This window comes from Lawsonia intracellularis PHE/MN1-00, from assembly GCF_000055945.1.
Lineage (GTDB): Bacteria > Desulfobacterota > Desulfovibrionia > Desulfovibrionales > Desulfovibrionaceae > Bilophila > Bilophila intracellularis.
Window position 1 is genome coordinate 57,672 of the sequence record NC_008011.1, and the last position, 57,671, is coordinate 115,342.

Here is a 57,671-nt window from a genome sequence, read left to right on the forward strand (position 1 = left end):
GCAAAAGTTTTAATGAAAAATGGTTATGTATTGAATCTTGATCCATCACCAAGAACGCCTGCAGGTGTAATAAAAAATTTAGACATATTTATGGAAGGTGGAACCATTGCTTGGTTAAACCTTGCTCCACAACAAGGTGTGTCTCATAACGTCACATTACATTTGGATGGGGGTACAGTTGAAAATCTCCGATTTGGTAATTTCCCTGGTGCTAATTTTGATGGAATAATTAGTTTTGCAAAAGCAGAAGTAAAAGGTGGCACTATAGAGAATATAGAGCCTTTAAGAAGAGGAGTATTAAATTCTAGCTTAATTTTTATTCCTGGTGGACTATCAAGAGTTCATACAGTTGAAAATGGGAGAGGTTTAGGCCTTAGTAATGTTACAGTACAAGAGGGTGCAAGAACGGTTTGGGGGCTACCTGGTAATCGATTTACAATTGAAGCAGATGATTTTGATCTAGGGGGTACTATTATCCTTCCAAGTACGGATAGTACAATAGAGCTAGTTGTAAATAACCATTTGATAGCTAGTGGTGGAATGTTTGAAATTAATGATGCAGATAGATCTAGAGTAACACCACTAGTTGTATTTACTGGAAATCCTGGAAGTTCTGTAAATATTATAGATCCTCTAAGTGTAAACTTAGATCTTCCTTTAAGCTTTTTAGGAACTAGTGGTATTGTATTAGCTCAAGCTACACCTAATCTTGCTGATCCCAAGTTGTTTGAACCAATAATACATAAAGGACTTATGTGGGGAGATATTGTTTTTGATGCTACTTCTAACACATGGTTTATTAATAATATTCGTGAATCTAAGGATTACTATGGATATTTATCAGTCCAAGGAGCATCAAATTGGTTACGTCAACAGCATATGATAACAACACAAAGACGTTCAGCCAACGCACTGTTACATAAACATGATGGACTTTGGGTAGATATTCAAGCTGGTCATGAAAAAATTGGTACAAACTATGGTAATTCAAAGATGCCATGGGTTATGGCAAGTGCAGGATATGATTATAGAAAAAATATTAATGATAATATAGCTATGTTATATGGTTTTGCTCTTGGTATAGGAGATGGTCATCAAAAGTGGACTCTTGTTAGTAAGATGAAAAATAGGATTACCATGGGGCTACTAGATGGATATTTAGGATTTAGTTATAATCCAATAGGACTATATGGATTAGTAGCACTACAAGGTTCAGTAAGTAAAATAAAAACAAAAAGTCCAGGATTTTTTGTAAATGAGAACTGGACAGAAGTAGTCCCAACAGAATCTTTAGAGCTAGGTTGGCACTATGCCTTTAATGAGTTCTTTACTATTACTCCAAGGGCACAAATGATTTTAGAGCAAACTCCTAAACATTCTATTGAATTTTGTTGTAGAAAAAATAAAGAGAAAATTAAGCTTCATAGAAATACAACAGTAACAACAGTTGCTGGTATTTTAGCTAACTATAATATTGAATGGCTGGATATTCATGGTAGTGTTGATTGGATAAAAGGTGTTGCTGGTACATATAAAGCTCACTCAGAGCTTTTCAATAAGACATTTAAAGATAAAAATAATAATAGTGTATTGCGAGCATCCTTAGGATGTGATTACATTATCAGAGAAAATATGAGCATAGGAATAACTGCCTTTGGAGATATGATTAATAATAAAGGGATTGGAGGCCAAGCTAATTTCTCATATAAATTTTAGAACAATAGTTTTATTTGTTGATAAAATATATTGTCCTAACCTATTAATTAGATAACTTAAAAAAGATGAGAGAAGCTTAAAGCTTCTCTCATCTTATATTTTAAAGAATTAATGTAATATGTTAAGTTATATTAATATCATAGTATAGTTAAATAACTTTTTTAGTTTTTTATCCATGTAAAAAATTTAATTTTTTACATTAATAAGACTATATTCTTATCACTTACTTCTTTTGATAGTTTATTACAAATTTGTTAATTAAGTATAATATATTATGTTACTGTGTACGTATCACTTATTAATATTTATTGTATAGTTATTTATAACTAATTTAAAATAGTAGGTAAGAATTAAGTATAATAAGTTTTTATGTAGAATTTAATCTGACTAAATCAAAAAAATCTGTGGAAAATATTTACTGTAAGTATAGAGGGTTAGATTGTTTATTTTAGATTATGTTTTTTAGTCTAAACGTAAGATTTTTTATTAGAGGAGGGAGCTCTACGGATTTTGCTGAAGCAATAGTTTCTTTGGGTGAAAGAACTCTCAAATTTAAAGAGAGTTTGCATATGGAAGAAGCAACAAAAACAGCGCTCATTTTGCTGTTTATTAAAATATTAGGTTATGACATTATTCAATCCTTTAGAAGTCATTCCTGAATTTGTTGCTGATATTCCTGGAATGAAAGGAGAAAAAGTTGACTATGCTATTATGCGTGAAGGTAATCCTAGTATAATGATAGAGTGCAAAAGTTGTGGCTTCTAATCTTGATGAGGTTAAGTGCAATCAGTTATATCGCTATTTTGTTACACAAGACTCTATTATAGCTATTTTGATGGATGGCATTTGGTATATGTTTTTTCCTAAAGATACTGAAGGCAAAAAAATGGAAGAAAAAGCATTTATGGAGGTTAATCTTAAAGAGATTGACCCGACCTTGCTTCCGGAGTTGCGCAAGTTATGCAAAGGCCGTTTTGATTTGCAGAAAACTCTTGAAACTGTTCATGAGTTGAAATTCAATCTTAAAATTAAATTGTTGCTGGTGAATAATTTGGAGGAACCCCAAGAAAACTTTGTCATTTACATTACAAAAGAATTTGGGATTAAAGCACAACAAAAAGCAATTGAGCTTTACAGGTTATGTTAAACGTGCCTTGATGGAGTTTGTGGACAAGCAGGTGATGCAAGATTGAAAAAAGCACTTGTGGCTACCTCTAAAAAAGATGACACAGATACTTCTATTGTAACAAGTTCAGAAGGAGAAGAACAGGATAGTCGAATTGTAACAACTGATGAAGAAAGGGAAGGATTTCAGATTTAAAGGCTATCATGAGTAAAGTTATTGATCCTGATCGTGTATATCTGCGTGATACTGTTAGCTATTGTGGTATCCTTCTGGATAATAAGAATAATAAACCTATTTGTCGTTTACATTTCAACTCTATTAAGGTGAAGTATATTGAAACTTTTGATATAGAAAAGAAAGGGACCAAGCACAAAATTGAAAGATTGTCTGATATCTACAAATATGAAGACATATTACGGACAACTTCAGGTTATTACGACAAAAGTTAATATTTTATTTATGTTACGATTTTCCTGAAGTTAGGTGTTTGAAAACACTGTGTTATTATATGGAGTAGTATCAACATAAAGTTGATATTGATTCTAACTCTGCTTTATTTTGTTTTAGTTGTTAAACTATGACTATCTGTTTTTTTATTTAAATGGAATAGATCTTATTTTTTATACAATATAAAAAATATCTTGAAGAAGATAAAAACTAAATAGTTTCATTTTATGTTGAAAAAAGAGAAAAGCTGTTAGAAGGTTTTTAATGAATATTTTGATAGTTATTTGGTTGCGGGGGAAGGATTTGAACCTTCGACCTTCGGGTTATGAGCCCGACGAGCTGCCATGCTGCTCCACCCCGCGTCACTTAAAAAGAATATATCAATAACTATGGTTAATGTAAATAGTTTTTAGTTATTTCTAACTTATTAGTATGAAATTTTTTATTATTTAATTATAACAAGTGGTTTAAGTGTATATTAATAATTAAGATATATTGTCTACTTCTTTATTATCTTTTTATTTTTATGTAATTTTAATACTAATGATAGTAATAAGAAAAAGAAAAGTGAATTATATTATAGGATATGTTGTTTTTTCCTAATGTGGTTGGAATATTTTATTTAAACAATACCATTTTCTCCAGGGCGTGTATATATAGGAGTAGTAGTATGTTGAATATATTGCTGTGTATCTCCAAATATAAGAAGGATAGGGCTTGCCACAAAAATGGAAGAAAATGTTCCTATAATGATACCAATAATCATTGTTAAGGCAAAGTCATGAATAACAGTACCACCTAGTATGAAGAGACTGAAAGCAGTTACAAAGGTTGTAAAAGAAGTCATGATAGTACGCCCTAATGTTTGATTGATACTCAGGTTAATAATATTTGAAAGGGGAAGATAGTTTTTCTGTTTTTGTTCTTGGAGATTTTCACGTATTCTATCATAAACAATAATTGTATCATTTAAAGAATAACCTACAAGTGTAAGTAGTGCAGCAATAACATTGAGATCAAATTCTTTTCCCATAAGTGTTAATAATCCTACGGTAATAAGAACATCATGGAGTAACCCAACAATAGCTCCAAGGGCAAAGTTAAGTTTTAATTTCCAACATAGTAGAATAGTAAGTATAAGTGCAATAACTACCTTAGTCACCATAGAAAAGTCAAAAAGATTCATACAATACATTGCAGCAGCTAAAACTCCTGTTATGCCAGCTGCTATTATCCAACGATGTTCAAATCTTCCTGATATATAAATTGTAATAAGAAGGATAGCATAAAATATAGCTTCTAATGCTGAATTCCGTAAATCAGCACCAACTTTTGGCCCAACTACTTCCAGTCGTTGAATCGTAACTGGATTACTAGGAGAATATGTATGTAATATTGTACTTATATCAGATTTAATAGTCATACTGTTAAATTCAGAAGATGAAAATCTTACAAGATATGCTTTATTATCTTCTCCAAATTGTTGTATTGTAAGGCCTGGAAGGTTAAGTTTTGTCAGTGCTTCTTTTATATGTTCATCTTCTATAGGTTGTGAAAATTGGAGTTGGACAGCTATACCTCCCGCAAAGTCTACACCATAACGTACTCCTCCATTTACAATAATGGTTCTGATTCCTATCAAAATAAATATAATAGAAATAATATAGGCAAGATGCCGCTTTGCAACAAAATTAATATGTGTTTGTCTTTGAAAGAGTTCAATAGTCATAGCCACTCCTAAACACTTAATGTTTTTTTCTTACTTTTGCGTAGCCATAACAAAAAGCAAGTATAAGAAACAAAAATAGCTGTAAACATAGAAGCAATAATACCTAAAGATAATGTTACTGCAAAACCTCTTACAGGGCCTGTTCCAAATTGGTATAAAATTGCTGCAGCAATAATTGTAGTTACATTTGAATCCATGATAGAAATACTAGCACGATCAAATCCAGCTATAACTGCCTTTAATGGCATTAGTCCTTTTTTTAGTTCTTCACGGATACGTTCAAAAATAAGAACATTTGCATCAACTGACATTCCTATTGTAAGTACAATACCAGCAATCCCTGGTAGGGTAAGTGTTGCTCCAAAAGCAGCTAATCCTGCTAATAAAAGTGTCATAGTAAAAAGCAGCATAACATCTGCAAGTAAGCCAGAAAGACCATAATAAAGCGGCATAATAATAAGAACAGCAAATCCTCCTACAATAGCTGCTAACATCCCTTTTTCAATAGATTCTTCCCCGAGGGAAGGTCCAACACTTCTTTCTTCAAGAATAGTAACAGGTGCAGGGAGAGAGCCAGCTCGTAGAATAATAGATAAATCTTGAGCTTCAGCCATAGTAAAGTTTCCAGAAATACTTGCTTTTCCTCCAGATATACGTTCTTGAATAGTTGGGGCACTATATATTTTTCCATCTAAGACAATAGCCATACGCTTTTTTATATTTTCTGCTGTAATACGCTCAAACATTTTAGCACCTTGAGAATTAAATGAAAGTGCTACATAAGCTTTATTGTTTTTATCATCAAAGTTAGGGCGTGCATCTGAAATGTTTTCTCCTGTCATAACTGGTTCACGTTCGAGTGGGATAAGAATTTCTCTTGAAGTTCCGTCAGGGTAGAAAATGACTTGAGGAAATAAGCGTACTCCAGATGGAAGAGGTGTATTTTGTTGTAAGTCATCCCTTACAATATGAAAGGTTAAGTGGGCGGTTTGTCCTATAAGATGTATAGCACGTGTAGAGTCTGTTAAACCAGGTAGTTGAATTTGAATACGAAAGTTGTCTTGTTTTCTTATATCAGGTTCTGAAACACCAAATTGGTCAATTCTGTTTCTTATAGTACGTATGGCTTGCTCAAGGGCCATGTTTTCAATAGAAATTTTAGCCTGTTGTGTGAAGTGAGCATAATATTTTAAACTACCATCAATAGTCGTAGGTTTTGAAAGAACAAGTTGAGGGTAACTTTTTACTATTAATTCTTCTAGGTCATTTTCTTGTTCTTTTCTAGGTAATAAAAATTCTAGTTGTCCATCAGGAGTTATTTTTGTCTTTAAGATAGTAAGACCATTTTTAGATGCAGTACTACGAAGATCTTGTCCTGTTAATACAAGAGCATTAGACACTGCAGTATTAACATCAACACCTAGTGTAAGGTGTATTCCTCCTTTAAGATCAAGACCAAGGTTTATTTTAGTATCAGGTAGGTATTTACCTATAATAGAGTTATCAATAAATGGGATACTTGGAAGAACATATATTATGCTTAATATTAAAATAAAGAGCGAGATAGTAATTCGCCAAGGAAGCGATTTCATGGATTGTCCTCAAGTCAAATATACCTAGTTATAGTTAACTATTGTATAGCTAATGTTTCTATTGACTTTTAATTCTATCATAGTGAATGTTATAAATGTAAGGTAATAAAATAACTAACTACGTGTAGTTTAATTAAAGGCTATTATAGGTTATTTTTCTTCTTTAGTTAAAGAACCTTTTTGATCTACTAGTCCAACAACATATGCACGGTTAATTTGTACGGTTGTATGACCAAGATCTGTTGTAATAGTATCACCATCAATATCAACAATCCGTCCAATAAGTCCACCTGTAGATAATATATGATCCCCTTTTTTTAAGGCTTGTAGCATTGCCTTATGTTGTTTTGTACGTTTTTGTTGAGGACGGATAAGTAAAAAGTAAAAAATAGCTAACATTATAATAAGAGGAATAAACTGCATAAATACATTACTAGGTTCCCCTGAAGAAGGATCAGGAGTTCCAAAAGCATGAGCAATAGAAATCATAAAATCTCCTTTTTATATTAATAGCTTTAAACACAGCTACTAGTCATGATACATAAAAATATAACTAAGACCATCTATGTATAGATTTAAGTTAAGATTGGCAAGAGGAGGTAGGAAAAAGTTTTATTTTTTGATGTATATCCAACTTTATATTGAGTTTTATACTAATCTAATAGTAACCTTTAGAAATTGTTAGCTAGTGTATCTGTTAAAAAAAAATTGGATATTTAAATTATAATAAATACTCAATGAGCTTTTAGTATTACTCTCTTAGTTAAGGGGGATGTGAAAAACCAATATATAAGTAAGGTTAGATTTTATTTAAAGAAGATAATATTAGATAATAGTCAAGTTTAGTTAATTTTTTATTACTATATTTAGTAAATATAGCTAGAGATAAAATATATTTTAGTAAATATATCAGCTAGTTGCCTAATAATGCTCTTTAATTATAGTGTATTTTTATATAAAGTAGAATTTTGTTAGCACCTAATTGTAGGTAGTTTTTATAATACAGTTATGGGTAATGTTAAGTTATATATAGACATTTTTTAAGAATATATCTATTTTGTATTTACAAAAATGGTTATAGTGATAAATTTTAATGAACTTACTATAACCTCTTGACAGTCAGTTGTATTTCACAATACTTGCGGAATACAAGTTGATTACTTGTTGTAAAAAAGACTTATTTTGAGGAATAAACATGAAAGCCGAAACAGGCGTAATAAAAATTATAGGCGATGTAACCCCTTACTCTGGAGCAGGAGATAGTCGAGTAAGTATTCTTAGTGAAGATAAAGAGTATCGGATAGCTCCTCGTGGAGCAGGTATTGATCTTATAGATCATATGAGTGCTTCTGTTGAAGTAGAAGGTATTGTTTCAGAAGATCAGGATGGAGCATATTGTATTCATGTACGTTCTTATCGTTTGCTAGATGCATTTGATGCTGAAGACTGGTATGATGATAATGAGTAGTTATAATATATAATATATATTAACACTGGGAAAATGAAATAGGTTATGTAAAAGTATTAAATAAAATTAGGGAAGAAGTAACTTCAGTGGAGCTGAAAAAATATCTTGTATTAATCCTATAGTATCTCTCCCAAGAGAACCTATAGTACTAAGAATTAACTTGGCCGCATTAATTGTTCTTTTTGGGTTATCTATACTTCCTGTATATTTTATGGGGATAGCTATAGGAAATCCTTCCATATCTATAGTGATGAGGTAGTCAAGATTCCATTCAGGAAGATCAATTTTTCCACTCCCTGTTATTACCATTCCAGGCCCTGTTATTGCAAAATTATTATTTGTAATAATACCATTTATAATATTTCCTGTTGCACCAATGTTACTAAAATTTTGTTGAGTAGTAGTGGTGTTTCTTTTGAAATAGCCATTCTGGATAAAAATACGCCATTTCCCTTGAAGATTTTTAAGGAAATCTATAGATGATTTTGCTATTGACTGTATATTAATAACAAATGTACCAAGGCCTGAAATAAGATATTCTTGTTGACGTTTTTTACTTAGTTTAATCATATCCACACCTTTTGAAATATAATGAAAATCTATCTGTGCACTATTGCCATTAGTTGAAAGAGGGCAAGCCTTAAAGCTTGCTTCTGTTTTTCCATCACATAGTGATGCTGTAATTGGAGTGATAGATAATGTTCCTTGATTAAGACTAATGGGTACTACTACATTAGTATATGGAACTTTTCTATAGATAAGCTCAGCTAGAGTCAGTGTAGATTGAATATTTACTTTATTCAGCAATTCTATCGGCCAGAGTTCCTGTGATTTTTTCAGTTTATTTTGGTTAATTGATAGTAAATATTTATCTAAGTTTAATGAACTTAGTTGGATATCTCCTGTCCAACTTGGAGGGTTTGTCTGTAATCCATTGAGAGAAAATTTAATCAGTGTATTATCTAATATTCCCTGTATATTTGTAAGGCGAATTGTTGCAGGAGAAATAAAGATATCTCCTTGCAATTTACAATATTGCAACATAGTTGGAGAAATATTTTTTGGTTCATAACCAAGTTTACTTAATAAATTTCTAAGATTTTGTGTCATGACAGTGAGAGAACCCTCCCATTGTCTTGTGTTACTTGTACTAGAACTAGTTTTGATTGTTCCAGATAGGGCTGTTTTAGGATGTATTTCACCTTGAAAATTAGAGAAGCTAAGAAAACTATTATCTATGTCAAAAGATATTCCTCCATAAGCCACAGCTTGTACGCCAGATACAGAACATACAACTTTTGATGGTATGTTTTCTGCTTTAATAGAAAGCCAGTCAGTGGTTGAAAATTGTATTAACCCATCCATTGTAATTGAGCCATTCCATCTTGCTGATGATATCTCTGCACTCCACTTCCCTTTATATGGAATTGTAGAGGATTTATTTCCCTTTGATGGTTGACCAATACTGTCACATGTTAGATGAAGCATAGAAAAAGGAATAGCTTCAGACGCTGTTTTTTTTACTAATCCATCAGTTACATATAAATCAATTGTACCTTTTAGACTTGAAAGAAATGATGCTAAAGTATCACCATGTCCATTAACACGACTTGTGCCAGAAGCTTTACCTTTTAGTTCATATTCTTTTGTAATAATATTTGTTATATCAGACAGTTGAATATTTTCTATAGCTAATTGTATTGTGTGCCTATTAGATAGTAAAAGTGAGGAAGATAAACTGCCATCATAAAAATTTTTACAGTTAGTATGAATCTGAGTACCCTGAGGTTTAGGTTGTATGTTACATATAAACTGATATCCATCAAATTTCCAACATGTTACATGATCAGCCTGAATAGTAATGTCATAGTTGATTGTTTTTTTTATATTATTATTATTATTATTATTATGGAGATTACTTAAGATAGTTAAAAACGTTTCTTTAGGATAGGATAGTTGTGAAGATTTTTTACCCTTTAGTTCTGGAAGAAGTGTATTAAGGTTGAACTGTTTTGTGGCAAGGGATAATGTAATCGTTGGGGATAAAAAATTATTGACAGTTCCATTCCCTTGAAATGTAGTATCTAAAGAATGAATGATTATTTTTTGGGCATTAACTTGTTGAGGAGATAATGTAAATTTTATTTCTCCAGATAATTGATTAAGAGCATGTTGAATACCATTTGGTAGTTGCCTTGCAAAAGTAAACCAATAGGGAAAACTAAAATTTTTTACATCCATTGTTCCATCAAAAAAGAGATTTGATAGTGTATCATAATTTTTTATTGTTCCATGAAGATCTATATGAGTTTTATCAAAAAGTAGTTTTGAGTTTTTTATCAGCAGTGGAGGAAAGTGTGTCATGTCCTCAGAAGATGTTGTTGTAAACGGAACAGATAATAGTATAGGAATGGATGTATTACCATTAGGGAGTGTTCCTTCAATATGTAACTGCCCATGCATTGTAAGTTTATCAGAGTTATCTTTTTCTAGTTTTGTCGTGAAGTCGAATGTAATGTTATTAGCTGTATTGGTTGTAGGTATAGCCCCTGAAACCTTAAATGTAGTTTTTTTAGTATTTGTAAATAAATCGTATAAAGGAGAAGTATCATGAAGTAATGCTGTATTTATTTTATACGGCATATCCTCTATGTGGAGCTGTACTTTTTCAATACTTTTTTGTGCAGTGCTAGAATTATTACTTACAGTATTCATTATTTCCCAGATTATTTCATCTGCAGTGAGCTTTAATGAGCTTGTAAGTGTCTTAGAAACACCAATTTTACCATTAATACCTATTATCTTAAAACAATAGTCATTATTTTGAAAGGTAATACTACCATTTTCAATAAAAAGTTTACTATCTGTAATTAATTGGAGAAGATGCGAAACTTGTTTTGGTATAGCATATCCTGTGGTTTTACTATTTTTTTTTTGTTCATTTTGAAGAATAATGGAGGCTATTGGTTGGATTACCTCAATAGAATATATAGAAATGTTTCCTGATAATATGTTGGTGATTTTTGGAGTAATCAAGCATTCTTTAATATGAATTGTATCACCTTTTTGTGTTTGAAGTATAACATTTGTTAAGTAAAGCTTAGGAAAAGGTACAATATGAAACCCAATAGAATTAGCAGAAATAGAAGTATCCTTTAATTGTTTTGAAATAGTAGAAAGTATTTTATTTGTAATATATTGTGGATGTTGTTTGATAAAGTAGAATGTAATACCAAAAAATACTATAATTCCTAATAGAAAGAGAGTAACTATACTAATGAGAAAAGATCTCATAGTTGATACTCCAATAAAAATATAAAGATTATATTAGGTATAGAATAAAGCTTATTCAATGGTATGTATTCGTTTTAAGTCTAAATAAATAATGTAACCTTTTACAGGTAATGATGTTGTTTCTTTTATGATATCCAAATATTTCTGTAATTGTTGTATATGCTGTAGGGATGTTTCTCCTGTTTTATATTCAATAACAGAATATTCTTTACCATTATTAACCAGAAGATCAACACGATAAATATTGTTATTTTTATCAAGAAGTGTTTGTTCTGCAAGTCCAAATTGTATCCAATACCTTGTTTTTGGTAGAGAAGTATACCATTGAAGAATAGATAGCACGTCTTTTACAATAATATTATATTGTGAGGATGGTAAAGGGAGTGGAAATCGTTTTATAGCATAATCTATAGCAAGGGAGATATCTATATTTGGATTTTTTGATATGCATAAATATTGTAAACAGTGATGTATAAAAGTTCCTCTTCTTTTGCTCGTAATACCTAGTTCATTCACTGGATTACGAAAAATACGTAATTGAGGTAACCAGTGCATAGGTCTCCAACTAGATGTACTTTCATCTTTTGTTTCAAGATATATGTATGGTATTTCTGTACTGTTTTTATTAGAAGATAACATTGCTGTATGATTAGAAGTATATGTTTTTTCACCTAGTTGATAGATATTATTATCCCAGCTGAGATAGTCTAGTATGGGGTTAATGGCTTCAGCAAATGATATTTTTTTAGACTTAGTTGATGTAATGAGTGCATATAATTCTTCTTCAGCTCTTGTCCATGCAACATATAAGAGGTTTAATGATTCACAAACATTTTTTAGTAAACTGCTATAATATTCTTTTGGCATGGCTGGTGATTGTTTTACAATAATATTAAAACCATCAACACATGTTTGAATAAGTGAATCGTTAGGTTTAAGAGGAAAATCATGCCATGGAATAATGACTATAGGAAATTGTAGTCCTTTAGATTTATGGATTGTCATGATTCTTACGGCAGCTATATTTTCTGGCATTGGTGTTTTTTCTTTATGACCGTGCTGTTTCCAGTACTCTAAAAAATTTGATATAGAATCATATCCTTTTGTACTTGCTATATAGATAATTTCAAGAAATCTTCTAATAAAAGACATTTCTTTTGGAAATCGTTTTTTTATTTTAAGCCGGTCAATAGATTCTTGTATTGCATCATAAGCAGAAAGTAATCCAGAATCGTCATAAAAAGGAAGAATCCAATGTTCCCATGCATCTGGAAAGTCAGCTTTGAAAGCAAGGTATAAGGGTTGTGAGCGATTTCTAATACATATCCATTCATCTAATTTTTGTTGTGGGATATTAAGAAGAGGTTGAACAAGATTTCCTCCATTTATTATTCTCCAAAAGGCAAGATCATTTTGAGGTGAATCTAAAAACTCTAATATAGCAATAAACTGAAGGATAATTGGATGCTCTATAAGTAAAAAGCTATTTTCTGTCACTACAGGAATGTTTTTTTCCATCAGCCAGTTGGCTACTTGCATAGCCCTTTTATTAGATCTAACAAGAATAGCAATATCCCCCAAAGAGCGACGTGTTTGAATATCATGAATGATATTTATTAATCTATCATGAACAACAGTGTCAGGATCACTTTCTTCATCATTTAGTATACGCTGAATATATACATATCCTTCTTTTTTGTTTGGAGCTATGGATTGTTCAGCATCTGCAAAAGACTGAGTTACTAGAGGTACTTGCTCTGAGAGAATAGTATTTTTTATTGTTGGTGCAATTTCATTAGGGAGTATCTTAGAGAAAATAGATTGAACTATATTGTGATCAGATAATTTAGTAAAAAGAGTATTATTTGTATTAACAATATGATATGCGCTTCTCCAGTTTATAGGTAAGCTCTCTTTTTGAACATAAGATGCTATAGATTGTAGCTCTGGATCGGATAGGACTTTTTCAAAGAGTGTTGTATCACCACCTCTCCAACCATAAATTGCCTGTTTAACATCTCCAACCCATGTTAATGATCCTCCATAGGAAAGAGCTTCAACAACAAAAGGTTGAATAACAGCCCATTGTTCATGGCTTGTATCTTGAAATTCATCAATAAGAATGTGTTGAAGATTTGTCCCAAGTTTACAGAATATTTCTGATATACCATAATGTCCTGAGACTGCTTGTTGTGCCAATGAAGGAATAAGTTCAGCAAGGATAATACGTTGTTTACAAAAAAATTCTGGTAGTAGGTTATATAATTCTTTAGCTAATTTAACATAAGGTATAGTTTTTTGAGAGTTTTTTAATAATACTCCTGTTGTATCAAGATATGTAATTAGTGATTGAAGGGTATTATAAAGTGAAATAGTATGATGACTAGGGGTATTTTTTGAAGATTTGAGTATACAGTCAGTTAGGTTTGGTTTACGTAACATTGTAGATTTTGGTGGAATTGTATGTTGTGTTCCTATCTGACAAGCTTCAAGAGCTTTTTTAAAATTTGAATGAATGGAAAGTTGTTCGTTTTTGATGCAAGATGCAAGTTCTGTTGCTATTTTTTTTACTGATTGAATTTTTATTGTAAGATGTGCTGTAATTTCTTGAGGTGAAGTTATTTCTTGTTCACCATTTATAAGTAGAGGTAGTATTGAAAGAACTTTTTCTCTTAGAGTAGATCCAATCATAAAATTGTTATGTTTAGTATGAAATAATATATCACTACAGGCTTCTTTTAGTATAATATAAAGTCTTTCGTTATGTTGTGTTTTTTTAAGGATAGAGTCTAATAGTGGTGTTAGTGCTTCTTCTGTAGAAAAAATAGGTTGAAAATCAGGTGGGAGATGAAGTTCTAATGCAGTACTATGCACAATAGTATGAAGTAAACTATCAATTGTACATATGTTGAGTTCACTATAATTGCGTAGAAAAATATTAATCCAATGTGCTGCTTGTGTACTAGTTAAGCCTGGTATTGGTTGAGTATTGAGTGCTGCTTGCTTTAATCGAGTTATAATACGCTGTTGCATTTCTGCAGCAGCTCTATTGGTAAAGGTAATGGCAAGAATACTTGTCCATGAATGTTCATACTTGTTATAAGAAGAGTTTGTGTTATTGTCATTTATACTTTTATTTAGAAGACTAAGAAAACTATATGTGAGTTCATATGTTTTCCCAGATCCAGCTGAGGCACGAATTTGACGAAGAAGAGGAAAGTATTCTTCATATGATGACTTTTGTATGTTCATTTTCTTCATTTGTGAGAGGATTACAATGAGGAAGCATACCTGTAAGCCTTCCTTGACCAGTGGATTCAAGTACTGCTCGCCAAAGTCCTGACTTTGTATTAAGTTTTCGACGTTTTTTGATAACCATATTTAGTGGGATATGAACATAGTTGTCCATAATATTTGCTACTACCATGTTTGTTTTACCTGCCATAGCTGCATGTACAGCATATTGTCCAAGAAATCCACAGTAAACTCTATCATTAGCATTTGCTGGAACTGATCGTATAATATAGCTTGGATCAATAAGCTTTAGTATAATAGGTATATCTTTTTTAGAAAAATAATCTTTTATAGAGTTTTTTAACAAAGTGCTAATATCAGCTAAAACAGGATTTCCAGAAGGATCTGTTTCATCTTGACTATCTAATAAATGTTGTCCAGCACCTTCTGCTACAATAATAACAGCATGTGAACGTTCAGAAAGACGTTTTTCAAGAGCAGGAAGGAGTCCACCATTACCATGGAGTGTAAATTGTACTTCAGGAATGAGAACAAAGTTTGCTTCTTTTAGTGCAAGGGCTGATTGGGCAGCAATAAATCCTGATTCTCTACCCATAAGTTTTACAATGCCTATACCGTTTTTAGCACCACTGGCTTCAACATGAGCACATCCAATAGCTTCTGTTGCTTTTTCTACAGCTGTATCAAATCCAAATGATTTAGGAATAAAGTTAATATCATTATCTATGGTTTTAGGTATACCAATAACAGAAATACGAAGGTTATGTTGGTGGATTTCTTTAGTGATAGAATTTGCTGCTTTCATTGAGCCATCACCACCGATAACAAATAGAATATTAATATTATGGTGTACTAGTGAGGCTACAATTTCTTCAGGTTGTTGTGGACCTCGTGATGAACCAAGTATAGTCCCACCAAAACAATGGATATTTTTTACAACATCTGGTGTAAGTTCAATAGGTGTATGATTAAATTTGGGAATAAACCCTTCTAATCCATAACGAATGCCAATTACAGAAGCAACGCTATATGCATAGTGAGCTTCAAGAACAATAGCACGGATAACATCATTGAGGCCAGGACAAAGGCCTCCACAGGTAACAATAGCACAACGTGTTGTTTGAGGTTCAAAGTATAAATCTTGTCGTGGACCAGCAAGTTCAAGAGAAAGTGTAGGTGAAGAACCTAAGTCTTCTATTTGTTCTTGGTTAAGACAAAGGTGTATGTATTCGTTTTTTTTAATATCGCAGTATGGTAAAGGAGAGGGTATAGCAGCTTCTCCAAGAGTTTTGATAGGAAGTAATGTGACTGAAAGTGAGGAGTAATGTGTATTAGTCATAGCTAACTCCTTAAAAAAATTTGATGAGAAGTTGAAAGAAAATAGGTAGTTTCTTGTGTTATACCTAATCCTTAATGTTATTATAGGTGTAGGGTTACTTTCAGGCAATGTAAGGTATGTAAGAATATCAGTAAAATATATAGTAATTGCTGGAAGACAAGAAGAAGAGAATAAGTCTATAAAAAATATGGTGAGAGCATTAAATGTAGTTACTAGTTATAGAGTGAGTAGTATTGTACCATGTGATTTAGTAAGAAATAGATAAAAGTATACTATTGCAGTAACTTGGTATGATTAATGCAGATATTAAATAAATCTTTAATCATTATGTATGCTATTTAAGATAACTCTTAACAGTTATCTTTTAACTTATTTTTTATAACTTTTTTAATATAATGAAGATGCTTAAAAGGATTATACAAATAACATGTAGATTATACTTAACTAACGATAATTAGAAGTATTTTATGTTAGTTAGAAGTTATGGTTAGCTATGTTAACAAATTGTGTTATCCTGCAGATGCTACTTTATTGTAGTTATTACTCTTTATTATTTTTTTGAGACTTGTAGTATAGTTATGGAGTAATTATATGAGTAACACTGATAATTACATAATGATAAAAAAAACAAATAATCTTAATAAATTACTATGGAGTATATTGTTGTGTTTTTTATTAGTATGGGTTGTATTAACCTTTGGTATTGGTATCCCATATTATGGAGTACAGCCAAGTAACCTGCTAGAGTCATTAGGTTATAAAAAGAAGGTAACAAAAGTTAACAATAATCAACAGGTATTGTATACAGAAGATACTCTTGATCAGATGACATTGGAGGTTATGAGAAAAGATAAAAAATCTAACTTAGTGTCATCCAGTGTACAAACTCCATATTTTTTTATATGGTTAGAGATAACTTGTTAATCCAACATCAAAATAACATTAATTTTTTTCAATCATCATTTTTTTTGAGCTATATTCCTCAAGTAAATGTTGCAATGGCTACAATTCAATTGTGTAAACATGTCCAAAGTATTTCTAGTAGTAGACTACAATTAGCTGAACAATTAATATATAATAGTGAACTCCTAACTATAACTAACTATAACTCTTATTTATAAAGTATATTTTGTGAAATAAAATTCATAGTTATTGGAGTCGTTTTCTATTAAATATTTTTTTATTAACCTAGATAAATATAATATAAAAAGGTAGTTATGTTATTTTTATGAATATGCTATTACTACTATTATTAATAGTATGTTAGATTCTTAAACAGTAAAGTTATTTTGGCAACGTGCAAAACAACTTATAATGATGCCTCCTGCTTGTGCAACATTAAGTGAATTAACATCTCTCACCATAGGGATATGTAATATGGTATGACATCTTTTTTTTAGTTGTAATCTGATACCACTTTTTTCACTACCAAGAATAAGTAGAGCAGGGAACTTTAGTTCTGCTTCAAAAACATTTTTACTATCTTTTTCTATAGATGTTCCATAAATATGGAAACCTTTTTCATTAGCTGTTTCAATAGCTCTAGAAAGATTTATTGCTTTACTTATAGGGAGTCGTTCAAGACATCCAACAGCAGCTCTCCTTGCATCTTGACCAAGAAATACTCCATTATGTTTAGGGATTATAACTCCTGCTCCACCAAGTGAATAAAGAGTCCTGATAATAGTTCCTGCGTTACCAGGATCTTGTATTTGATCAAATACAACAATAAGCGGAAGGGGTGCATCTGGAACTTTATCAAATAAATCTTCAAGTTCTATAAATCCAGATTCAAATAAGCGAGCAACAATACCTTGGTGATTAGTAAGGCAAAAACGGTTAAGAACTTTACTTGTGGTAAATATAAAACGTATGTTTGTCTGGCGACATAGATCAAGAACTTTTTGATATTCTTTTGAGCAAAGACCCTTTTGTAAAAATATTGTGTCAATTTTTTGAGGTTCTTTTTCAATTAAATCCAAAACTGGCTTAATTCCTGACAAGATAGAAATAGTTGAGAGAAAATCTAGAGAATATTCAGAAAAATTGGGGTGTTGCATCTTCGTAAGCTGTTTTGTATAAGGTAATTGGCGATGTTTTTTATTATGTTGTTTTTTATTTTTTAGATTTGTTATCTCTTTCATCTTATTTATACTATTTAGTTTATTGGTGAATTTTATCAAAATTATAAGATAGTTATAATAAATTAGTATAAGCTATAGGTAGTATAATTAGTAGTCATATCTACTAGTTATTGTGTTTTTTGTAATAAATCCATATAAGAGTTATCTGGGGTAAAAAGTGTACCAAGTTATAACTGTTATATTTATTCTTAGGTCAAGAGCAATGAGAATAAAGGTTTCTCATTACTTAATGCTTTTATTACTTCTACTGAACTTTGGAATATTAGAAGGTTGTGGAAATAAAAAACTTTCTGGCAGTGATAGGTTTGTTTCTACAAGGAGTTATAGCCGTTGTAAAGAAGAAAAAACAGGTACTGTTTATCTTCCTGCAGATGACGGAACACCTTTAAATAAAACAGAATTCAATGCTTTTAATTCAAAAGGTCAATTTGATAGAAATATTGATTCAAAGGATATGAGAGATATTTTATTACACTTTAAAAAGTATGTACGTCATGAGCGTAAAACTGTTGAAATAAATGTGCAGCGTGCTAGTAGATATCTTCATCATATTATTAAAACTTTTAGGCAAGAAGGACTACCTGATGAGTTGGCGTATTTAGCTTTTATTGAAAGTGGTTATAATCCATGTGCTCGTTCTTGTACAGGTGCATCAGGAGTTTGGCAGTTTACTTGTGCAACAGGAAAGTACTATGGGATGTCCAAAAACTCTTGGGTTGATAAAAGGCGTGATCCTTATGAGTCAACTCGTGCAGCAGCTCAATATTTAAAAAGATTACATCAAATTTTTAATGATTGGCATCTTGCTATTACAGCTTATAATGCTGGAGAAGGGCGTGTTTCTCGTGCTCTTGCTGCTAGTGGAGCAAAGTCTTTTTTTGAGCTTAGAAGACGTAATAAGTGTATTCCAGAAAAAAATCGTCTTTCTGAAGAAGGAAAGCAATATTTACCCAAGTTTTTAGCAATTTGTAAGATTATAAGAAACTTAAAGCAGTTAGGATTTGAACCTATTGAATTGTCTAAATCACAGAAAATGGTTGAATTAAAAGCAAAACCAGGAACAAATTTAAAAACACTTTCAAGGCATCTTGGTATGAGTTGGGATGAATTTTTTGCACATAATGCAGCATACTTAAAACATACTACTCCACCAGGTGTACATAGTACTATTTATGTTCCACATCATAAAGTTCGAATGGCTCATGCTTTTTTGAATAAAAAGTCGAAATCTAAAACATATATGGCGGATAGAGGAAAATATAGAGTTGTTAGGGGAGACACTATTTCCTCTATAGCAAAAAAAACAGGTGTTTCTATTGCTGACTTGAAAGATGCAAATCCTCATTATGGCTCTTTAAGGGTTGGTACTATCCTTACTATACCATCTTCGTCAAAAATGGTGGCAAACTATGTAGAGCCAGAAATATATCAAGAAAAAACAGTTCAGGATACTAAAAACTCTCAGAATACAAAAGTACAATTCCATACTGTAAAGAAAGGAGATACACTTTTTTCTATTGCTAAATATTATGGTATAACTCAAGATTGTTTAGTAACTGCTAATAATTTGTCTCATACAGATATTAGTGTGGGGCAACAACTTTACATTCCTATAGAAAAAATATCACCTATGGCAATGTTGAAAAAGGATCCAGAGCAAGTTCAGCCTAAACGTATTGTTCAATATCAGGTACAACAAGGGGATAGTTTATGGAGTATTGCTAGAAAATTTAATGTTCCTCCTATTGACCTACTTTCTTTAAATAACTTAAGCCGTCAAAGTAAACTTCGACCTGGAGATTATGTTCAAGTTGCTATAAATTGATTATAATAATAAAAGTTATGATATGAAGAGAGATGCTTAAGTAGATAATTAAGTTAGTTAGTAGAAAAAATTAAGTTGCTAATCCTGAGTGGAGATGATTCCAGCGGCAGAGGTATCTTTCAATTGCATTAAAGAATTCATGAAGACCCATTCCAAGAAGACTCATTGCTAAAATTCCTGTATACATCTGTAGCATATTGCCTCGACCCCATCCATCCATAATAAGAAAACCTAGGCCGGATTGTGTGGCAAAAGATTCAACCATAAAAAGTACGGCTGTAGCTGTTCCACTAGAAATTTTTAGAGCTACTAAAGCATTAGGTAATGTCGCAGGAATAATAACATGTTGTAGTTCTTGTGATGGTGTTCCTCCAATAGATCGAAAAGAGTCACGGTATTTTTTGTCAATGTTGAGGGCACTTGCTCGGGTAGCAATAAGTATTTGATAGCCTGTTGTAAGTGTGATGAGTAAAATTTTAGGCGACTCACCAAGACCAAAAAGAGTTAGAAAAATAGGAAGTAGAACAATTTTAGGAATGGGATATGTTAAGAAAATGATAGGAGAAAAAATAGTATCTACTAAATGTTTAGTACCAAGAAGTAGGCCAAAAGGAAAAGCTGTAAACCATGCAAGTGCCATAGCAACAGATATTCTCAAAATACTTATACCTGCGTGAGTTAAAAAGAGTTTTGTTTTTAAACTATTATAAAAGTAGATAAGAACTTTTGTTGGGTTAGGTAAAATATTTTCCCCAATAATGATACTTCCAATCTTCCATAGGACAACTATTATAACTATAGCTAAGAGGTATTTAAATGTTGTTTTCATATATTTTCTTTATCACAGCTAGGGATAGGTATAAGGAGTTGTTGGAGTTTTGATGTAATTTTAAAGAATGTTTCATGGGTACGGCAATGTCTAGTATTGAAAGTAGAGTTTTCTATCCAGTACATAGATGGAGAAGGAGTAGGTGTAAGAACCATGATATATTTCCCTAAAAATGTAGCTTCTATGATGTCGTGAGTTACAAGAACAAAAGTTATTTTTCTATGTTGCCATATTTTAAAAAGTGTATTCTGTAACCGTTCCCTTGTAATAGCATCAAGAGAGCAGAATGGTTCATCCATAAAAAGAATATCTGGTTTTGTTACTAAGGCCCTTCCAATAGCAACTCGTTGTCTTTGTCCTCCTGATAATTGTATTGGATATCTTTTTTCAAGTCCTACAAGTTGGAGTTCTTCTAATATTTCTTTAAGGGCTTTTTTTTGTTCTTTTATAGGAGTAGATTGGAGTAATAGTGGTAAAAGTATATTTTCTTCAACAGTTTTCCATGGGAAAAGTCCATAGTCTTGGAGAATAAAAGCTATTTTTTTGCTATATAGTGATACATCACCTGAAGTTGCTTTTTCAAGTCCTGAAAGAATATAGAGGAGAGTTGTTTTCCCACATCCTGAAGGACCAATAATAGAGAGAGTTTCTCCAGCAGGAATTTTAAAAGAAAGATTATGGAGAATTAGAGTATTATTATATATTTTATTTATATTTACTACTGAAATACCATGAAAGCTCATTGTAGAACTATTTCCTCATAGCTAGGAGATGTTTGTAATAGTTTTGAAGATATCATCCAATTTGCAAAGGTTTCTATATCAGCTGAATTAGGTAATGGTTCTTTTTCAATATCAAAAAAAGGCATAGCAAAAGTCATAACAACATCTTGAGGAAGCAAGTCTTTGTTAACCATAAGTGTACGGTAGGTATCTGGGTTAGCATTGATACGTTTTGCGGCTTCTAACAATGCATTACGAAAAGATTGTGCTATGTTATCACTTAATACTTCTTTACGTAATGCAATAACAGCAAAAACAAGATTAAGTCCCTTATCATCAAGGATAACTTTTGAGCCATTACTTTCTGCTAACGATAGTAATGGTTCTACTAATAGGGCTGCTTCAATCTTATTTGACATGAGAAGCTGTGTGCGTAAAGCAATCCTGTTGATATCAGTTAGCGGGCAACTTGTTGGGGGTAAATGAGCTTTTTGTAGGAGTCTTGAAGCTAAAAATTCGATAATAGTAGCTTTGGAAATAGCAATAGGTGTATTTTTTAAATCGTTAGGAGATTGAATTGAAGATTTTTGAGAAACAGCAATACCAAAATTGCGATGTTGTGTTGTTGATCGTGCTACTGTTGCCACAATTTGCTGTGGGACACCTGTTTCATTTTGGAGAAGAACAGTGACAATATCGGTAAAATGTCCATCAAGCATACCTGCACGCATAGCAGAACTAAGTTCAACTGTACTTCTAAAAGGTACAAGATTCACTTCAAGGCCTTGATCAGCAAAGAGGCCTTCATCAATAGCAACATGTAAAATGATAGAAGATGCTGCAGGCAGTGTACCTATATTTATAGCACTTTGGGCAAGTTGAGTATAACTCATAATAAGTAAAAAAAGAAAAATGCGAATAATAATCATTCAAACCTCATCTACTGATTATTATTAAAAATAAATAGTTATTTTATAAATAAGTTACTTTTTAGATTACTATATACTTTTTAGCTATAGATAGTATTAATAACTTATTGGTGTTAAATAATACTAGGTTATTAAAATATATCGTTTTACTAAGGATAAGACAATAGCTAAAAAGACAGATATGAATTTTGTTACTATTTTCCTTATTATTCAATATTATTTTCAGTATTTTTTTATAATATGGTAGACTAATTAAAGAAGATTATCTAATTTTATTATTTAATAATAGTTAGCGATAATAAGCATCAGGTAGTTTTTTCATATTATGAAAGGAGATTACTGTGCAAACTTTAATTGTTGTAACCTATGATACCGAGTTAAAAGCAGAAGAAGTTAGATTAGACTTTTTAAAGATGCAAAAAGAATATCTAGTTGCATTAGAAGATGCTGTAGTTGTGGTACGTAAACCAGATGGGAAAATAAAGCTACATCAAATGTATAATCTCACAGCTGGAGGAGCTGTTAGTGGAGGTTTTTGGGGAACACTTATTGGTTTAATCTTTTTAAATCCACTATTGGGATTAGCTGTAGGAGCAAGTGCAGGTGCCATTGCTGGTGCTTTAAGTGATGTTGGTATTAGTGATGATTTTATGAAAAATCTTGCAAAACAGTTAACTCCAGGATCATCAGCATTATTTGTATTAGTAAATTCAAATATTACTGACAAGGTATTAGACGCACTTCATGGTACAGGTGGAGTAATCATTCAATCATCATTATCCCATGCAGACGAAGCAAAATTACAAGAAGCTCTTAATGGTATGTCATCTAATGATGATAGTAGTAACTAATTTATTTATTAAATAATAGTCCATCAATATTGATGGACTATTATTCTTTCTCTTTTTCTCTCCCTACCTCTGTAATTTTATGTAGCTAATGAATCAATAAAAAAGAAGATATGGAATTCTGTATCGATATATCAATTTATTAATATTTTTTTTACTTCTTATAATCTTATCTTATTGACATTACTCAAAATATAACATTCTTTTTTTGTTTAATTTATAATTTACTATATGTTAAAGTTCTAGTGAATAGTAATAGGACTAATTAATTTAGTAAAAATTAATAGTATATTTATTATAATTAATACATACAGATAATAAATAATTTAGTTTCTTAATTTAGTTTTTGATATAATAAAACAATTTTATATATAAATTTTACATAGTTATTAATAATTATAATTATATGTTAAGTTACATTTTTTACTTTTTACTTATACCATAAAAGTTAATTAGCGTTATTATCTTAAAAAATATTTTAAGATTTACTTATATAATCTAATCTAACCTAATTTAATTCTAACATATTAGAATAATAGTGAGTTAGTATAAAAAATATACTAGCTTAATGGATGATTACATTATACAGAAACTAGTTATTGCGAAAAGTAAATTTTCACGGTAAGTTATGATATATATTATGAGCTTGTTGTATATAAATTTTTTGAAAGAAACGTTAACTAATTACTTACATGAATAATCGCTAGTTATTTTAACCACTTTTCATTTTACAAAGTGACATTAGAAATTTGAGTATATGTTAAGGTGATTATGATAAATAAGACAACTAAGCGCCATAAAGCATTGCAAGAATTTCTTGCTGCCCGTGGCTATGCAACTATTGAAGATCTTGCTAGACATTTTGATGTGACCCCACAAACTGTTCGTAAAGATATAAACAGATTAGCATCAGATGGAAAAGTTCAGAGATTCCATGGTGGTGCAGGAATGCCTCTTGGCTCTGAAAACATTGTTTACGATGAACGAAAGAGCATTTGTTCAGAGGAAAAAAATAGAATTGCAAGGTTACTTGCAAATCACATCCCTGATGGAGCATCACTTTTCATTAATATTGGGACAACAACCGAAGAGGCTGCTAGAGCGCTTCTTGAACATAAGAACTTAAGAATACTAACAAATAGTTTAAATGTAGCTGCTATTTGTGCAAGAAATAGCTCTTTTGATGTTCTTGTAGCTTGTGGTACAGTCCGACATAAAGATCACGGAATTGTAGGAGCAAGTGCAGAACGCTTTATGAGTGAATTCCGTATGGATTATGGTATCATAGGTATTTCTGGTATTGATGAATCTGGAAACTTGTTAGATTATGATTATAGAGAGGTTGCTGTAGCTAGAACGATTATTGAATATTCTAGAGTAGTATTTTTAGCAACAGATAGCTCTAAATTTGGTCGACCTGCTATGGTTAGAGTAGGTGGGTTATCAAATGTAAAAGCTATTTTTACTGATGGACCATTAGAAGAAAAGTGGCGTCAGTTAGTGGAGAGTTCAGGAACAGAACTTTTTATAGCCTGATTTTATAGGCTTAATTTAAATAATTCATTATCCTATAGTTTAACTAATCTAGTATATCTTTATAATCTATTTGGTATATAGCAAGATTATGTTTTTATATTTATACTAGATTGTTGGGTGGAGTAAGTCTTATAGCCCCCTTGAAGATTAATGTTTTTTTGCATCATTTTTTCAAAAAAATCTACTTCTTCTTTGGAGAGAAAAGGAGTTGCTTCTCGACTAATAATATTTACATCTGGTAAGCTTATATTACCTTTAATATTAGGCGTAGTTTGTTGTATTGTTATATTATTAGTAGAGGTATCAACTTGTTCTTTCAACTGACTACTAAAAGTGGAGGAATTTGTGTTTTTTTGAGATCTCCCAAGTAACATAGACTGTACTGATGGAGCATTATCAATTTTCATTACAGACCTCCAATCAATTTTTGTAAGTATTAACTTTTTGTAATGTATAAAGCAATAATTTTATTATTATATGAATGTGTTAACATAAATATGACATTTTACTAATTCAATATAAGAGTATTTTATTAGGCATGTTACATACAAATATAAATATGAATTATTTAATAAATTTTTTATTATTCAATTAAATCATAAAGATACACTCTTCATAACTTATTTTATTATGAAAACAGTTAGTTATTAATCATGTATTAAAATACTACAACAGTCTATATTAATCTAATATAGAACATTATTATAAAAAATAATATGTTTGATATGCTAATTTTTGTTATTAATTATATATAATTAGTTATTATATATTCATAACTTATTTTATTAAGTTAAAAATATTAAAAATAGTAAAATACAAAATGTTAAAAAGTAATGTTATAAGAAAGGTATGTATGTAAAGTGTATATAGAGTGCATAGTTGGGGTATGAAAAAATTAATGTGCTAAGAGTATAAAAATATTTTATTTCCATAATTTTTTTAATATATTCTGGTGATATTCTAACATTTTTGTGACAGGTGTTGGCATTGTATGATTTAGGTACACTCCTCCTTTCCATGCGGATCTGATATTTGAGGAGCGTATATCCATTATAGGAGTATTAAGAAAGAAACAGTATAAATTTTTAAATATTGATGCATAACTTACCATTTTGTTATGACGATCTTGTATTATTGTAGTGCAATTCCAAAAGCGTTTTAGTGTTGATGAAAATGATTGTTTTTTGTTTGTAGATCTTGGAATTATTAAGAAATTTGTAATACTAGGTAGTTCAAGACCATTATACCATGTATCTAGCATGGCAAAATCTTCATCACTTAAAATAAAAAGTGGCTGATGAAGAGTATGTAGTTTCTTCCAGTAATTGAGCATGTTCCAAGTGTATGATGGTTGAGGCAATATAGATTCTATAGTGTTAATAGATAATAATGGATTTCCCTGTATAGCAGCTTGCAAAAGATCCACACGTAGTTGAAATGGAATAACATTTTTAGTTGTTTTATGAGGAGGTACCATACATGGTATGAATTGTATTTGCTCTAGATGCATATATTTTATTGCAGCTAATGCAATGTTTATATGTGCTGAGTGTACAGGATTGAATGTTCCTCCAAGTATTCCAATAAGTTTTTGATTCATGATGCTCAATTTCATTATTTTTGTTTTTAGCAGCTTATGGTTAAATAGAATTCATCATAATTTTTTCTTTTTGAAAATACTAATTATATCTTTGGTTATTTTTTATTTTATAGTGAATAATAGTATGTTATGAAAGATTTTTTCTATTTATTATCTGTATGAACTTTACTTTAATTTATTTGCTGCATAAGTAAAATCTACTATAGATATCTTTTGTAAAGATACATTAATAAATTTTTTATGCTAGCTGTAATTATTTTTTAGTTATTGTATTTATTATTTATGCTAACTATATGATACTAACAATATAATGTTATATTATTCTTTTTAGGTTATCTAGTCTTATTGATTTAAAAAAGATATTTTTCTTTTGACATATATATTGTTATATTGTATAGTTAATAGAGCTTATATGTTGTTAATATAATGTTTATTTGGACAATTGTTCCTTATTAAGGTGAGTTAATGATTATTCCTTTTCGTCATAAAGAACAAAATTCTTCATTAGAACAAATAGCTGATCCACAAGTAGAGTATATAGAAAATTCTAGTCCTTTATTGTCATTTATTATTAGACATTCAAAAACTATTATAGCTTTTTTTCTTATATTACTAAGCATAGTAATTATTGCTGGAGTCTGGAGTTGGTATAGTTCTCGTGAAGAAATAAAGGCACAAGCAGCACTTGGTCAAATTTTAATTAATTCGGTATCTACTGAACAATTTGATACATTGATAAAGTTTGAAAAAACAGCTCCTACTGCTTTACAAAAAGGCATTATTCTTCAATTAGCATTTTGGGCTGTTCAATTAGAACAATATCAAAAGGCTGCTGAAGAGTATGGTATCTTATATAATAAAGATCCTAAAGGTGCTATTGGTATTTTATCAGGCCTTAATCAGGCGGATCTTTTACAAAGAACTGGTAACTGGAAAGAAGCATTAAATGTATTATTAAGTCTTGAAGAAGTTGCTTCAAATCCTATCTTAACAGGAATTTATGAGTCACAAGCTATATGTGCTGAACATATAGGAGAAAAAAATATTGCTATATCTGCTTATAAGAAGCTTATAGATGAATTAAATATAACAGGAGTTGACGCTACATACTATGAAAATAAGCTTACAATATTAAGTAATAGTTAAGAATAGGATGTATAAAAAAGGTAGTAATAAAACTATTACATTAATTTTGATTGGTGTAGCTATAGTAGATTATTATTTTTTAGTAAAAAAGTATTGAAATATAATAATTATAAAGATAGAATATAAACTTTTTTTTGATAATATAAAAGTTTATATTAGATAACAAAATAGTCATAGTTAAGTAATCTATACTTTTTAAGTAGTTATTAAGATATACTAAGCTTAAATAGATATTATTTTGACTATTTGTTATTTTTAGTATTACTATAAACTAGTTGGAGTTAATAGAACATGGCACTTTTCAGGTAATTTTTATTTATTTTGCCGGTAAAGTGTTTATTATTATTATTATTATTATTTTAACTTACTCCAATTAGTGGAATACATAATTATTTTTTGTTATAATAGATTTTTATTTCTATTAAGTAGAATAGATAACTCATATGTTGTCTAAATAGAATAATCAAAAACTGTATAACTTTTATTAGAGTTATAACAGTTATATAGCTTAGGGAATAGTAAGTATAATACTCTATCATACTATACTTTTCAGTAACCTTTAATAAATCTAAACTAAATTATATAGTTAGTTATTAATCTCCAGAAGATTAAAATGGAGGGTCTTATATGGATGATTTTTTAAAAGAAGCATTAGATATAGTAAAAGCACAAGCCAGCGTTCGGGTAATGGCAGAAGATGAAATTATTTCTATGGTTCGTCGTCTTTCTTCAGGTATAAAGGTTGTTTCTGAAGGTGATTGCATTCAAGAAGAGCAGGCACCAACAGAATTACAAATGGATCCCCGTAAGTCAGTTAAAGAAAAATCTATTACTTGTCTTGAGTGTGGTAGGACATTTAAAATTTTGACACGTAAACATTTACGTAGTCATGGGCTTGACGCCAATGAATATCGTGAAAAGTGGGGACTAAAAAAAGATACCCCGTTAGTATGTAAAAGTTTACAACGTGAACGTCGTAATAAAATGAAAGATATGAAGCTTTGGGAAAAGCGTAGAAAGAGTTAATAAAAGTTATTATTAACTTTTAACTAACATCATTAATAATGTTAGCTAAAAAAGGGGGGAGAGTAATCTCTCCCCTCTTTTTTTAATTTTTTATAATAGTTAGGTATACTTTTTCTAAGATAAGAAAAAGTATCTTATTATAGAAGATATAAAATTCTATATAGAATAGCTACTATACTAATTAAATAGTGGTCGTTCTGGTGTAGATGAATCTTGTAAATTTTCTATAGTAACATCTTTAGGTGGAGTAAATTGAAATATGTTATTATCAATATGAGTATTGGGTGTAATATTAATAAAAGTAATAGTATTTGTATTTCCATAAAAATCAATTGATTGTACTTTGTGAATGAGTAAACTTTTTTTATTAATCCATAAAAATGCCTCAACCATTTGAGTCGTTGGTTCTTTTGGGTATAATTTAAGGAAGATTAGCTCATTATTATTATTATTATTATTTTCAATAATTGAGAAGTTTTTATCAAGTCGTACTTGTCCAGTAATAACCTGAATAATAGATGTGGAATCTTTTACAATATCTGTAGAGTACTTATAAACAAGGTTTTCATCAGGAAGATAATCCCATACAGCATTGGTATTAATAAGAAGAAGTTCTTCATGAGGTGTGTTTGTTTCCCATCTGACAAGAAGTGGTTTTTTAAAAAAGAGTTTCCCAATACGTGTTTCTTTGGACCCACTTTCTTGATGAGTAAGTTCTTGAGTAAATGTTGCAGAAAAGTTTTTAATGGATTGATATGATTGCTGTAATTCTTTTACTATTGGTATAGACTCTGCATAACTATCTGTTATATATGAATAAAATATAAAAGTTAAAAAAAATAATATTAGTTGTAGCATAGAAAATTTTTGTGACATTTTTTTGTTCCTTTGCTTAGGAAAAATTATAGTATTTATAATATTCTTCAAAGGCTAATTTGAACGTATAGTACGTGAACGATTTCCACGTATTGTAGGAGGAAGTATGCCTTCTTCTTCCATTCTTTCTACAAAACGAGCAGCCTTATTAAAGCCTATACGGAACCGTCGTTGTAATAGAGAAATAGACATTCTACCTTGTTCTTGAACAAAAGTAATAGCTTCAGCATATAACGATTCTTCGTCACTTGAGCTAAAAGGAGTTTTTGTATTTGTATTACTAGTTGTAGTATTATTTATATTGAGAGGGTTATTCCAATTAGAAAAATCTACTTCATATACTGGTGCTTGTTGTTTTCTCCAGTATTCAGTAACAGCAGTTACTTCCTCATCTGTGACAAAAGCTCCATGAAGTCTTTGAATCTTCCCACCATTTGGTTTAAAAAGCATATCACCTTTCCCAAGAAGTTGTTCTGCACCTGTGGCATCTAGGATTGTACGTGAATCATATTTATTAGCTACTTGAAATGCAATACGAGAGGGAAAGTTTGCTTTAATAAGTCCAGTTACTACATCTACACTAGGACGTTGTGTTGCCACAATAAGGTGTATTCCTGCAGCTCGAGCAAGCTGTGCAAGGCGAACAATTGAGCCTTCAACTTCTTTTCCTGCAGTCATCATAAGGTCTGCAAGTTCGTCAATAATAACTACAAGGTAAGGGAGGTATGTTAAATCTGCAAATTCTTCAGGTTTGTTATTGCCAATGCTAAGTAATTTTTTATTAAACTCATTAAAATGTTTTACTCCAAGGCGTGCAAGACAGTTGTAGCGTCTATCCATTTCATAAACAGCCCATTCTAAGGCTACTTTAGCAAGTGCAGGTTCTGTAACAACAGGATGTATAAGGTGTGGTAATTGTGTATACATAGCTAGTTCTACCCTCTTAGGATCAATAAGTATGAGTTTCAAGTCAGTAGGAGTAGCATTATAGAGAAAGCTTAATAGTATTGTATTAAGACATACACTTTTCCCTGCGCCTGTTGTTCCTGCCACAAGAATGTGTGGCATTGTTGCCAAGTCTTTGACTGTTGACTTTCCTTCTATGTCTTTACCGAGGGCCATACTTAATGGTGATGAGCTGTTTTTGAATGCTTTAGACTGTATAAGTGTTTTAAAGCTTACCAGTGATCTATTTTCATTTGGTATTTCAATACCAACTGTATCACTACCTGGAACAGGTGCTTGAATACGTACGGCTTCAGCCATCAGACTTCTTGCAAGATCATCACTAAGGTTTGCTATTCTACTTACACGGACTCCAGGTGCTGGGCGTATTTCAAAAAGTGTAATAACTGGACCTGGTGTAACACGAACTAATTCTCCTTGAATATTAAAGTCACTAAGACAATCCATCACTTTTTTACTTTTTTCTTTAAGAGTAAGTTGAGATGGTAGTATATCATTTTCTGTAGAAGAATGAAGAAGGGATAAGGAAGGTAATGGTAGTTTGTGTTTTACAAGATTAGTTGTTTGTCGCAAAGCTGTTGAAGTTGGTATACTAGATGTTTCTGAGAATGACTCTAGTAGCTTTGGTAAATTATTGGAAGAAGTATGTTGGATTTGTTCCTCATACTTGTTAGTCGTAGGAGAGGTTATCAATGGATGTGTGGTGATATCTATTGTGTCTAAATTTTCTAATTTATCTATATCGATATGAGTATCTTCAAAGGTATCATCTTCGAGTGTTAGAGGAGTTATGTCAGGAGAAGTGAATTCGTTATAGGTCGTAGAGATTATGCTTTTCTTATGGGACTTTTTTAATGTTTCTTGTAAAGAATGTGGTATGTTCCATAGTTGATTGTTTGATGTATGAGAATATTGTATTCTTTCAGATCGATAGCTTGATAGCGTAGCAATACCTGTATACTGATGGGCAAGGGTATTATGTAATAAAGAAGAATCATAAGGGTAAGCAGGTTGCAGAGTAGGGTTATGAATTTCATATAATGGGATAATATCAATATATTCTTCTTGTTTTTTAAAGGGAAAATAGTTTTGTATAAAACAAAGCCAATTATAGTTTAAACATATTGAACATATAGTTTTTAAAGAAATGTCATATTTTTCAATTTTATTTTTAATAATATTTTGAAGGCGATGAAGAATATTTAACCATGCAATACCAAAGGCAAATTCAAGAGAAATAAAGAATAAAAAAAGCCAAATAAGAGTGGAACCAATAGTACCAAAAATTATAGAAGATTGTTTATAAATGGTCATACCTATGATGCCACCACCTCTAACATCACCAATACCAAAGTTCCATGCAGCACCAAAGGAAATGAGGCAAAATGAAAGAATAAAAAATCCAAGCCAACGCCACCAAGGAATAGTTAGCCAAGTAGTAATACATCCAGCGCCCCATGCTATAAATATGGCTGGCCAAACAATAGCAGAGAATCCAAATATATCTACCAATAGCCCACTGATATATGCACCAAATATTCCTGCTTGATTATGAGCTTTTGAAAAATTACTTACTACATGGTTAAGACTAGGATCTCGTTGATCATGAGAAAGTAGGCTTAAAAGGACAAGCAATCCCCAGAAAATGAGGAAAAGTCCAAATAACTCACGAGCAAGTTTTTGATTATTATCTTCAGGAGGTGTTTCATTATTTGGTCTACTCTGTTGAAGAGATAGATTTCGGGTAGATTTATTTTCTTTGCCTGAATATATCATAGTGAGATTCTATAGTAATAGAGGGATATCATGATCATATTTTTATGGTATTCATAGATTAGTAGTAAAAATAGTCTTACTCACGACCAATATATTCTTTAGTACGGGTGTCAACTTTTATACGCTCACCTATATTAATAAATATAGGTACTTGTATAACAACTCCTGTTTCAAGCTTTGCAGGTTTTGTTACATTACTTACAGTATCACCTTTTATAGCTGTTTCTGTTTCTATAACTTCAAGAATTAACGTTAAAGGGATATCTATATCTATAGGTTTTTCATTGTAAAGAAGTACACGGCATTGTTGTCCATCTTTAAGAAATTCAGATTTTCCATTAGTAACATCTTCTGACATATGGAGTTGTTCATAGTTTGTAAGATCCATAAAGATGAGTTCAGAGCCTTCATGATAAAGAAACTGCATATCCCTTGACTCTAAGTTTGGCCGTTCGACTTTTTCTCCAGAACGAAATGTATTATCTATTACTCGGCCATTAAGGATATTGCGGAGTTTGGTGCGGACCATAGCTCCACCTTTCCCAGGTTTAAAATGCTGAAAGTCTATTATATCATAGGGGACACCATCAATTTCTATTTTAAGTCCTTTACGAAAATCAGTAGTTGAATACATGCTGCCTCCATAGCAGTTTTTAACATAGCACGTAACTAATGTTGATTATTTTAGCATTAAACGACAATGAGATATTGAAATTTTGTTTGTTTTTTGGTTATTAGTTATTAGAGTAAAACTAAGTACAGCTCATATATATATATATAACTATTTTTTATCAGTATAGACTCATTTACAATAACACAGTATCTGTACTGTCAGACGTCGTTTTTTATAGTCAATAATGATAACTACCACTAAGTATATGAAAGGGATATTTTTGAGCATTCAGCAAAGCTTGTCAATATCTCATATGAAGTAAGGCAAATGATGACACAATACAAACTTCAACTTGAGGCAACAAATTTTACTAAACAACAGCTTCAACAACAATTAGATATTCTAGAGCAAAACAATATACTTCAGATTGCGTTAGCAGGACGATCAAATGTAGGCAAATCATCTCTTATCAATGCTCTTGCAGGTCGTAAACAACTAGCAAAGACAAGTGGAACTCCAGGAAAGACACGTTCCATTAATTTTTATGCGGTTTATCCAAATACTTTTATGTTGGTAGATTTACCTGGATATGGTTATGCACAATGTAGTAAAATAGAGAGACAACATTGGGCTATGCTTATAGAGTATTATCTAAAAAACTGTAGTAAGCTAAAAGCTTTTGTTTTGCTTATAGATTGTAGAATCCCTCCTCAAAAACTAGACTATGAACTAGCTGAATTTGCTACCAGTTATTGTATTCCTCTTATTCCTGTTCTTACAAAAATTGATAAATGTAAATTGGTTGAACAAAATAAACGTCAAAAAGAGTGGAGAGCATTGCTTAATAATACACAACCATTACTTGTTTCTTCAAAAAATATGAAAGGGGTACAACAGCTATGGGAACGTATACAATATACTATTGATAGCTATTAAGCATGAGGGAGAATGAACTGTCATAGCCAATTTTGTTGTTAGTTTTAGACTAAATGCCAAGATTTATGGCATAGGTATATGTTATCAGCTTATTTATATATAATATATGAATAAATAAACTTAATATAACCTATAGTAACTATATAATTTTTATAAAAGAATTTTTTTATAATATTAGTAATAATTCTTAGAAGTTTTCTGGCCTAATTTATGCATAAATTTTTGCTAGTTAGCCTTTATTATCTTACTACTCCTTTATATTACTACCTCTATTATAAATATCCTCATTTTATTATCCAGTCTGATTTTTTCTTATTATGATATCACAATAACAATATTAGTAAGGTAGAGAAATTATGAACGAATTCATTCAGAGAAATGGTTTTTATGGAAATTCAATACTGGAAAATTATTCGTTACAAACAGAAACTCAAGCTGATACACATAGTAATATTGCTAGTTGTGCATTATTTTGGAAGAAATTCAAAACAACATGTCAATCTACATATAATATTGTTTCCTTCTTTTTATATGAGACATTTATTCCCTCCATATATCAAAGTAATAAATACATTGCATGCTACTGTGCTATTCAATCAAGCTCAATACCTATGCTTCAAAAAGATAAGCAGTGTCGTTTTTGATTAAAAAATAGGTATATATTGCTAATAGATAAGTATAACTAATAGGAAAGAATAGAATATGTAATGAATTTAACCTAGTGTGTTAATGACAAAATTATAACAAAGTTTTTTTCAATACATTGACAGTAAAAGATTCATTATCTGATGAATGAATATTCATTATGATAGGTTAAGTTATTTATATTCTTATAACTTAACCTATTATTTTTTTCTAAATAGGAGATCTGAAATATATTTTATGAAGGAAGAAGAAATAGGAGAGTTAGTCATAATTATTGATATTTTTTCATTATATATAGATAGTTATCATATTTACTAATCTATATATTTAATGTTTATAGTATTAAAAAATACAACTGGTATGTTTTGTGCTTTTATTTATTAAAGATAGAAAATTTTATTAGTTCCTCTAAAGCTTTTTTTAGTTAAGCCGTAAAGCTAGGTAACTGTATAAGTAATGGCAAGTAACCTAGTGAAGTTAAGCATCCCACGGCTTATTGTATATTTGGAGGAAGTTAAGATGAAATTTTTTTATCAGTTAGATAAAGTTACATTAAATGATTTTCAGGTAATTGAGCCTACTAATGATACAAGAATATTTAAGGATAGCGAATATAAAGATAAATATGAACAATGTACAAAAATGACTATAGTGATGGATAATGTTACTCTAAAAGTTGTGACTCTTGGTGTTTCTGAATTGATATTAGAAAACATACAGTAGTTTGAATCATAATGTATTAAGAACAATCTGTAGTGTGTACTTTGGTAATATACTAGGTAACAATATTGTTCAGATTTGGAGAGCATTATATATGTTTAGCTTAATATATATATATATGTCTACTAAGTTAGACATAGTTGTGTCTACACTCTTCATGTTCTGAGTCTAAGGAGGATGAAATGAGGATTGAATCAGATGGTAGCTGGAGACAAGTACCACCAAATAATTCATCAACAAGCAGTGTAGAATCTAGTCAAGGAGCACAACAAACAAACCAAACAGAAGAAACTTCTGGTCGTAGATCTTCAAGTTCTTTTTGGGGTAGGTTATGTTCTCGTTGTTCTAGTGGTCTTTCACGTGTTGGAGCTGCAATAAGTAGTATGTTTTCTAGTCTTGTTAGTTCTATTAGGAGCTTAAGTCAATATATAACAAGAGATAAAACAGCTTCAGGTGTTTCTTCTGGAAGTTTAGCTCCTAGAGTTAGTAGCCATGGAATTGGTGGTCAAGATGGATCCACAAGGCATACTACTAGTAACCCACGGGACAGTGCTCCTCCAGATTTTTCTCCACCTCCACCTCCTATTAATAAAAGACATGGTGGGCCAGATTCAGATCCAATTTATGATGTGCCTCATGGAGTGGGGAGTACATCACCTTCTTTACTTCCACATGGTAAACCAGATACAGATCCAATTTATGATACTCCAAGAAATTTTGGGATAGTAGGTGCACCTATACCTATGCCACAATCAGGAGGGAATCGTTCTCAAGAACCAATATACGATACACCTAAAAAGCCTGGAGAATCGAGTAGTAGTTCTTCATCATCGTCCTCATAGTTTTATTATTAAATGTTAGGCTGTTATAAGAGTATATAACTAGCTTATTATATAACAGATTAGTCATAGTTAGAGGAGGAAATAGTAAAAGAATTTTTAATAAGAGGATAAGTTATGAAAATATATAATGAGCCAACATGGTATGATGGAATAAAAAAAGAGAATGAGCTTATAGAGAAAGAAAAGCCTCTGGAAGATATAAGTAGTTATTGGGAGTTTTGTAATATTGAGTTGGGGATAGTTGCACGTGTTATTGTTGGAATTTTTACACTAGGCTTGTCAGAAGCTGTATTTAAGTGCATGAGGATGTATAAAGCTAAAAAAAGTGAAATATATGGTCCACCAATAGTAAAAGGTGTTTCATGGTATGAAAATGGTAAGAAGAAAAGAGTGTGGGATGATAATCAGTCACACTCAGAAGAAGCTCAAAGTCAACCTCAGAGGAATAGGAGTAGGAGAAATAGACAATTAGGTAGTAGAGCACCAAATAGGTATGGGTTGATGTATCGTAATGGTATGCCTACAAGATTTTGGGTTTAATGAGGGGAACACTGTTGAAACTTAGATAACTAAATATTTTTGTTAATATATTCTCTACTTTTTTTATTTATTAGCTAGATAGTAAAAAGAACAAAAAATGAAGACTTGTCCACATATAGGGGAGGTTTGTGATGAGAGTAGATGCAGGTCAAAGAATAAATCAAGCTTTAATGGCGGATACAACACAAGCAACTTCTACTAATGAGACTTCAGAAGCGCAGAATACAGAGAAAACAGAAGGCAGTAAAGGTTCTTCAAAACTATGTGGTATGAATTGTAAAAAAGGTCTGAAGTTAGCTGGACGTATTGCCCTTGCAGTTCTAACATTAGGTATTTCTGAAGGTGTGAGAAAAGGGATAGAAGCTTATCAAGCTAGACAAGTTAAATCTGAAGGGGCACGAATGGGTAAATTATGGGAAACTGGTAAGCCTAGTTTTCCTGAAAAAAGTGGCATACATAATCCATCTGCAACTGATGATAATGATAAAAATTTGTGGACATCTTCTAGTCAGAAGAACAGTGGTGGTGTAAATAGTTTTGGTAAAGAGTCTCCATCACCTAGTTCTGGATCTAGTGGTTCTCATTTTGTGTTTCATGACTCACCACAGAAACCTTCAAGCGGTATTACAGCTGAGACGACCCTTAAAACAAATAGTGGTGGTGCTACAGGAGAATAGTTGAAGCATTTTTTAAAGAAATAATTATTTTATAAGTAGGGTACGTGAAAATAATAATATATACTGCAAGGTAATGTGGGGTAAGCTATGCCAATTACAATAACGCTCAACGCACCTAGACCTCAAGACTTTGAAGATAACACATCTGTAAATAGAGATAATAGGACAGAAAATACTCGACAAACACAAGAGACGTCATCTAAAAGCGCTACATCATCATCTGCATCTTCATTCCTACATGGTCTTTGTAGTAACTGTAGGCAACTTGGAGGAGCAATGGCACGTGTAGGAAGCTCAGTACTTGCAAGTGCTACTCTCACAGTGAGGAATTTAGGTGTAAGAGCAGTAAATAGTTATGCTGCAACACAAGTTAGGAGTGGGATATCAAGATTAGCTGATTTAATTTCATTAAGAGACAGCCAATCTGGTCCAAGAGGTCCTGAAATTACTGTTAGTTATAATAAAGATCAAGATAAAGTTACGTTTCATGATCCATACAATAGAGGTGGTTTTTCTTCATCAGGTAGTAGTGGTGTTAGTGGATAGAACTTACTCTGTTATATAATATTTGTTTACCTATTTATATATCTAATAAATAAAATAAGTTTGTTTAGTATCTTTTATAAATGAATTAATAAGGTATATTTTTATACCTTTTTTATATATTAGGATAGTAAAACATAACCTAAAAATTTCATTGTTATCTTAGAAGTCATTATGGTTTATATTCATTGAGTCATTATGATAAGAGAGGAGTAAGAGCATGCCGCCAATAGATCCAGCTATAGCAGCTAAGATATCAGCAGCTATGAATCAAGGGCTTTATGATTACGCTAATAGAAACAGTAATGACAGTAGTAGTGCAAGTAGTACATCATCAGCAAGCTCTACTTCATCATTAAGCTCGTCCTCTCCATTATATACTGCTAATTGTAAACAAGGTTTAAAAATGGCAGCACGTGTTGGACTTGCAGTTATAAGCTTAGGGTTTTCTGAATTAATTATGAAAGGTATTTCTCTGTATAAATCAAGACAAGCTACACAGAATCCACAACCAAGAGTAGTAAATGTATTTGAGTCACAACCACCTTTAGAAATTTCACGTAGATCAAGTACAGATAGTACTAGTAGTTCTGGAAGTGTATCTTCTCGTACACAGTTGATTTTTGAACAATCTTCTCATATGCCTACAAGCGGTATTACAGCTGAGATGTCACTTACTCGTGGTAGTAATGATTAAAAAGGATAAGTTGGTTATGTGATATGTAAAAAATAAGTAGGCTGAAGATGGTAATGACAAAAATAAGATTATACATAGCAAAAGTGGATAGCTAACCATAAGCTATACTAATCTGACATTCTATCTAGGAAGTATACGAAAATGGAGAAAAATAACATACTATCAGAACAAAAACTTATTGTAACTATCCATCCAAAATCTGTATTTCATATTTGTGGAAGAGCTATTCTAACTATTTTAACTTTTGGTATTTCAGAATATCTATTAAGTGCTATTAGTTCTTCAAAAGTAGTTCAATCTGATTTAAATTAGTAAGAATGTACCATAATATATATATATATTCCCTATGTTAGTAATGAGTAGCTTTGATTAGACAATATACAAATAACAAAGTGAAACACTTTACATATATAAAGTTTTTCCTAAGTAATTCTTATTCTTTTTTGGGTAAGAAAAACGTAATATTATATTATTATAACTGACTTATTATGGATGTATTTAGGATAGATATATAAAAATGATACTTGGGAGTATCATTTTTATATATCTATCTATTTTTTGTATATTATTTATACATTAAATAAATAACTACTCTAGCTTGAAAGAGTAACTTAAGCTCATTATTATATAATTAAAAGGTTATAAAAGGTTCTGTCAATTTTTTAGTGATACATAATTATTATAGAAATGGTAAAGAAAAAATGAAGGGGCATAAATATATTGCTTATATAAAATATGTTTTACATACTTTTAGTATGGCATGAATTCTGCTTATATTTTCTGTTATTCTAAATTTATTCTTAAAGCTTCAAGGAATATAACTATGAATTCTTTTATTGCTAAAAAAAGTAGTACTCTGATTATATTAAGTTACCTATTGCAGTAATAATATTTGATTATTGGAAGATAAAATTTCTATATATTATAAACTAAATTAGGTGAATATTTACTAATAGTTATATAGAAAGTTATTATAGGATGTTTTAGTAAATTATATCATGAAGTAAGAGCTCAGAAAATACAAGTTTTATACCCAATGAGTCATAATTATATGAATGAGGAGCTTTTCTATAATTATTATGGGCTCATAGAGCATCTCCTTTATTTTATACTATAATTACTGAATTGTAACTAGTAGGGAGGTACACGGGGATGCTCATTATTTTACTAGTATTAATTAATAAATAGTATATAATTCATCTGGTAGTAACATAATTCTACTAATTACTAAGTAACAACAGGATATTTAACTGAATTATTTTGCAAAGTATAACTCAACAAATTTATATTCTAATTATATGAAAGAAATAAAAAAATTTTTGTATTTTTGTATTATTTTATATAAATATAAATTTTATAGGGGTGTTTTTATATAAAATATTCTGTGTTAGTTGACTTGTTAATTATAAGTCTTCACTATAACACTTGGTAACTAATGAACATAACTTTATTGCTAAGGGAGTTTTTAATCCCATTTTATTATGATATTGTTATCAAGAGTATGAACTAATGTTCCTTTTATATATTGTAATGTAAGATCAGGTCTTCTTTTTTGAAGGAGGATAGCAACTTTTTGTAACTTTTTGCTATTATTACCTATTAATATAATAGGCTTTGTTGTTTCAAGAGTATCAATACTTTTTTTAAGGAATTTGAGAGGAATATTAATTGCTCCAGTGAGATGTCCTACATTAAACTCCTGTGATGAGCGTACATCTATAAGTGTTACTGCACTCACTTTAGTTAAAAGAATCTCTAACTCATCATTATCTGTAATAGCTAAATGATCATGTATATTGGCTAATGTTTTAGATTGCAAGATAAGCCAAATTAGAACTATAAGTAATGCAGGAATTAATATAGTGATATAACTCATAGTTATCTCCATAATTATTATAGAGCTTATTATTTCTTTTTAATAATACAATATACATAGAGTGGTAATAGTCTATTAGCACAATATATAAATATATTTATTAATATTATCCTATTGTTTTTTATTAGATTTTTTATGTTAAAGAGGTAGATTAGCAAGATTTACTACTATAGTATAGCAATACTCAATATAATAATATAACAGTTAACTTAAGTAATTTGATTATTGAATTAAGGACAATATATGCAGTCTATAATAAAATTTATTCATATTTCTGATACACATATTTCTGCTCAAGGCTGTTTAGTATACGATAATAATCCTAGAGTAAAGTTACAGACATGTATTGATGAGATTAAAAGAGATCATTTAGATGCAGCATTTCTTATACTAACTGGCGATGTAACAAATGATGGTAGCATGGAGTGTTTTTCTTTTCTTCAAGAGGTGTTATCAGAACTACCAATGCCATGGTATCTTGTTATGGGTAATCATGATTTAAAACAATCGTTATTTACAGCTATCCCTGAATATCCAAGAGATCCAAATGGTTTTGTTCAATTTACAGTAGATACTCCTGTAGGTTTATGTATCATTCTTGATACAACAATAGCAAATCAGTCTAGTGGAATACTTTGTGCTGCCCGCTTAGACTGGTTAGCTAATGAACTTAAGCAAGCAACAAAACCTGTGTTATTATTTTTTCATCATCCACCATTTTCTCTTGGAATTCCCTCAATGGATGCTATTGTACACTCTTTAAAAAATTCTGAAGAATTTTTTGCTGTATTGAAACCATATAAAGATAAGATTCGCCATATGTTTGTTGGCCATATTCATCGGCCTATTTGTGGTTCATGGAATGGTATACCATTTTCTTGTGCACCAAGTACAGCACACCAAATTGCTTTAAATTTTCAATCTGATAAATCTGTTCTTGGATTTAAAGAACCATCAGGATATAGTATTGTTTTGGTAAATAATGATCAGTTAATAGTTCATTTCCAAGAGTGTAATAAGACCCCGAATATAATTATTAAAGCATAACTATTAGAGGAAATAAATTGTCTGCCATTTGTTTGAATAATGTTTGTAAATACTGGGATACATCCAAAGCAGTTGATGATATAAATTTTAAAGTAGAATCTGGGAATTTACTTGTACTCTTGGGACCGTCTGGTTGTGGTAAAACAACTACATTGAGGCTAATAGCTGGTCTTGAAAAAGTAACATCAGGCCAAATAATCATTGATGATTGTGATGTAACATATTTGCCACCCTCAAAACGTCATTTATCTATGGTATTTCAATCTTATGCTCTTTTCCCTCATTTAACAGTACAAGAAAATATTCTTTTTGGTCTTAAAGTAAGAAAGGTTCCGAAACAAGAACAAAAAAAACGTCTTGATAATGCTGTAGCAATGTTGAATTTATATGGTTTACTTGGTCGTAAACCTTCTATGCTTTCAGGTGGTCAACAACAACGTGTAGCTCTTGGTAGAGCTCTTGTTGCAAATGCATCTGTATGTCTCATGGATGAACCACTTTCGAATCTTGATGCACAATTACGTAATGATATGCGTAAAGAAATTAGGGAAATTCAACAAGCTTTAAAAATGACAATGGTTTATGTTACACATGATCAGGTAGAGGCTATGAGTATAGCTGATCAGGTTATTCTTATGAATAAAGGAGTAATTGTGCAACATGCTGTACCTGAAGATATGTATATAAAGCCTCAAACCATATTTGCTGCAAGTTTTATTGGTACTCCCCCAATGAATATAATAAATTTATCTCAAAAGGATGGAAAGCTAATCATATCTGGTTCTCAAGATATTTTTATTCCGCAAGTCCCAGAAGGAGCTACTGTTATAGGTGTTAGACCAGAACATCTTCAAATTTCTTCTGTTGGATGGCCTAGTATCGTATTATCTAATGAATACCATGGAGCTGTTTCATTAGTAACTTGTAAAGTTGGAAGTGAAAAAATTATTTTTATTCAGCATGGTAATGTAACTTGTTCTCCTGGAGAGATAGTTTATCTTAGTTGTTCACCAGAGCATATGCATTTTTTTAATGGAGATACAGGAAATAGGATCACTAGACACTAATAGATAAAAAACATAGAAAGAAATATATTAGATAGTTATATTAGAGTAGTTATAGAAACTTTATATATCTATAGTTATCCTCATATTTGTGTATTATATAGAAAGCACAAAGAGTTATTATAGGGAAGAATAATGGTTCGACAATTTATACATAAAATATATTATATAGGTTTTGTCCTTAGTTTCATTATAGTTGTTCCAACATTTGCTATAGCATTGGATAAGGTGCATCTAACATTTTGTTTTCCTGTTGCTGTAAGTGGTCCTATCACAAAAATTATTGAAGATATGACTGCTGAGTTTATGAGAACTTATCCTGATATAGTTATTAAGCCAATATATACAGGAACATATAAAGATACTATTACAAAAGTTTTAACAGCAATGCATGGAGGTGAACCTCCCCATGTTGCAGTGTTACTTGCTTGTGATATTTATTCATTAATTGATGAAAATGCTATTATTGCATATGAAGATCTTCCTGGAGGAGCAGAGTTAAGTCATGACTATTTCCCAGTGTTTATGAAAAATAGTCAAGCTCAAGGAAAAACGTGGGGTATACCTTTTCAGCGCTCTACTATTGTTATGTTTTGGAATAAAGAGGCTTTTACTAAAGCAGGACTTAATCCAACAGCTCCCCCTCAAACATGGCAAGAGCTTATTGATATAAGTAAGAAGCTTGTTAATAGAGATAGTTCAGGAAAAGTTACACAGTGGGGTATTTCTATTCCTACTACAGGGTATGCTTACTGGATGTTTCAGGCATTATGTATTCAAAATGGACTTGAACTTGCAAATTCAGAAGGGACAAAAGTATATTTTAACGACCCTAGAGCTGTTGAAGCACTTCAATTTTTAGTTGATTTATCATATAAATATGGTGTGATGGAAAAAGGAACTATTGAATGGTCTACAATACCTAGAGATTTTCTTGAAGGGAAAACAGCTATGATGTGGACTACAACAGGAAACTTAACAAATATTCAAGAAAATACAACTTTTGATTATGGCGTATCTATGTTACCAAAACATATAAGATTGGGTTCACCAACAGGTGGAGGCAATTTTTATATATTAAAGAAAACAACAGAAGCTGAACGTGATGCAGCCTTAAAGTTTGTAAAATGGATGACTGATAAAGAGCGTGCGGCACAGTGGAGTATTGATACAGGCTATGTATTAGTACGTCCTGATGCTTGTCAGACAGAGAATATGAAAAGATATATTAAAGAATTCCCCTACCTTGATGTAGCCCTTGAACAATTAAAATATGGAGTTGCTGAGTTATCAACTCATGCAAACCAGCGTGTAACTAAAGTATTAGAGGATGCTATACAGTCTGCTGTAACTGGAACTAAAACTCCATCTCTAGCACTAGAAGAAGCACAAAAAGATGCAGAACGTATCTTATTACGTTACAGTAATTGATAAAAAATAGTTTGTTACTATGTTATCCTATTTTTTTACTTATAACTCCATAACATAATGTTATGATACTACTACGTCATTATATTATTTCTCAAGTAAATGCATGGCTTTTATTATTACCAGCATTCATTATTATATTTGTATTTTCCTTACTTCCGATAACCTCTACTATTATTAATAGTTTTTTTATGAATGGAGATGGGGGAGCTGTTTCAAAGTTTGTTGGTATAGACAACTATCTATATTTACTAGAAGATAAAGTATTTCGAAAAGCTTTATGGAATAATTTTATTTTTGTTATGAGTGTCATCCCATGTTCAATGATTCTTGCGTTAATTATGGCTTTATGGGTTAATACTAAACTAGCTGGTCGTAGTTTATTGCGTTTAGCATATTTTGTACCAACTATTTTACCTATGATTGCTGTAGCTAACATTTGGTTATTTTTTTTCACACCACAATATGGACTTATTGAGCAAATTCGATCTTTCTTTGGTCTTTCTGGGATAAACTGGTTAGGTAGTGAGAGTACAGCACTTTTTTGTGTTATTGTTGTTGGAATATGGAAGGATGCTGGATTTTTTATGATTTTTTATTTAGCTGCATTACAACATATACCTCCTTCTTTAGGCGAAGCTGCTATACTAGAAGGTGCTTCTCGATTTTATTACCTTCGTAGGATAGTTGTGCCTCTATTGATGCCTACTACATTATTTATTTTAATAAATGCAACTATTAATGCATTTCGTATGATCGATCATCTTTTTATATTGACAAAAGGTGGTCCTAATAATGCCAGTATGTTGTTATTATATTATATCTATGAAGTAAGTTTTCAATTTTGGGATACAGGTTATGGATCAGTGCTAACAGTAACTTTACTTATAATCCTTGGCTTTATAGCATTATTCCAATTTGGTATTTTAGAACGAAAGGTTCATTATCAATGAAAAATAAATATAATCCATATGAACCTCAGGGGATAACATATTTTTTAGAATTGGCAGGGGCTTGGTTACTTGCTGTTATTTGGGCATTACCTTTAGTATATGCTATTTGGACTGCATTTCATCCAATGGCATATTCTACAAACTTTTCACTATCTGCTCCAATTACATTAGAAAATTTTAAACTAGCATGGCAAGCTGCTCCATTTGCACAATATTTTGTAAATACATTATTGCTAGTGACATTGGTTATTACTTCTCAACTTATTTTTTGTACTCTTGCTGCTTTTGCATTAGTTCGTTTTGAATTTAGAGGTAAAGAGATATTTTTTTGGATTATTCTTATACAATTGATGATTATGCCTGATGTTCTTATTGTTGAAAACTATAAGACAATAAGTTCTATGGGACTGTTGGATACGACTTTAGCTATTGCATTTCCTTATTTAGCAACAGGTTTTGGAATTTTTTTGTTGCGTCAAGCATTTAAAATTGTTCCAAAAGAACTTGATGATGCAGCAGCTATTGAAGGTGCAAATATATTCCAAATCTTATGGTATGTTTATGTTCCATTAGCAAAGCCTACGTATATTGCTTATGCATTAGTCTCAATGAGTTATCAGTGGAATAATTTCCTTTGGCCATTGATTGTTACAAATTCTGTTTCTTCTAGGACATTAACTGTAGGTCTTCAAATTTTTTCATCTATAGAGCAAGGTGTTAATTGGTCTATTATTGCAGCTGCAGTTCTTATAACAACTATACCTCTTTTATTAGCTTTATTACTTTTTCAGAAGCAGTTTATGCAGTCTTTTATGAGAGCTGGAATAAAATAAATTCTATAGTTAGAATATTGTGAATTACTAGTAATAACTATATGCTATCTATACTATATATTATTTATATTATTTAGTAATAGTAATTTTAGAAGAAAATTATTGATGATTATAAATCATGATAATTTTCTTCTGCTGTATCTTCATTACTATCTGTTGAGTCGGGAAGACTATCTATAGGAACACGATTTGTTGTGGCTGGGGTTGATGAATGCTGTAGCTGCATAAAAAGAGTCATTTCATTTGGACTTGTAGGAGTTGTATAATATGATAATATAATAGCAAGAAGTGTTGTACATAATACAACAACTATAAGGCTACCAGTAGGAGATCTTTTATTAGTAAATTTCCATAGTATGAAAAATGACAATATAGAAATAGTTGAAGTTATAACAATTCCTAGTTTATCAAAAAAGAAAGACTCAATAATTTTAGGGAGGTCTGTTTCAAATCCTCGTGGAAGCCAAGTTTGAATTATAGGATAAAGTGATATAAATAGAAATAATAAACCAATTACCAAAAAATAACTACTTATACCTAAATATAAGAATAGACTTTTTTGTTCTGTAAGTGAGATTATACATTGAGCTGTTAAGATAGCGATTAAAGAATAAAGACTTATAATAGAGAGTAGATCAGATGAACTTATAAATATAATGCATAGTACTGTAATAAGGGTATTAATCCATATCCAACTATGACCAGGGAAGGATAATCTATATGCTATCAGTTTACGAGGAATACTAAAAAAGTGTGACCAGGGTAAAAGAAAAATAATAAGTGTCCATGGTAACCATATAAGGCATATCATTGCAGTAGAAAACAAAAAGTCTTTAGTTTGAATATGAAAAATTGTTTGAGTTGGGTTAATAATTTGATAAGTTGTAATAAATTTAAGTAGTTCTCTTCCATTCTCCACTGAACTTATAATACTTCCCCATCCTAATAACATAACAAGCATAAGTCCAAATGCTAATGCTCCGTCATAACAACCAGCTCGTCGAAGATTTCCACTCCAAATAAGAAAAATAAGGCTTGAAATGAGTGGTATAAAAAAACCTACTAAACCACCTGTTAATCCTGCACAACCTGTTAGTAAGAATCCTATAGTAAGCCAAAATGGAGCACTGGATTTCATCCATCCTTTATAAAGACATATAATTGCTAACAGGACAATAGCAGCAAAAAGTATTGAGTCAGGAGTGATATATGGCATCAGTAGCGTTATCATTGTTGATAAAAGAAGAAGTCCAGCAATAAATGGTACATTTTTTTTTTGCTTAGTAATAATAGCTAGTAGCCATGTAAAAATAAGAACAATAGCAGACAGTGACATGTTTGTTATCATTAAAAAGGAAGTTAAATTGATTGGTGAGATTGCAGTGAGGTATAGCCAGGGAGTTAAAGGAATCATAGAATCAGAATAAGTAGCTATACCAAACTTTAGAATGATTTGGTCATAATATTGAAGAAGATAAGGTACGTACTTTATAAGGAGTAAGATATTTTGAAGAGCAAATAGGATAAGTAAGCTTACAATGTTAAGGCTAGAAAGAATTGTAAAGCACTTTGATGCAAAGGAACGAACTACAGATGTATTTATAGCATATTGAGTATTCATAGTATATTCCAATATCATTTTAATGAGAATACATCTAGGCTAGATAAACTATTCCTATCTTATTATGTATATTATGTCAAAATAGCATTTTTATAATAGTAGGTTATAATAATCTTATTTAAAGACTTATCTGCAGATTATCTATCGAACTAGTATATTGTATAATTTTTTATCATTATAGTATGTATAATATATAAATAATACTAATTATTTATATATTATACATACTATAAAATCATTTTATAGTATTATATTTTGAATATAGAATCTATCGTATCTTATAAAAATTTATAAAAGGAGAAAAGTAAGATGCGTGTAGTTGTATTAGGTGGTTCAGGATTTATTGGTAGTTCACTTATAAAAACATTAGAAGGAAGAGATCATAGTATTATAGTTTCAACACGTGATTCATCAGATATTTCTATTAGTCCATCTTCAAATGTATCTTATGTTGTGTGGAATGGTATTGATAGAGAACCTTGTTTCAAAATGTTTGATGGTGCAGATGTAATAATAAACCTTATAGGTGAGAACGTTGCATCAAAGCGATGGTCAGAGAATTGGAAAGAAAAAATTGTAACTAGTCGGATTCAAGTAGGCAAAACAATTGTAAGTGTACTAGAAGAGTTAAAAAGTTTTCCATCTGTTTTTATACAAGCTTCAGCTATAGGATACTATGGATACTGGAAAAATTTTGATACTGCTCCTCAATGTACAGAAAGCTCTCTTCCAGGAAATGGTTTTCTTGCTCAAACAGTAATACAATGGGAGGCATCTACTTCAGCTCTTGATACATTGGGTATTCGTAGATGTATTATTCGTACAGCACCTGTTCTTGGTATGAATGGTGGTATATTAAAAAAGATGTTACCTGGTTTTTATTTTGGGCTAGGAAGTATTTTTGGATCAGGTAGTCAACCTTTCCCTTGGATTCATATAAATGACGAAATAGCAGCAATTATGTTTTTAATAGATAATAAAGAGGCATGTGGAGTTTTTAATTTAGTAGCACCAGAACAGTTAAATATGAAACATTTTGCACAGTGCCTTGGAAAGGTTTTAAAACGACCTGTATTTATTCATATTCCTGAATTATTATTACGTTTAACATTAGGAGAAATGGCTGAAGAGCTCCTACTTTCTGGACAACGTGCATACCCTGAAGCCTTATTAGAAAAGGGATTTACTTTTAGGCATGGCCTACTTTTACCTGCGCTAAAGGACTTATTGGATAACCATTTAGCAATGTGATAATTAGTAATTGTATGACAAAAGAATATATAGTAAAGATTTTTAATCAGGAAGGGGATCTACCCATCCTGTATCACCGCCAGCACCAAAACCTGTAATAAAACGAACAGATGAGAGTTCTCCTGCATGGTTTATATGTGCCATGATTCTAAATGCAAGTTCTTCACCTTCTCGTTTTACCTGCAAGTCGTTAATAAATGGGATAGTAGATCCAAACCTTAGATCACTAAATATATAGACTTTTCCTGTTTGTGTTTCATAACTTTCAGTTAAAACAGGAAAAACTACAAATTGTTCATAAGTACGAAATATACTACTTTTTTCTTTTAACATATCCCAAAGTACTTCTGGAGGCTTTTTAAAAGAAGTAAATTTAGATGGGGGAGAAGTAAAACTATTATAACCTGAGACATTCCAGTGTTCACCTTTATCAAGAATAAGTTTCCAGTGAAATGGTGTAAATGCATCAGGAATAAGGTGGACTGCTATAATATGTTCTTCTGTGTTATGTCTTGGTAGTGTTATTTCTTTTTGTGTTTGAAATGTATTTTTTGCTAGATAACTATGGGTAAGATATGTCTCAAGACCTAGTCTTATTACTATATTGGTAAGAGGATAGATAATTGTCCATAGTAATAATAACACCATAATGAATCTATTGTTTCTCCTAAAAAAAAGTCCAATAATTAAAGGGAGTATAAGAAGTAAATCAACTATGAAAAGAGAGTTTAGTCGAACTCTATATTCGCTAAATGGAAGAAAAATTTGTGTGCCATAAGAGTTCATAACATCAAGCCAAATATGTAATATTAGAATAGCATAAGTAAAAAACCATGCTTCAATAAGTGTCCATGAAATTTGTTTAGGTGGAGGAAGTTCATTGGGTTGGGGACGTAATGCAGTAAGTACAACTAATGGGATTGTACATATAAAAGCAAGGCCCCAAGCGCCAGCTAAAGAGTGTGTGATCCCTCGATGAACTTTAATGTAGTCTATTGCAGAGCTAACAAAAAGAATATCTATATCTGGTAGCATAGCAACAAGCATGCCCCATACAAGAAACCACCATGGTCGGCTTTCTTTAGGAAATGTATAAACGATGGTTGCTCCAGTTAGTGCATGTGTCAATGGATCCATGTAGTGCCTTATTATTAACGATCAGAAAAGATGATTGTTCCTTTTCCAAGAAGGTCGTGTATATGGACAATCCCAAGGAGTTTATAGTTATCGTCAACTATAGGAAGAACTGTAATAGCTTTTTGTTCCATAATATCAAGGAGTATTGCAATAGTATCTTGTGGTTTACCACATTTAGGCCTAGGTGTCATTATTTGTTCAACAGGTGCATCTTGCTTCAACCTATTATAACAAATAGAACGTCTTACATCTCCGTCTGTAATGATACCACATACTGTATTTTTTTTATCTATTATTAACACAACTCCAAGACCACCTTTGTCAAGAGTTTTCAATGCGTTACATTGAGATGTGCCTAGATGGACAGTAGGTAGTCCATCAGTGCGCATGACCTCTGTAACACTTAGTGTAAGACGTTGACCAAGCATTCCGCCAGGGTGATAACGTAAAAAATCTTTTTCTGTAAATGATTTTAGTGACATAAGGCAAACAGCAATGGCATCTCCCAATGCAAGGACTGCAGTCGTTGAGGCTGTTGGTGCTAATCCATGTGGACAAGCTTCTTTAGGTACTTCAGTATGTAGTACAACATTGGCAGCTTTTGCCAGGGTTGAATTTAATACAGAGGTAAGAGCAATCATTGGAGTACCAAATGATTTAATTGTTGGTACAATAGCATTAAGTTCTGGAGTTTCTCCAGAGTTGGAAATAGATAAAATGAGATCAGAACTTTTAAGACTTCCAATATCTCCATGTGCACCCTCAACTGGGTGCATAAAAAAAGCAGGAGTCCCTGTGGAGGAAAAAGTAGCAGCAATTTTTCTGCCTACTAGGCCTGATTTCCCAACGCCTGTTACAATAACTCTTCCTTTACAAGATGAAAGAAGTAATAGAGCTTCAACAAATGTATTCCCTAGACGTTCACGTATTGTTTCAATTCCATCCATTTCAATGGTTAATACTTCGTGTGCTAGTTTGAGTAAGTATTCTGGAGAAGTTTGAGTAGACTCTGTATATTTTTTTGAATATGAATGGATAGCAGTCATAGTTTTCCTAACAGTTTTGTAAATGTATTTGATTAAATGAAGAATAGGCAAAAATATTTATGACTGCAAGAAATAAAATATATAATCTAAAGGAAAATCTATTGTCTTTTAATGAATAATGAAGTTTTTGACTTAGTATTATAAACTTAAAGTAGTTTTTACTATGAGTTCATGGGGGAATAGTTGAGATTCTATCTATCCTTTAATTTTTTATAGAAAAGAAGAGAGTATCGATAAGTATCTTTTGAGGTATAATAATATAAATACATTAAATAAAATTTTAATAGCCCTATGCTATTATTGTAGATGGAATATATTATTTTGGTATAGGTAACATATCGTTATAAGTTATAATACTTTTATTCAAAAATATAGATTATTTCTTACTGTCATTATATTTACTGTTCCTAGCATAGTAATAAAATACTTAAATCCTGAACTACATCCTTTAATTGTATTATGGAGTAGTGCGTTAGCTATTTTTTCCTCTGTTATTATCCCTATGTGGGCATGTGAAGTGGCTCAGATAGATATCCCACAACCATTGGCTATTATTGTAATTACTCTTATTGCTGTGTTACCAGAGTATGCTGTAGATATGTATTTTCATGGATGGCTGGTCAAGAACCTTTATCTATGTATCATAATTATCCTATTGCAAATAGGACAGGGGCTAATAGATTACTTATAGGTGTAGGTTAGCCAAGATTATTATATTATTTTTTATCAACTATAGCCAGCCAATACTAATAGATGCAGCAAAACGTATAGAAATATTTTTTATTACTAGCTACAAGCTATGCTTTTATCATACCATGGGAAAATACTTTTAGTTGATATGATAGTATTATTTTTATTGGAATTTATATTTGGTATATAAAAACAGTTCTAAAAAAAGAGAAGGAGAGTCACAAATCTATTGAAATTAAAGGCTCTGCAAAAGCTTTGGTAATGTTACCTGTAAGATATTGTCGAATTGTCACAGTAAGTTTATTTCTTTTTTCTGCATCTATGCTTCTTATGAATACAGAGCTTTTTAGTGAACATGTATTATATTATGTGGAAGGTTATTTCAAATTGATGAGTTTTTACTTGTTTAGTGGATTACACCATTAGCTTCTGAGGCTCCAGAATTTATTATTGCTATTTTACTAGTGTTAAATGGAAAGCCTAGTTTATCGTTAGGTAGTTTATTGACTGCAAAGTTAAATCAATGGACATTACTTGTTGGTATGATACCCTTAGTTTATACTGTTTCTTCAGGGCATATAATTCCTCCTATGATTATAACACATCAACAAAGTTATGAAATATTGTTAGCATCACAATCGTTATTTGCTATTTGTCTTTTATTAAATCTTTATATAGGGATACCAAAGCTATAGTACTGTTTGTTCTATTTGTATTTCAGTTTAGTGTACCTTTTTATTCAGACTTCCTTGAAGAAATTTTGGAGTTTATCATAATACTGAAAGATTTCATATCTACTTTTCTATTTTGTATATTGTATTAGCAATATTTCTTATTATGAAACGTTATAATAATCTTTTCTTATTAAAGACTATTTTGACTACTACTACTACTACTACTACATCTTCTTAGAAGATTTTTATATAATGCTGTCTCTGTTGATAAGAAATAAAAAGCACAAGAATCTTCTTGTGCTTTTTGGGGGCCGGGCACCCGGTATCAACCGTTACCGTTGCTTTCTTTCGAACCTGGCGGGGTTGGCGGATCTACCGCCGCCCGGCTTCCTTAATTTAACTTTTTAAGCTTATGTTAAAGATAGAGTTACGTCAAGTTTTTGTACTTTATTATCTATGATTCTTTTTATTTTGGGAGGGATATTACAATGGAATTTTTAATTTTAAGAGTTATAGAATTATGAAAATTTACTTGACATAAATAATGGACTCAAGATAAGAGCACCTAACAGGAATATATGTCAAATTGGGGAGAGGTGGCCGAGCTGGCTGAAGGCGCTCGCCTGCTAAGCGAGTATACGGATAAAACTGTATCGAGGGTTCAAATCCCTCCCTCTCCGCCATTTTTATTTTTCATTAGTTATCATTCTATTATTATAAAATAAGTATGTTAAAAATATAAAAAGTTTTTTAATACTTATTAATGAGTAGTTGTGTTCTATTAGAAGTTAAATTCAAGAGTTTTATGGCCTACTTTAATAGTATAATTAGAAGAGATAACATACGATTTCACTTGTTCAAAATCTCCATGTGGATGATCATTAAAAAATAGATGCATTTTTGTTCCAGGATGAGCAAAGTTTTTTTTAATATCATTTAAAAAATATAACCAATTATTACGATTCCAACGCTGATTTCCTTCTAACTCATGAAAGCAAATAGCAAATGCAACTATAAGATGGAAAGACTGATCCATTTTGGGGATTGAAATATTAGGTTGAATACTACAATATGTTCTAGGAATATTAAATGCTGGTATTAGATAATCAAAGATTGCAACACCTGGAATATCTAATGCATAAACATCATGTCCATATTGTTTGCATAGCCAACAGAAAAAACCTGCTCCAGATCCAATATCAAGGATACGTACAGGGGATGATTTATGTAGTCCTAAACGATAAATACGTCGAAGATTAATAATAAAGTAGCGTTTAAAGTCTGAATATTTTGCATATGTTTGTCCGTGAAAAAGATCTTGAACTTTTTGTTGGAGAGCTAGTATTTCTGGTTTAGATATAAAGTAATTAGCTCTATACCTTGCTTTATATTTCCATAATAATTCTTTTGGGTTTTTTATATAAGTTTTATAGTTTCCTAACCGATCATATATTCGTTTTCTTCTATGTGCTGTATTTGTGAAATATTTTTTGATATCACTTTGAAATAACATTTTTCCTCTTGTAATGTGCCAAATGTATTATTGTTTAATATGCTACGTAGTTGCAATATAAAAAATATTTAGTCAAAAAAGATAATTAAATTTTTATGAAAGAATATTAAAAGGAATTATGTTTTTTTATTTAATAATGTGATACTAACCATAATTTTGTATTTGGCTGTTTAATTTCTAAAAATATAAATAAAAATCTCTATTATAACTGTTTGTCAGTATAAGGAATAACTATTAATTTGTAATAGTGAGAGAATAAAAAAGTTAATATTGTAATTAAACTATCCTACTCTGTTAGTGTAAAATAATTTAAAAATATTTTATTATTTCTGTATCACTAGGAGACAGCTAATTTATTTATAGAAATAATTTTTTGTGTTATATTAATCAGATTTATTATTCTCCTCTAATAGATTCACCTTCTTCTTGCCGGCTTTTACAGTTAATACAAAGTTTAGTAACAGGTCTAGCTTTAAGTCGTGGAGTTCCAATGTCATCACCACAATCTTCACAAACACCGTATGTACCATCATCTATACGTTGTAGTGCAGATTGAATTTTGCGAATTAATCGTCTTTCACGATCACGGATACGTAATGTGAATGCTCTATCAGATTCTGCAGATGCCCTATCAGCAGGATCTGCAAAAATTTCATTACCATCTGTGAGGTCCTCTAGTGTAGAATCTCCCTTATGCTGGGCTTCTTCAAGCATAGTTGTGAGTAATGCACGAAAGTACTCAATATCCTTTTGTTCCAAAGTATATACCTCCTGGCAGGATAATTTGACTTTTTTCATAGTGCGGTTCCAACATATAAGAAAAAAAAATCATAGAGTAAAGACCCGAAAAACCTTTGAAATTAGTATTTTATTCATAACAAGATAGGCACATACACTTTAATTTAACCCAAATAACGCTATAATAGAATCAAAGAAATAATAAAAATTTTTAATATAAAATATATTAAAATTTTTGAAATAGATAATACATTGTTCTAGTAAATAAATATTAAATGTATAACCAATTATAGTTAGTTATAATCACATAATTATGTGAGGAGTATTTGACATAACCTTCAAAAGTTTCAATGGAATAATATAATGTTAAGTGTGATAGAGCTATTAGATAGTAAAAAATGATGGAAAAAGTTTATAGTAAGAAATCAAGGGTTCTTTTTGGTAACTATAAAAAAAATTTTTAAGAATTTTATACTTATCATAACTAATTACGCATATATTAGTTATGATAAAGAAAAATTAAATAATATCACCTATAAATATTATAAAAAATGTTTATGACTAACTATAGTAAGTTATTTAATTAAGTAGATTATTATTTTTAATTTTTATAACTGTAACTTGATATTAATCATAAATTAAATGAAAACATCCTTCAATAGTTATAACCTATTAGTATATACTACTGTTCTAATTTTAATAGAAATTAGAAAAATATACTTTTTATAGTTAAAAATATCCATGAGTTACTTTTTTAGCTGATATTGTAAGATGAGTGAATGGAATTTTAGCTACTAATTTTTTTAGTGTGATAGAATGTTCATCTATACTCATATCAGGTAAATGAGCTTCCCAAGGAAAAACCAGTACCCATATCCCTGTAGTTAATGTTATCCGACTTAAACCATCAGTATTTGTTGTTGGTTTGTAGAAACCAATGTCTTTATCTATATTAAACAAGCCTTCTAGTTCAAGGTTGTTAATAGGCCTATTCCAAAAATATTCTTTTCCTTTAAGAACTATATGAAGATCACACATTGTTCTATGAGATTCATAGAGGCAAGATCCCTCCATCCTTGATGTCATAGGAAAAATATTAATGTTACAACCAGCAACAGTATATATCCCATCTGGTAGGGAAGAGTTTACTTTTTGGTTGATCCATAACATAAGCTCATTCCAGATTGGTCCAAGTTCATAGTTTTGCCAGTTTTTAATACTATCACTAAGCATAGTTATTCCTGTATATATTTTTCTAGTGTATCTTCTAAAGTTTGAGCAAAAGTCTCAAGATAGTGTTCGTCAATAGTGAGTGCTGGTAGTAGTCGTAGTATATTATTTTGTGTAAGATTAAGGAGAAACCCTTTTTGAAGGAGTTTTTCCCATAGTGGTTTACCTGGACAAGGTAAAACTATACCTATCATAAGTCCCATACCACGAACTTCTTGTATTTTTGTTGGATGGCGATTAGCAATATTTTTTAGACGTTGAATAAATATATTACCTAGTTTTTCAGCTCTCTTGTGCAGGTTATCTCGCTGCATAATTTCTATTGTTTTAGTAGCAACCGCGGAAATAAGTGGACCTCCTCCAAATGTTGTACCATGACTTCCTACTACAAAGGCTTGAGCAATTTCGTCTGTTGTTAATATTGCGCTAATGGGTAATCCATTAGCAAGAGCTTTAGCACATGAAAGGATATCAGGTTTAATTGGAAAGTGTTGAAATGCCCAATATTGACCAGTTCTACATAGTCCTGTTTGAATTTCATCTACAATAAGAAGAAGATCATGTTTACGGCAAAGTTTTTCAATACCTATGATATAGTCGCTATCCATAGGCCTTACCCCACCTTCGCCTTGAATAATTTCTATAAGTACTGCTGCAGTGGAGGGTGTGATAGCTTCTTCAAGTGCAACCAGATCATTCCAAGGGACTTGTTTAAAGCCATTAGGCATTGGAGCAAAACCTTCTTTGAGACTTGGTTGGCCTGTAGCTGCAACTGTTGTAAGTGTACGGCCATGAAAAGAGCCTTCTAAGCTAATAATTTCAAATGCATTACATTTTTTGATATGTTGCATGTACCTACGAGTTAGCTTGAAGCTTGTTTCATTTGCTTCAGCTCCAGAGTTAGAAAAAAATACTTTTGTAAAATGCCCCATAGATAAAAGTCGTTCTGCAAGTTCTAGTTGTTCGTCATGATAAAGAAGATTACTTGTGTGAATGAGTTTTCTTGCTTGTTTTTCTATGACTTCTGCAATCTCTTCATTACAGTGTCCAAGGCTAGTTACAGCAAGTCCAGACAGAAGATCAATAAACTTATTTCCGTTTGCATCCAATATGATAGAACCATGGGCTTCTACTACATGTATGGGGTATCGTCCATATGTATGACATAATAATTTTTTTTCATGTAGCATAATAGATTCATTGTAGGAGAGTTGCATGAATACCTTTCCTTTTGAGCTATTAGTTTTTTCCTGTATGTCCAAAACCAAAACTTCCTCTAGACGTATTATCAAGTTGTTGTGTTTCAACTAAGCTGACTTGGAAAGCTGGTTGGAATACAAGTTGGGCTATTCTATCACCACGGTTAACATGAACAGGATTTTTAGCTGTATTTAAAAGGACAACTATTATTTCGCCTCGATAGTCAGGATCAATAACACCAACACCTTGGGCAACAGTAAGCCCATGTATTGCACCAAGACCACTACGAGAATAAACAAATCCAGCAATATTTTTTTCAAGAGGCTCAATAGCAATACCACATGGTATTGTTTCTCTTTCTCCTGGTAAAATAGTTAGTGATGTTTCTTCAATGCATGCACGTAAATCAAGTCCAACAGAGGCTGGTGTTTCGTATGCAATTCCACTAGTTGTATATATTTTTTTTGCGTCTCTTAAGTACATAAAGCGAATAGACACTTCAGAATGCAAAAAAGCTGACATAACAATTCCTTTCATTAACTATCAAATAATTAATTAGTGTAACTCTATATACAACAGACTAAATAGCATAAACTTAATGAAAATCATTAACGATAGTGCAGGGATATAAGTTTGTTGTATGGCAAGTATATTAAATCTTGAGTCCAGAATGTTTCTACTATATCTTCCTTTTTCTGTGTAGACAAGCTTTAAAAGCTGATTGTGCTGTAAAGAATTAACGGAATATTAATGAGCATGGGGTATTTAAATGACAGAAATAACACATAGTGGCGATCAAACTACTCATTTAAAAATTCTTGGTAAAGGCTCTATAGGACATCAGGGACCTCCTTCGTCATCTCTCTTAGAAACATTTGGTAATTTATATCCACATCGACCTTATGTTATTACTATAGCATTTCCAGAATACACATCTTTATGTCCTGTCACAGGGCAACCAGATTTTG

The 57,671-nt window shown here is 31.1% G+C and carries 56 protein-coding genes, 2 tRNA genes and 1 other RNA gene (2 of these 59 cut by a window edge); 32 read left to right on the forward strand and 27 right to left on the reverse strand.

Annotated features, from left to right (window positions below):
* The 5 genes from LI_RS00235 to LI_RS00245 all read left to right on the forward strand — a co-directional run.
* Positions 1-1,716, forward strand: partial view of an autotransporter outer membrane beta-barrel domain-containing protein gene (locus tag LI_RS00235; protein WP_011526128.1) — the 3' portion only. 924 nt of this gene lie to the left of the window's left edge; the window shows 1,716 of its 2,640 coding nt (coding positions 925-2,640); its start codon lies beyond the left edge, outside the window; it ends in the stop codon at positions 1,714-1,716.
* Positions 1,717-2,340: 624 nt separating this feature from the next.
* Positions 2,341-2,481, forward strand: a complete 141-nt coding sequence (locus tag LI_RS07480) for a hypothetical protein (RefSeq protein ID WP_155800191.1) — start codon at positions 2,341-2,343, stop codon at positions 2,479-2,481.
* Positions 2,471-2,863, forward strand: a complete 393-nt coding sequence (locus LI_RS00240; RefSeq protein WP_011526129.1) for a hypothetical protein — start codon at positions 2,471-2,473, stop codon at positions 2,861-2,863. The genes LI_RS07480 and LI_RS00240 overlap by 11 nt, the downstream gene beginning before the upstream one ends.
* A 42-nt stretch (positions 2,864-2,905) precedes the next feature.
* Positions 2,906-3,037 carry a hypothetical protein gene (locus LI_RS07670; protein ID WP_257616103.1) on the forward strand — a complete coding sequence of 44 codons (132 nt, stop codon included), beginning with the start codon at positions 2,906-2,908 and terminating at the stop codon, positions 3,035-3,037.
* An 8-nt stretch (positions 3,038-3,045) separates the two neighbouring features.
* Positions 3,046-3,291, forward strand: coding sequence for a hypothetical protein (locus tag LI_RS00245; protein WP_041817023.1), 246 nt, complete (start codon positions 3,046-3,048; stop codon positions 3,289-3,291).
* A gap of 283 nt (positions 3,292-3,574) precedes the next feature.
* Here the strand turns inward: LI_RS00245 and LI_RS00250 are convergent.
* The 4 genes from LI_RS00250 to yajC all read right to left on the reverse strand — a co-directional run bounded on the left by LI_RS00250 (position 3,575) and on the right by yajC (position 7,099).
* A tRNA-Met gene (locus LI_RS00250) sits at positions 3,575-3,651 on the reverse strand.
* 260 nt (positions 3,652-3,911) lie between these two features.
* On the reverse strand, positions 3,912-5,018 hold the full coding sequence (gene secF, locus LI_RS00255) for a protein translocase subunit SecF (protein ID WP_015353663.1): 1,107 nt from the start codon (positions 5,016-5,018) through the stop codon (positions 3,912-3,914).
* Between the two features lie 8 nt (positions 5,019-5,026).
* On the reverse strand, positions 5,027-6,610 hold the full coding sequence (gene secD / locus LI_RS00260) for a protein translocase subunit SecD (protein WP_011526131.1): 1,584 nt from the start codon (positions 6,608-6,610) through the stop codon (positions 5,027-5,029).
* A gap of 150 nt (positions 6,611-6,760) precedes the next feature.
* Complete coding sequence (yajC, locus tag LI_RS00265) at positions 6,761-7,099, reverse strand: preprotein translocase subunit YajC (RefSeq protein ID WP_011526132.1); 339 nt, start codon at positions 7,097-7,099, stop codon at positions 6,761-6,763.
* 706 nt (positions 7,100-7,805) lie between these two features.
* Between yajC and LI_RS00270 the strand changes: the two genes are divergently transcribed.
* Positions 7,806-8,078: a hypothetical protein gene (locus LI_RS00270; protein WP_050812163.1), complete on the forward strand. Its 273-nt coding sequence runs from the start codon at positions 7,806-7,808 to the stop codon at positions 8,076-8,078.
* A 66-nt stretch (positions 8,079-8,144) separates the two neighbouring features.
* Here LI_RS00270 and LI_RS00275 read toward each other — a convergent pair whose 3' ends face one another.
* From LI_RS00275 to LI_RS00285, 3 genes are read right to left on the reverse strand one after another with little or no spacing between them, the layout of a single operon-like run.
* Positions 8,145-11,372 carry an AsmA family protein gene (locus LI_RS00275; RefSeq protein WP_011526133.1) on the reverse strand — a complete coding sequence of 1,076 codons (3,228 nt, stop codon included), beginning with the start codon at positions 11,370-11,372 and terminating at the stop codon, positions 8,145-8,147.
* Between the two features lie 51 nt (positions 11,373-11,423).
* A complete protein-coding gene (locus LI_RS00280; protein ID WP_223604125.1) occupies positions 11,424-14,624 on the reverse strand; it encodes a UvrD-helicase domain-containing protein in 3,201 nt (1,066 codons plus the stop codon).
* Positions 14,599-15,966 carry an ATP-dependent 6-phosphofructokinase gene (locus LI_RS00285; protein ID WP_011526135.1) on the reverse strand — a complete coding sequence of 456 codons (1,368 nt, stop codon included), beginning with the start codon at positions 15,964-15,966 and terminating at the stop codon, positions 14,599-14,601. The genes LI_RS00280 and LI_RS00285 overlap by 26 nt, the downstream gene beginning before the upstream one ends.
* A 55-nt stretch (positions 15,967-16,021) precedes the next feature.
* On the opposite strand from LI_RS00285, the gene LI_RS00290 reads away from it, so the two are divergent.
* Both LI_RS00290 and LI_RS00295 read left to right on the forward strand, forming a co-directional pair.
* Positions 16,022-16,231 carry a hypothetical protein gene (locus LI_RS00290; protein WP_041817024.1) on the forward strand — a complete coding sequence of 70 codons (210 nt, stop codon included), beginning with the start codon at positions 16,022-16,024 and terminating at the stop codon, positions 16,229-16,231.
* Positions 16,232-16,557: 326 nt separating this feature from the next.
* Entirely contained in the window at positions 16,558-16,890 is a 333-nt protein-coding gene (locus tag LI_RS00295; protein WP_011526136.1) for a hypothetical protein, read from the forward strand.
* Between the two features lie 347 nt (positions 16,891-17,237).
* Here LI_RS00295 and rlmB read toward each other — a convergent pair whose 3' ends face one another.
* Positions 17,238-18,110 carry a 23S rRNA (guanosine(2251)-2'-O)-methyltransferase RlmB gene (gene rlmB / locus LI_RS00300; protein WP_011526137.1) on the reverse strand — a complete coding sequence of 291 codons (873 nt, stop codon included), beginning with the start codon at positions 18,108-18,110 and terminating at the stop codon, positions 17,238-17,240.
* Positions 18,111-18,267: 157 nt separating this feature from the next.
* On the opposite strand from rlmB, the gene LI_RS00305 reads away from it, so the two are divergent.
* Positions 18,268-19,935 carry a LysM peptidoglycan-binding domain-containing protein gene (locus tag LI_RS00305; protein ID WP_011526138.1) on the forward strand — a complete coding sequence of 556 codons (1,668 nt, stop codon included), beginning with the start codon at positions 18,268-18,270 and terminating at the stop codon, positions 19,933-19,935.
* Positions 19,936-20,005: 70 nt separating this feature from the next.
* On the opposite strand, the gene LI_RS00310 is transcribed toward LI_RS00305, so the two are convergent.
* From LI_RS00310 to LI_RS00320, 3 genes are read right to left on the reverse strand one after another with little or no spacing between them, the layout of a single operon-like run.
* Complete coding sequence (locus LI_RS00310; RefSeq protein WP_011526139.1) at positions 20,006-20,764, reverse strand: ABC transporter permease; 759 nt, start codon at positions 20,762-20,764, stop codon at positions 20,006-20,008.
* Positions 20,761-21,507 (reverse strand): ABC transporter ATP-binding protein, encoded by a 747-nt coding sequence (locus LI_RS00315; protein WP_011526140.1) that lies wholly within the window; start codon positions 21,505-21,507, stop codon positions 20,761-20,763. Before LI_RS00315 ends, LI_RS00310 begins: the two co-directional genes overlap by 4 nt.
* Entirely contained in the window at positions 21,504-22,415 is a 912-nt protein-coding gene (locus LI_RS00320) for an ABC transporter substrate-binding protein (protein ID WP_011526141.1), read from the reverse strand. Before LI_RS00320 ends, LI_RS00315 begins: the two co-directional genes overlap by 4 nt.
* A 341-nt stretch (positions 22,416-22,756) precedes the next feature.
* Between LI_RS00320 and LI_RS00325 the strand changes: the two genes are divergently transcribed.
* Positions 22,757-23,266 (forward strand): DUF1269 domain-containing protein, encoded by a 510-nt coding sequence (locus tag LI_RS00325; RefSeq protein ID WP_011526142.1) that lies wholly within the window; start codon positions 22,757-22,759, stop codon positions 23,264-23,266.
* 768 nt (positions 23,267-24,034) lie between these two features.
* On the forward strand, positions 24,035-24,799 hold the full coding sequence (locus LI_RS00330; RefSeq protein WP_015353665.1) for a DeoR/GlpR family DNA-binding transcription regulator: 765 nt from the start codon (positions 24,035-24,037) through the stop codon (positions 24,797-24,799).
* Positions 24,800-24,885: 86 nt separating this feature from the next.
* On the opposite strand, the gene LI_RS00335 is transcribed toward LI_RS00330, so the two are convergent.
* The gene (locus LI_RS00335) at positions 24,886-25,206 is read right to left on the reverse strand and encodes a hypothetical protein (RefSeq protein ID WP_011526144.1); all 321 of its coding nucleotides are present in this window, start codon (positions 25,204-25,206) and stop codon (positions 24,886-24,888) included.
* 515 nt (positions 25,207-25,721) lie between these two features.
* Complete coding sequence (gene nadD / locus LI_RS00340) at positions 25,722-26,399, reverse strand: nicotinate (nicotinamide) nucleotide adenylyltransferase (RefSeq protein ID WP_223604123.1); 678 nt, start codon at positions 26,397-26,399, stop codon at positions 25,722-25,724.
* Between the two features lie 465 nt (positions 26,400-26,864).
* Here nadD and LI_RS00345 point away from each other — a divergent pair, with 465 nt between their 5' ends.
* Positions 26,865-27,545 carry a tetratricopeptide repeat protein gene (locus LI_RS00345; protein WP_015353666.1) on the forward strand — a complete coding sequence of 227 codons (681 nt, stop codon included), beginning with the start codon at positions 26,865-26,867 and terminating at the stop codon, positions 27,543-27,545.
* Positions 27,546-28,172: 627 nt separating this feature from the next.
* Positions 28,173-28,571 carry a Ros/MucR family transcriptional regulator gene (locus LI_RS00350; protein WP_011526147.1) on the forward strand — a complete coding sequence of 133 codons (399 nt, stop codon included), beginning with the start codon at positions 28,173-28,175 and terminating at the stop codon, positions 28,569-28,571.
* 177 nt (positions 28,572-28,748) lie between these two features.
* Here LI_RS00350 and lolA read toward each other — a convergent pair whose 3' ends face one another.
* From lolA to efp, 3 genes are all read right to left on the reverse strand, one after another.
* Positions 28,749-29,447 (reverse strand): outer membrane lipoprotein periplasmic chaperone LolA, encoded by a 699-nt coding sequence (gene lolA, locus LI_RS00355; protein WP_223604119.1) that lies wholly within the window; start codon positions 29,445-29,447, stop codon positions 28,749-28,751.
* A gap of 54 nt (positions 29,448-29,501) precedes the next feature.
* Positions 29,502-32,189, reverse strand: coding sequence for a DNA translocase FtsK (locus tag LI_RS00360; protein WP_011526149.1), 2,688 nt, complete (start codon positions 32,187-32,189; stop codon positions 29,502-29,504).
* Positions 32,190-32,265: 76 nt separating this feature from the next.
* Positions 32,266-32,823 (reverse strand): elongation factor P, encoded by a 558-nt coding sequence (gene efp / locus LI_RS00365; RefSeq protein WP_011526150.1) that lies wholly within the window; start codon positions 32,821-32,823, stop codon positions 32,266-32,268.
* A 306-nt stretch (positions 32,824-33,129) separates the two neighbouring features.
* On the opposite strand from efp, the gene yihA reads away from it, so the two are divergent.
* The 9 genes from yihA to LI_RS07485 all read left to right on the forward strand — a co-directional run bounded on the left by yihA (position 33,130) and on the right by LI_RS07485 (position 38,714).
* Positions 33,130-33,738: a ribosome biogenesis GTP-binding protein YihA/YsxC gene (yihA, locus tag LI_RS00370; protein WP_011526151.1), complete on the forward strand. Its 609-nt coding sequence runs from the start codon at positions 33,130-33,132 to the stop codon at positions 33,736-33,738.
* A gap of 356 nt (positions 33,739-34,094) precedes the next feature.
* Positions 34,095-34,382 carry a hypothetical protein gene (locus LI_RS00375; RefSeq protein ID WP_041817026.1) on the forward strand — a complete coding sequence of 96 codons (288 nt, stop codon included), beginning with the start codon at positions 34,095-34,097 and terminating at the stop codon, positions 34,380-34,382.
* Positions 34,383-34,902: 520 nt separating this feature from the next.
* Entirely contained in the window at positions 34,903-35,106 is a 204-nt protein-coding gene (locus LI_RS00380; RefSeq protein WP_041817027.1) for a hypothetical protein, read from the forward strand.
* Between the two features lie 179 nt (positions 35,107-35,285).
* A complete protein-coding gene (locus LI_RS00385; RefSeq protein ID WP_011526152.1) occupies positions 35,286-35,945 on the forward strand; it encodes a hypothetical protein in 660 nt (219 codons plus the stop codon).
* A 114-nt stretch (positions 35,946-36,059) separates the two neighbouring features.
* Entirely contained in the window at positions 36,060-36,485 is a 426-nt protein-coding gene (locus LI_RS00390; protein WP_011526153.1) for a hypothetical protein, read from the forward strand.
* A gap of 131 nt (positions 36,486-36,616) precedes the next feature.
* Entirely contained in the window at positions 36,617-37,162 is a 546-nt protein-coding gene (locus tag LI_RS00395) for a hypothetical protein (protein WP_223604138.1), read from the forward strand.
* Positions 37,163-37,249: 87 nt separating this feature from the next.
* Positions 37,250-37,708, forward strand: a complete 459-nt coding sequence (locus tag LI_RS00400; protein ID WP_011526155.1) for a hypothetical protein — start codon at positions 37,250-37,252, stop codon at positions 37,706-37,708.
* Between the two features lie 217 nt (positions 37,709-37,925).
* Positions 37,926-38,402: a hypothetical protein gene (locus LI_RS00405; RefSeq protein ID WP_011526156.1), complete on the forward strand. Its 477-nt coding sequence runs from the start codon at positions 37,926-37,928 to the stop codon at positions 38,400-38,402.
* Between the two features lie 141 nt (positions 38,403-38,543).
* On the forward strand, positions 38,544-38,714 hold the full coding sequence (locus tag LI_RS07485; protein ID WP_155800192.1) for a hypothetical protein: 171 nt from the start codon (positions 38,544-38,546) through the stop codon (positions 38,712-38,714).
* Positions 38,715-39,867: 1,153 nt separating this feature from the next.
* On the opposite strand, the gene LI_RS00410 is transcribed toward LI_RS07485, so the two are convergent.
* Positions 39,868-40,278: a rhodanese-like domain-containing protein gene (locus LI_RS00410; RefSeq protein WP_223604117.1), complete on the reverse strand. Its 411-nt coding sequence runs from the start codon at positions 40,276-40,278 to the stop codon at positions 39,868-39,870.
* A 243-nt stretch (positions 40,279-40,521) separates the two neighbouring features.
* On the opposite strand from LI_RS00410, the gene LI_RS00415 reads away from it, so the two are divergent.
* The 5 genes from LI_RS00415 to LI_RS00435 all read left to right on the forward strand — a co-directional run bounded on the left by LI_RS00415 (position 40,522) and on the right by LI_RS00435 (position 45,603).
* On the forward strand, positions 40,522-41,325 hold the full coding sequence (locus LI_RS00415) for a phosphodiesterase (protein WP_011526158.1): 804 nt from the start codon (positions 40,522-40,524) through the stop codon (positions 41,323-41,325).
* A 17-nt stretch (positions 41,326-41,342) separates the two neighbouring features.
* The gene (locus LI_RS00420; RefSeq protein WP_011526159.1) at positions 41,343-42,392 is read left to right on the forward strand and encodes an ABC transporter ATP-binding protein; all 1,050 of its coding nucleotides are present in this window, start codon (positions 41,343-41,345) and stop codon (positions 42,390-42,392) included.
* A 132-nt stretch (positions 42,393-42,524) separates the two neighbouring features.
* Positions 42,525-43,820: an ABC transporter substrate-binding protein gene (locus LI_RS00425; protein WP_011526160.1), complete on the forward strand. Its 1,296-nt coding sequence runs from the start codon at positions 42,525-42,527 to the stop codon at positions 43,818-43,820.
* A gap of 62 nt (positions 43,821-43,882) precedes the next feature.
* Positions 43,883-44,770, forward strand: a complete 888-nt coding sequence (locus tag LI_RS00430; protein WP_011526161.1) for a carbohydrate ABC transporter permease — start codon at positions 43,883-43,885, stop codon at positions 44,768-44,770.
* On the forward strand, positions 44,767-45,603 hold the full coding sequence (locus LI_RS00435) for a carbohydrate ABC transporter permease (RefSeq protein WP_011526162.1): 837 nt from the start codon (positions 44,767-44,769) through the stop codon (positions 45,601-45,603). Before LI_RS00430 ends, LI_RS00435 begins: the two co-directional genes overlap by 4 nt.
* Before the next feature lie 109 nt (positions 45,604-45,712).
* Here the strand turns inward: LI_RS00435 and LI_RS00440 are convergent, their stop codons facing one another.
* Complete coding sequence (locus tag LI_RS00440) at positions 45,713-47,224, reverse strand: ArnT family glycosyltransferase (RefSeq protein ID WP_223604115.1); 1,512 nt, start codon at positions 47,222-47,224, stop codon at positions 45,713-45,715.
* 309 nt (positions 47,225-47,533) lie between these two features.
* Here LI_RS00440 and LI_RS00445 point away from each other — a divergent pair, with 309 nt between their 5' ends.
* Positions 47,534-48,475 carry a TIGR01777 family oxidoreductase gene (locus LI_RS00445; protein ID WP_011526164.1) on the forward strand — a complete coding sequence of 314 codons (942 nt, stop codon included), beginning with the start codon at positions 47,534-47,536 and terminating at the stop codon, positions 48,473-48,475.
* A 42-nt stretch (positions 48,476-48,517) separates the two neighbouring features.
* Here the strand turns inward: LI_RS00445 and LI_RS00450 are convergent, their stop codons facing one another.
* Together LI_RS00450 and LI_RS00455 are read right to left on the reverse strand one after the other, a co-directional pair.
* Positions 48,518-49,612 (reverse strand): metal-dependent hydrolase, encoded by a 1,095-nt coding sequence (locus tag LI_RS00450; protein WP_011526165.1) that lies wholly within the window; start codon positions 49,610-49,612, stop codon positions 48,518-48,520.
* 14 nt (positions 49,613-49,626) lie between these two features.
* A complete protein-coding gene (locus tag LI_RS00455) occupies positions 49,627-50,658 on the reverse strand; it encodes a KpsF/GutQ family sugar-phosphate isomerase (protein ID WP_223604113.1) in 1,032 nt (343 codons plus the stop codon).
* Between the two features lie 517 nt (positions 50,659-51,175).
* Between LI_RS00455 and LI_RS07490 the strand changes: the two genes are divergently transcribed.
* Together LI_RS07490 and LI_RS07330 are read left to right on the forward strand one after the other, a co-directional pair.
* Positions 51,176-51,349, forward strand: a complete 174-nt coding sequence (locus tag LI_RS07490; protein ID WP_155800193.1) for a hypothetical protein — start codon at positions 51,176-51,178, stop codon at positions 51,347-51,349.
* A 412-nt stretch (positions 51,350-51,761) separates the two neighbouring features.
* Complete coding sequence (locus LI_RS07330; protein ID WP_081475766.1) at positions 51,762-52,043, forward strand: hypothetical protein; 282 nt, start codon at positions 51,762-51,764, stop codon at positions 52,041-52,043.
* Positions 52,044-52,212: 169 nt separating this feature from the next.
* Here LI_RS07330 and LI_RS07675 read toward each other — a convergent pair whose 3' ends face one another.
* Both LI_RS07675 and ffs read right to left on the reverse strand, forming a co-directional pair.
* The gene (locus LI_RS07675) at positions 52,213-52,341 is read right to left on the reverse strand and encodes a hypothetical protein (protein WP_258528347.1); all 129 of its coding nucleotides are present in this window, start codon (positions 52,339-52,341) and stop codon (positions 52,213-52,215) included.
* Positions 52,327-52,412, reverse strand: an RNA gene (ffs, locus tag LI_RS07390) — signal recognition particle sRNA small type. Before ffs ends, LI_RS07675 begins: the two co-directional genes overlap by 15 nt.
* 200 nt (positions 52,413-52,612) lie before the next feature.
* Here ffs and LI_RS00465 point away from each other — a divergent pair.
* Positions 52,613-52,705 (forward strand) — tRNA-Ser (locus LI_RS00465).
* A gap of 98 nt (positions 52,706-52,803) precedes the next feature.
* Here LI_RS00465 and LI_RS00470 read toward each other — a convergent pair.
* From LI_RS00470 to dut, 5 genes are all read right to left on the reverse strand, one after another.
* The gene (locus LI_RS00470) at positions 52,804-53,535 is read right to left on the reverse strand and encodes a class I SAM-dependent methyltransferase (protein ID WP_011526167.1); all 732 of its coding nucleotides are present in this window, start codon (positions 53,533-53,535) and stop codon (positions 52,804-52,806) included.
* Positions 53,536-53,931: 396 nt separating this feature from the next.
* Complete coding sequence (gene dksA, locus LI_RS00475; protein WP_041817059.1) at positions 53,932-54,294, reverse strand: RNA polymerase-binding protein DksA; 363 nt, start codon at positions 54,292-54,294, stop codon at positions 53,932-53,934.
* A 708-nt stretch (positions 54,295-55,002) separates the two neighbouring features.
* Positions 55,003-55,506, reverse strand: coding sequence for a NanQ anomerase/TabA/YiaL family protein (locus LI_RS00480; RefSeq protein ID WP_011526169.1), 504 nt, complete (start codon positions 55,504-55,506; stop codon positions 55,003-55,005).
* A 2-nt stretch (positions 55,507-55,508) separates the two neighbouring features.
* Positions 55,509-56,720: an aspartate aminotransferase family protein gene (locus tag LI_RS00485; RefSeq protein ID WP_015353667.1), complete on the reverse strand. Its 1,212-nt coding sequence runs from the start codon at positions 56,718-56,720 to the stop codon at positions 55,509-55,511.
* A 22-nt stretch (positions 56,721-56,742) separates the two neighbouring features.
* Positions 56,743-57,225, reverse strand: coding sequence for a dUTP diphosphatase (gene dut, locus LI_RS00490; RefSeq protein ID WP_011526171.1), 483 nt, complete (start codon positions 57,223-57,225; stop codon positions 56,743-56,745).
* A gap of 247 nt (positions 57,226-57,472) precedes the next feature.
* On the opposite strand from dut, the gene queF reads away from it, so the two are divergent.
* Positions 57,473-57,671 carry the beginning of a preQ(1) synthase gene (queF, locus tag LI_RS00495; protein ID WP_011526172.1) on the forward strand. Its footprint extends 311 nt past the window's final position, so 199 of the gene's 510 nt are visible here — the first part of the coding sequence; it begins with the start codon at positions 57,473-57,475; the stop codon falls past the right edge of the window.

Excerpts from the sequence above, each read along its gene's own strand:
- LI_RS07480 (WP_155800191.1), top strand. The coding sequence starts at position 2,341 with ATGACATTATTCAATCCTTTAGAAGTCATTCCTGAATTTGTTGCTGAT.
- LI_RS00245 (WP_041817023.1), top strand. The coding sequence starts at position 3,046 with ATGAGTAAAGTTATTGATCCTGATCGTGTATATCTGCGTGATACTGTT.
- secF (WP_015353663.1), bottom strand. The coding sequence starts at position 5,018 with ATGACTATTGAACTCTTTCAAAGACAAACACATATTAATTTTGTTGCA.
- secD (WP_011526131.1), bottom strand. The coding sequence starts at position 6,610 with ATGAAATCGCTTCCTTGGCGAATTACTATCTCGCTCTTTATTTTAATA.
- yajC (WP_011526132.1), bottom strand. The coding sequence starts at position 7,099 with ATGATTTCTATTGCTCATGCTTTTGGAACTCCTGATCCTTCTTCAGGG.
- LI_RS00270 (WP_050812163.1), top strand. The coding sequence starts at position 7,806 with ATGAAAGCCGAAACAGGCGTAATAAAAATTATAGGCGATGTAACCCCT.
- LI_RS00275 (WP_011526133.1), bottom strand. The coding sequence starts at position 11,372 with ATGAGATCTTTTCTCATTAGTATAGTTACTCTCTTTCTATTAGGAATT.
- LI_RS00280 (WP_223604125.1), bottom strand. The coding sequence starts at position 14,624 with ATGAACATACAAAAGTCATCATATGAAGAATACTTTCCTCTTCTTCGT.
- LI_RS00285 (WP_011526135.1), bottom strand. The coding sequence starts at position 15,966 with ATGACTAATACACATTACTCCTCACTTTCAGTCACATTACTTCCTATC.
- LI_RS00295 (WP_011526136.1), top strand. The coding sequence starts at position 16,558 with ATGAGTAACACTGATAATTACATAATGATAAAAAAAACAAATAATCTT.
- rlmB (WP_011526137.1), bottom strand. The coding sequence starts at position 18,110 with ATGAAAGAGATAACAAATCTAAAAAATAAAAAACAACATAATAAAAAA.
- LI_RS00310 (WP_011526139.1), bottom strand. The coding sequence starts at position 20,764 with ATGAAAACAACATTTAAATACCTCTTAGCTATAGTTATAATAGTTGTC.
- LI_RS00315 (WP_011526140.1), bottom strand. The coding sequence starts at position 21,507 with ATGAGCTTTCATGGTATTTCAGTAGTAAATATAAATAAAATATATAAT.
- LI_RS00320 (WP_011526141.1), bottom strand. The coding sequence starts at position 22,415 with ATGATTATTATTCGCATTTTTCTTTTTTTACTTATTATGAGTTATACT.
- LI_RS00330 (WP_015353665.1), top strand. The coding sequence starts at position 24,035 with ATGATAAATAAGACAACTAAGCGCCATAAAGCATTGCAAGAATTTCTT.
- LI_RS00335 (WP_011526144.1), bottom strand. The coding sequence starts at position 25,206 with ATGAAAATTGATAATGCTCCATCAGTACAGTCTATGTTACTTGGGAGA.
- nadD (WP_223604123.1), bottom strand. The coding sequence starts at position 26,399 with ATGAATCAAAAACTTATTGGAATACTTGGAGGAACATTCAATCCTGTA.
- LI_RS00345 (WP_015353666.1), top strand. The coding sequence starts at position 26,865 with ATGATTATTCCTTTTCGTCATAAAGAACAAAATTCTTCATTAGAACAA.
- LI_RS00350 (WP_011526147.1), top strand. The coding sequence starts at position 28,173 with ATGGATGATTTTTTAAAAGAAGCATTAGATATAGTAAAAGCACAAGCC.
- lolA (WP_223604119.1), bottom strand. The coding sequence starts at position 29,447 with ATGTCACAAAAATTTTCTATGCTACAACTAATATTATTTTTTTTAACT.
- LI_RS00360 (WP_011526149.1), bottom strand. The coding sequence starts at position 32,189 with ATGATATATTCAGGCAAAGAAAATAAATCTACCCGAAATCTATCTCTT.
- efp (WP_011526150.1), bottom strand. The coding sequence starts at position 32,823 with ATGTATTCAACTACTGATTTTCGTAAAGGACTTAAAATAGAAATTGAT.
- yihA (WP_011526151.1), top strand. The coding sequence starts at position 33,130 with ATGATGACACAATACAAACTTCAACTTGAGGCAACAAATTTTACTAAA.
- LI_RS00375 (WP_041817026.1), top strand. The coding sequence starts at position 34,095 with ATGAACGAATTCATTCAGAGAAATGGTTTTTATGGAAATTCAATACTG.
- LI_RS00380 (WP_041817027.1), top strand. The coding sequence starts at position 34,903 with ATGAAATTTTTTTATCAGTTAGATAAAGTTACATTAAATGATTTTCAG.
- LI_RS00385 (WP_011526152.1), top strand. The coding sequence starts at position 35,286 with ATGAGGATTGAATCAGATGGTAGCTGGAGACAAGTACCACCAAATAAT.
- LI_RS00390 (WP_011526153.1), top strand. The coding sequence starts at position 36,060 with ATGAAAATATATAATGAGCCAACATGGTATGATGGAATAAAAAAAGAG.
- LI_RS00395 (WP_223604138.1), top strand. The coding sequence starts at position 36,617 with ATGAGAGTAGATGCAGGTCAAAGAATAAATCAAGCTTTAATGGCGGAT.
- LI_RS00400 (WP_011526155.1), top strand. The coding sequence starts at position 37,250 with ATGCCAATTACAATAACGCTCAACGCACCTAGACCTCAAGACTTTGAA.
- LI_RS00405 (WP_011526156.1), top strand. The coding sequence starts at position 37,926 with ATGCCGCCAATAGATCCAGCTATAGCAGCTAAGATATCAGCAGCTATG.
- LI_RS07485 (WP_155800192.1), top strand. The coding sequence starts at position 38,544 with ATGGAGAAAAATAACATACTATCAGAACAAAAACTTATTGTAACTATC.
- LI_RS00410 (WP_223604117.1), bottom strand. The coding sequence starts at position 40,278 with ATGAGTTATATCACTATATTAATTCCTGCATTACTTATAGTTCTAATT.
- LI_RS00415 (WP_011526158.1), top strand. The coding sequence starts at position 40,522 with ATGCAGTCTATAATAAAATTTATTCATATTTCTGATACACATATTTCT.
- LI_RS00425 (WP_011526160.1), top strand. The coding sequence starts at position 42,525 with ATGGTTCGACAATTTATACATAAAATATATTATATAGGTTTTGTCCTT.
- LI_RS00430 (WP_011526161.1), top strand. The coding sequence starts at position 43,883 with ATGATACTACTACGTCATTATATTATTTCTCAAGTAAATGCATGGCTT.
- LI_RS00435 (WP_011526162.1), top strand. The coding sequence starts at position 44,767 with ATGAAAAATAAATATAATCCATATGAACCTCAGGGGATAACATATTTT.
- LI_RS00440 (WP_223604115.1), bottom strand. The coding sequence starts at position 47,224 with ATGAATACTCAATATGCTATAAATACATCTGTAGTTCGTTCCTTTGCA.
- LI_RS00445 (WP_011526164.1), top strand. The coding sequence starts at position 47,534 with ATGCGTGTAGTTGTATTAGGTGGTTCAGGATTTATTGGTAGTTCACTT.
- LI_RS00450 (WP_011526165.1), bottom strand. The coding sequence starts at position 49,612 with ATGGATCCATTGACACATGCACTAACTGGAGCAACCATCGTTTATACA.
- LI_RS00455 (WP_223604113.1), bottom strand. The coding sequence starts at position 50,658 with ATGACTGCTATCCATTCATATTCAAAAAAATATACAGAGTCTACTCAA.
- LI_RS00470 (WP_011526167.1), bottom strand. The coding sequence starts at position 53,535 with ATGTTATTTCAAAGTGATATCAAAAAATATTTCACAAATACAGCACAT.
- LI_RS00480 (WP_011526169.1), bottom strand. The coding sequence starts at position 55,506 with ATGCTTAGTGATAGTATTAAAAACTGGCAAAACTATGAACTTGGACCA.
- LI_RS00485 (WP_015353667.1), bottom strand. The coding sequence starts at position 56,720 with ATGCAACTCTCCTACAATGAATCTATTATGCTACATGAAAAAAAATTA.
- dut (WP_011526171.1), bottom strand. The coding sequence starts at position 57,225 with ATGTCAGCTTTTTTGCATTCTGAAGTGTCTATTCGCTTTATGTACTTA.